The following is a 56,138-nucleotide window of genomic DNA, read 5'->3' as shown; positions in this document are numbered from 1 at the left end:
AGCCGGCAATCGGCCGGAAGGCGTGAATCCACGGCTGGTCCTCTTCGGTGCTCAACTCGGCGCAGGTATCACGCCAGAACTGGTCGTGCTCGCGGGTGTGCAGGATCCGCGCATTGGAGAAATCCACCAGCGCCCGCTCGGGGCTGTCGAGGATGTAAGTCGCGACCCGGTCGCTCATGCGCCGCGAAACGAAACTGCCGCGCCCCACCTCGCAACGCACCAGCCCCTGGCGCTCCAGTTCCTTATAGGCATTGGTCACGGTCTGCACGCTGATGCCCATGGCGTCGGCCATTTGCCGTTGCGGCGGCAGACGCTGGTCGTTGGCCAGGACGCCCTGCTCGATATCCTCGGCGATGGCCTGGACCAGAATCTTGTATTTGGACTCACCGCTGCGGGCGACATCCAGGGCCGATTTCCATTTATCCATGACGCTGCAACCCGCGTGTATTCTGGTGCGCACAGCATCCCGCGGGAATCGCGGCAAAGCAATTGTCCTAGTGCAATGCAATCATTGCCGAGGCTTTTGTATGCTCCGGTCCAAGGTCGTCGTCCAGGCAAGTTGCTACCCTGACAACAAGCCGGATCGACCTGTACCGGCGCATTTCCAAGGTCCGGCCCGGATCAGCCGCTGTACGCTTTGCTCTTGTAACACTGCCTCCTACCACAGAACCGTCGGCTGACGGATCCACAAGAAACAGGAGATTTCATCGATGAGCAATTTTCTTCCCGGCACCTGCGCGCCCTTGCGTCGGTTCTTGTTGACCTGCGCCGTACTCGGCCTGGCCGGCAGCGTCCAGGCGAGTACCCTGGAGACGGTCAAAAGCAACGACAGTATCCGGATCGGCTACGCCAACGAAACCCCGTTCGCCTTCACCGAAACCGACGGTACCGTGACCGGTGAATCGCCGGAAATCGCCAAGATCATCTTCGCCAAGATGGGCATCAAGCAGGTCAACGGCGTGCTCACCGAATGGGGCTCGCTGATCCCCGGCCTGCGCGCCGGTCGCTTCGACGTGATCGCCGCCGGCATGTACATCACCCCGGCGCGCTGCAAGCAGGTACTGTTCACCGATCCGCAATACCAATTGCCCGACGCCTTGCTCGTCGCCAAGGGCAACCCGAAAAAACTCCACAGCTATGAAGACATCGCCAAGCAGCCGGATGTGAAGCTGGCGATCATGGCCGGTACGGTGAACCTGGCCTACGCCCGCGACTCCGGAGTCAAGGACGAGCAGATCCTCCAGGTGCCCGACACCACCGCTCAGTTGCAGGCGGTGCGCGCCGGTCGCGCCGATGCGGCCGTCGGCACCCAGTTGACCATGAAAGGCCTGGCGGCCAAGGGTGGCGACAAGGTCGAGGCCATGTCCGAATTCAAGGACGATCCGTCCCACATCGGCTACGGCGCCCTCGCCTTCCGTCCCGAAGATAAGGACCTGCGCGACGCGGTCAATGCCGAGTTGAAAAAGTGGCTGGGCTCCGAGGAACACCTCAAGGCCGTCGCGCCGTTCGGTTTCGACAAGTCCAACGTGACCAGCAAAACCGCCGCCGAACTCTGCGCCCAGTAGAAACCGGCGCTTCGAAACAGGCATGACGCATACGGCGTGATGCCTGTTCCCTGCTTCATCGGATATCGGGTTGAACCATGGGCGAACTACTTCCGTTATTGATACAAGGGGCCTGGGTCACGCTGCAGGTGACGTTCTTCGGCTCGCTGCTGGCCATTGTCGCGGCGGTCCTCGCGGCCCTGGGGCGGCTGTCGCCATGGCGGGCGCTGCGCTGGTTTTCCATCAGCTATATCGAAATATTCCGGGGCACCTCGCTGCTGGTGCAGTTGTTCTGGCTGTTCTTCGTGTTGCCGCTGCCACCGTTCAACATCGAGCTGAGCCCCTACGCCGTGGCGATCGTCGGCCTGGGTCTGCACATCGGTGCCTACGGGGCCGAGGTCATGCGCGGCGCCATCAGCTCGGTTGCCAAGGGCCAATACGAGGCCTGCACGGCGCTGAACTTCAGCGGCTTCAAGCGCTTCCAGCGGATCATCCTGCCTCAGGCCTTGCTGGCCGCCATTCCACCGGGCACCAACCTGCTGATCGAGTTGTTGAAGAATACCTCGCTGGTGTCGCTGATCACCTTGTCGGACTTGAGTTTCCGGGCCCGTCAGTTGGATCAGGCAACCTTCCAGACCCTGGAAATTTTCAGCCTGGCGCTGGTGCTGTATTTCGTCCTGGCCCAGGCCATCAACTTCGGCATGCGCAACGTCGAGCGTCGGTTGAGCCGGGGCCGGATGCGCGGAGGTCTGTCATGACGTTGTTCGACTGGTCTTACGCCGCGCAGATCCTGCCGGACCTGCTGCGCGCCTCCCTCAACACCGTGGGCATCACCCTGATCGGCTTTGTGATTGCGATCGTGCTGGGGCTGTTCCTGGCGATTGGTCGTCGCAGCCAGAAACTCTGGCTGTCCTGGCCGACCGCATTGGTCATCGAGTTCATCCGCAGCACGCCGTTGCTGATCCAGGTGTATTTCCTCTACTACGTCTTGCCCAACTACGGCTTGAGCCTGACGGCCATGCAAGTCGGCATCCTCGGCATCGGCCTGCACTACGCCTGCTACATCGCCGAGGTGTATCGCAGTGGCCTCGACGCGGTGCCACGGGCGCAGTGGGAAGCGGTGACGGCGTTGAACATTGCGCCCTACGACGCCTACCGCAACATCATCCTGCCCCAGGCCTTGCGACCAATCGTGCCGCCGCTGGGCAACTACCTGGTGGCGATGCTCAAGGACACGCCCGTGCTGTCGGCAATCACCGTGGTGGAAATCATGCAGCAGGCCAAGAACATCGGCTCCGAGAATTTCCGCTACCTGGAACCGATCACCATGGTCGGCCTGTTCTTCCTCGCCCTGAGCCTCGCCCTGGCCTGGCTGGTACGGCGCCTTGAAACGCGCATGGAGCTACGCTAATGACTTTACCTCTGTCTTCGTCCATCGACTTGTCCCGGCGCAGTACGCTGGCATCGCAGCAGGAGGCCCCGGCCATGCAGGATCCGATACCGTCCCGGCCGATCGTGAGTTTCCAGGACGTGAGCAAAAGCTACGGCAGTTTTACTGTGTTGGATCATCTGAACCTCGACGTCGCGCCCGGTGAAAAGGTCGCGATCATCGGGCCCAGCGGCTCGGGCAAATCCACTTTGCTGCGGGTATTGATGACGCTGGAAGGGATCAACCATGGGCAGATCTTCATCGAAGACGATTCACTGACCCACATGCCCAACCGCAACGGCGTGCTGGTGCCGGCCAACGACCGGCATATCCGCCGGGTGCGGGGCAAGATCGGCATGGTGTTCCAGAGCTTCAACCTGTTCCCCCACATGACCGCATTGCAGAACGTGATCGAGGCGCCGGTGCAGGTATTGGGCATGAACCCGAAGGAAGCCCGGGAGCGTGCCGCCGATCTGTTGGACATGGTGGGGTTGGGCAGCAAGCTCGAGCACTATCCTTCGCAGCTCTCCGGCGGCCAGCAACAACGCGTGGCCATTGCCCGGGCCCTGGCGATGCGGCCGAAGGTGATGCTGTTCGACGAAGTGACCTCGGCCCTCGACCCGGAACTGTGCGGCGAGGTGCTCAATGTGATCCGCAGGCTGGGAGCCGAGCACAACCTGACGATGCTGATGGTGACCCACCAGATGGGCTTCGCCCGGGAATTCGCCGACCGGGTGTGCTTCTTCTACAAGGGTCAGATCCACGAACAGGGCACGCCGGCGCAGATCTTCGAGCACCCGCAGCAGGAACGTACGTGTGCGTTTCTGAGTGCGGTGAAAGAGGCCAACTGAGCCCCATCACTCAAGTGACCATCTCTGTGATGAGAAGATAATTTGTGGCGAGGGGATTTACCCCCTCGCCACAAGGTGCAGTGCCAGGCCAAAGAACTGATAACCCCCAAAGAAAACGGGGCCCATGTTTCCATGGGCCCCGTTTTCATGTGCCGTCAGGCAATCATGGGTACTGCTGGTAAGTCTGCCCTTGCTGCGCCGGTGCCTGGTACTGCTGGCCCGGAATGGCCTTGAGGTTGACTTCCACACGACGGTTCTGCGCCCGCCCGTTGACGTCAGCGTTGCTGGCCACCGGATTATCCGGACCGGCGCCTCGGGCGCTCAGGTTGGCGCCGCTGACGCCCTGGGACGTCAGGTAGGTCGCCACGCTCTGGGCACGGCGCTGGGACAGGTCCATGTTGTGCTGGCGGCTGCCGGTGCTGTCGGTGTAACCGACGATTTCGATCTGGTTCTGGTTGAACTCCTTGAGGGAGTTGGCCAGGTTGTTCAGCGGCTGGTAGAAGCTGGAGGCAATGTTCGCCGAGTCGGTGGCGAAAGTGATGTTGCCCGGCATGATCAGCTTGATCTGGTCGCCCTGGCGCTGCACTTCAACACCGGTGTTGGCCATGCTGGCCCGCAGTTTCTTTTCTTGCTGGTCGGCGTAGTAGCCATAACCTGCCGCGGAAGCCCCCACGACCGCGGCGCCGATCAATGCGCCCTTGCCACGATTGTTGTGATCGATGGCCGCACCGGCCAGTGCACCGGCCAGGGCTCCGAGGCCGCCATACTTGGCAGTCTTGCTCATCCCTGAAGAATCCGTGGAGGCCTGGCCCTGGTTGTCATACGGGTTAGGCGACGCGCAGCCGGACAACAGGGCCACAGCGGTAGCGACAACGATCAAGCGACGCGAGGTGAACATGGGGACAAGCTCCTGGTTTTTCAGTCTGAAGTGCCAGGGCATGGGCAATCGACTCTGGCTGGCGTTGGAACGCAGCAAACGTTAAAAATTCCGTCACGCTGCGCTTCGCCTGGGTCGATTTTTATCACTGGACGAGGCTGCGGCTTACCCCCCGGACAATCATCTCGATTTCCCGGCCATCGATCGTCAACGGTGGCAACAACCGGATGGTCTTGCCCCGGGTGATATTGATCAACAGGCCGTGGTCCCGGGCTGCGCAAAGCGCCAGGTCGCGGACCGGTTGCTTGAGCTCGATGCCGATCATCAATCCCTGACCACGAATCGCCAGCACGTTCGGGTTATCCGCCAGCTCCGCCCGCAGCCGGGCGAGCAGTTGCCCACCCTGGCGCTTGGCATTGCCCACCAGATCCTGCTCTTCGATGATGTCCAATACCGTGCAACCGACCCGGCAAGCCAGCGGATTACCACCGAAGGTGCTGCCATGACTGCCGGGGGTGAACAGCTCGGCCGCCTTGCCCCGCGCCAGGCACGCGCCGATGGGCACGCCATTGCCCAACCCTTTGGCCAGGGTCATGACATCCGGCACGATGCCCTCGTGCTGGAACGCGAACCATTGGCCGGTGCGGCCAATGCCGGTCTGGATCTCGTCGAGCATCAACAACCAGGCACGCCGGGAGCACAGTTGCCGCAAAGCCTTGAGGTAGCCCGGCGGTGCCATTTGCACACCGCTTTCACCCTGGATCGGTTCCACCAGTATCGCGGCGATGCGTTCACCGTGGGCCTGCTGGATATCTTCCAGCGCGGCGAGATCGCCGAACGGCACCTTGATGAAATCCCCCGGCAACCGGTTGAACCCCAGCCGTACCGCCGGGCCGTCGCTGGCGGACAGGGTACCCAGGGTGCGTCCATGAAAAGCGTTTTCCATGACCACCACCAGGGGCTGCTCAATGCCTTTGTGCCAGCCGTAGAGACGCGCCAACTTCAACGCGGTCTCGTTGGCCTCGGCACCCGAATTATTGAAAAACACCCGCTCCAACCCCGACAGTTGCGTGAGCTTCTGCGCCAGCCGTTGCTGCCAGTCGATGCTGTACAGATTCGACGTGTGGAGCAACAGACCGGCCTGCTCGCTGATGGCGGCTACCAGCCGGGGATGGGAGTGACCGACATTGGTCACCGCCACACCGGCCACCGCATCGAGGTATTCACGACCGTCCTGGTCCCACAGGCGTGTCCCCAGCCCGTGGGTAAAACTCAGGGCCAAGGGTTGGTAGGTGGTCATCAGGCAGGCGGCGGTCATGACATCAAGCTCCATCGGGTGGTTTTTTCCAGTATGGTTAGCCACCTCTGCTGGATAAACGCTGCTTTACTTCAATCATTTAGAAGCCAGGCTTGATAATGGATCTGTTCCAGGCAATGACGGTTTACGTCAAAGTGGTAGAAACCGGGAGCCTGACCACGGCGGCCCAGGCATGCGAAATGTCCACCACCATGGTGGGCAATCACCTTCGGGCACTGGAACAACGCTTGGGGGTGCGCCTGATCAACCGCACGACCCGTCGGCAGCGTCTGACGGAATTTGGCTCGACCTATTATCAGCGTTGCTTGGAAGTCCTGGGGCTGGTGGCCGACTCCGAGCGCCTGGCCGAACAGACTCAAGGCGAACCCGCCGGTACCCTGCGCATCACCGCGCCGCTGACCTTCGGCACCGAACGCCTTGCGCCGGCCCTGGCCGAATTCAGCCAGCGCCATCCGCAAGTCAAACTCGACGTGGTACTGACCAACCAGCGCCTGGACCTGCTCGACCACGGCTTCGATGCCGCCATCCGCCTCGGTCTGTCCGATCCGAAATTGATCGCCCGTCCCTTGATGGATTACACCCTGACGATCTGCGCGTCCAAGGCCTACCTGGCCCGCCGGGGCACCCCGCAACAACCCGCCGACCTGCAACGGCACGACTGCCTGTCGTTCGCCTATTCCGCCGGCGACGAGTGGCGCTTCGCTCAGGACCACTGGCCCATCAACGGCTCGGATGGAGAAATCAAAGTGCCGGTGAACGGACCGATGCTGATCAACAGCTCGGCGGGCCTGCACCGCGCCGCCCTGGCCGGCATGGGCGTGGTGATGCTGCCCGATGCGCTGGTGGAACAGGACCTGAAGGATGGTCATCTGGTGGCGCTGCTGCAGGATTATCAATTGCCCCATCGGCCAATGAACCTGATCTACGCCCAGGATCGCTACCGGTTGCCGAAGCTGCGCAGTTTTGTGGAGTTTGCGTTGGAGAAATGGGCGAGATCTACTGACGAAACGAAAAAGTAGCCTTTAAAGGCTACTATTGAAGAAGTAGCCTTTAAAGGCTACGGTGAGACATCAAATGATAGGGCTCTTGTAATGAAATTAGAGGCAGTATTGACCGGCGACTTGATCCACTCGCAAAGCGCAGAAAATACGCTCGCCTATATCACTGGTTTGAAAGCGGTGCTTAAGCAACTGGAAAAACGCTACAAAGCAAAAGCGGAAACCTTTCGCGGGGATGGTTTTCAGATTTTGCTGAACCGACCCGAGCAGGCGCTTCACTGCGCCATTGCTCTACGAGCGGCCCTGGTGGCAGCTAGTCCTGAAAGAGAACGCTGGGATGCACGGATAGCGATAGGCATAGGTTCTGCACAGCAGTCGCAGACCTACCGCGAAGCCTTCGTCTTGTCCGGCCAAGGACTCGACAGCATGAAGAAAAACACCCTGGCAATATTCAGCGGCTATCAGGCGTTCCAAGAACGTACGGAGCTGCTGACAGAGTTCGTAGCCGCCATACTCGATCAATGGACGGCTGTCGAAGCTCAAACCTACGCTATTCATCTGATCGAAGCGACCGACCAACAGAGCATTGCCGATGCGCTAGGAAAATCTCGTATCACCATTAACAAAGCGTTGCAGCGTGCCCAGGCACGTTTGCTGGATAAATATCTGGCCTACACCAGCCGACTGATCAGAGAGCTGTCCCATGGTTGAGACATCGGCCTTGCTCGTCATTTTGATATTGGCGCACGTGGTGCTGGGCTTCTGGATATCCAGTCACAGTATCTTGCAACCGCCCTTCCACTTTAGCCGGAAGGTCATTATCAGTCTGTTGATTGCAGGCGTCTATTTCATCGTTTTTTCATTATTGATGGTTCTGTTGCGTGATAATGACATCTTCGCCTGGAAGGCCGGGTTACTCATGGCAGTCGCTCGATTTCTAACCCTCATTCTTACTCCGAGCGCATCCAAATCTCCGACTCTGGTATTGCTGTCCGGACAAGCCATCCTAGTGACCAGCTTGGTTGCGGTCTGGCTGATTTCCGAAAACAACGCTGCGAGTCTCCAGGTTTCTTTGACCAAGCTGATCACCACACCATTACTTGCAGTCGGTCTTGCCTACATATCGATGCTGCGTCCCGCTTCCGCCATGATAAGCACGATACTCAGCCCATGGATCAAGGAGATCGACAATACCGGCTCCCTGGCCAACGCCGGAACATTGATCGGCTATCTGGAACGGCTTCTGATTTTGACGTTTGTATTACTGGAACAATGGGAAGCGGTCGGTTTTCTCCTGACGGCAAAAAGCATTTTGCGCTTCAATGAAATCCAGAACGCCAAGGTGCGATCCATAAGTGAGTATGTGCTGCTGGGAACACTGCTAAGTTTCAGCCTAAGCATCGGAGTGGGACTGCTTGTGACGTATATCCTGAAATCCCAATGAGCAGTCTGTAGCCTTAAAAGGCTACTTTGCTCGATGTAGCCTCTCGAGGCTACACCCAAAAAATTTGCAGTTTTGAAGCAAATGCAACGGTCACAGATTGTAACGCTTGCAATCGGGCCTTCGCACTTGCCGACTTCACTCTACCACTCTCTCCTTCGCCTGGGCTGCGCCGGCTGGTCGCTGCCCCGAGAGCAATGGCCGGCCTTTCCCGAGGACGGCACCCACCTGCAACGCTACAGCGCCCGCTTCCCGGCCGTGGAGATCAACAGTTCGTTCTACCGCCCGCACCGTCCCGCCACCTATGCCAAGTGGGCGGACAGCGTCGTGCCGGACTTCCGCTTCTCGGTCAAGGTGCCCAAGCAGATCACCCATGAACGGCGATTGCGCGATTGCGACGGGCTTGTGGATGAGTTTCTCGGGCAATGTTCGCAATTGGGGGAAAAGCTGGGCTGCCTGTTGATCCAGCTGCCACCCTCACTGGCCTTCGATGCGGCGGTGGCCGAATCGTTTTTCAGCGCCTTGCGGGACCACTATCAGGGCCACGCGGTGCTTGAGCCCCGACATCCAAGCTGGCTGGCCGCGCACGTCACGGCATTGCTGCACGATGAACACATCGGCCGCGTTGCCGCCGATCCATCGCCCTTACCCGGCTGCGATCAGCCTGGAGGCTGGCCTGGGGTGCGTTACTACCGGCTGCACGGCTCACCGCGGATCTACCACTCCCGCTATGAGGACACTTGGCTGGAGCAACTCGCCCGGCAATTGAAACGCGAGCCCGATACGCCAACCTGGTGCATCTTCGACAACACCGCCAGTGGCGCCGCCATCCCCGACGCGTTGCGCTTGGAGGCGCTGATGCGCACCTGAACGCCGGTGCCGGCAACAAATGCCGACCAGCCACCGGATCAGCCGTGACAACACCGCCCGCGTCCAATAGATTAGGCGACCGAAAAAAAGCTCAATGCCTTTCTCGTCTTATCCAGCTAACAGAAGTAGTGAAATTTCAATGTCCGATTCCAATACCGCTGAATCCGTAGTCACCCTGTCGTCCAAAGCGGAATACGAAAACTCCATCAATCTTTCACAGCATCTGCCCCAGGCCAAGACCATCAGTGAGATGGTGTTGGATGCCTTCCAGTCGAACCGCGAGAGCGACCAGATCCGCGAGCTGCGCGGCGCCATCCGCCAGGCCCACGATGCGTTCGACGACGACAAGGCCTACGAACTGATGGGCCAGCTCAAGCAGCTCAAGGACGCCGAAGCGGCCGATTTCGCCGCACTGGAAGACCTGAGCAGCCGCTTCCCCATCAGCCGGATTCTTTCCAGCTACAAGGACGACCCGGCCTTCCAGGAATTGGTCTATGGCCTGGCCCTGAAGGTGCTGAACCAGACCCACCAGGCCATCAGCAACCCGAGCGGCAGCAAGGGCAAGGCCTCGCGGGCCAAGAAGGAAGCGCAAGTATTTGTCATCAGCAAGGACGGCATCAGCGTCACCCTGCCCCTGCGCACCCCGAGTTCCAAGCCGAACGTCGACCGTGAGGCCTTCGAATTCCTGGGCTTCAATTTCGTCGGCGAAGGGGACGAGGCCGAACTGGAAAACGACCTGTTCCTCGACAACGACGGCACCGAACAACAGGCCACCCGCAAAAGTATTATCACCGCTTTGCAACAGCAAAAGGCCTTTGACGGCTATAGCATCGCCCAGCAATAAACCCCAGAGCCTTGTGGGAGCGGGCTTGCTCGCGAAGGCGGTGGATCAGTTTGAATTGATGTTGGATGTACCGCCGCCATCGCGAGCAGGCTCGCTCCCGCACTGGTTCAGCAGTGCTCGCTGGTGATGTGCCTCACCCAATACCTGTGGGAGCGAGCCTGCTCGCGATAGCAGTGGGTCAGCCACCATGGATACTGAATGTGCCAACGTCTTCGCGAGCAAGCCCGCTCCCACAGAGACATCACCAGCCCTGGCAGTGCCCATGAAAAAGCCCCGCGCTTCTCTCGAAGGCGGGGCTTTTTCATGGCACTGATTGATCAGACAGCGCCGAGCCGCTCGACCATATCTGGAAATTTTTCGACCAGTTTGATCAACAAAGCGGCCTGCGCGTTGGGTTTGGATTTCTCCTGCTCCCAGTTTCTAAGCGTACCGGGGCTGGTCCTGATGCTCCTTGCAAAAACGGCCTGAGACATACGGAGCTTGTCCCGCAGAGCCACGATTTCTTGCGCCGAGACCTCTGGAGCAGGCTTGTCTTCGGCCGATATCTGGCGGAGGGTGATCTTGCCCTCTCGATGAGAAGCCATCTCCTCAACGCCTTGCATCAACTCGGCAAATAGGTCGCGCTTTTTCATAAGGTACCTCGTATTTTCAACTCCACTTCTATGGCGCGCTTGAGCGTCTTCTCCTCCTCGGAGGTCAGTTCTCCAATTCATCCTTGTCATAAATCGCAAACATCCAGAATTGACCATCATTCATAAGCCAATAGTAGATAACTCGCAACCCTCCTCGCTTCCCTTTGCCACGACGTCCATCCGGCCAACGCAATTTACGAAAGCCACCTGTGCGGGGCATCAGGTCGCCCGCTCCTGGATGCTGCAACATATGAGATTGAAGCAAGCGATATTCATCGTCCGTCAGATAACGGCCTACCGTGGCGGTAAATGAAGAGGTTTCAAAAAATAAGGTTCGCATGGCCAAACTATAGGCAATCTGCCTATAGTTCAACATCCAACATTGTGTTGCTCTAAATGACAGACCTTACCACTCAGGGCAGCGCCCAAGAAAAAGCCCCGCGCTTCTCTCGAAGGCGGGGCTTTCTGTACAGCGTCTGGCGCTTAAGGTGCGTAGGTCAGCAGCAGCTCACTTGGCACTTTGAAGTCCAGGGACATCATGACGCTCAGGGCGGTGATGGTGAAGATCGAGAACACGAACAGCTTGCGTGCCCAGACCGTGTCATCCACGGCCTTGTAGCCGGTCCAGGCCATGTACAGCCAGTACATGCCCATGGCGGCGGCGACGGCGAGGTAGCTCATGCCGGCGTAGCCGCTGAAGGTCAGCATCAAGGTCGCCACCAGGAAGGCCAGGATGTAGAGCAGGATGTGCTTCTTGGCCACGCGAATGCCGCGCTTGACCGGCAACACCGGAATCGAGGCGGCCAGGTAGTCGTTGAAGCGGAAGATCGCGATGGCATAGGAATGCGGCATCTGCCACAGGCTGAACATCACCAGCAGCGTCAGCGCAGCCATGTCGAAGCTGTTGCTGACCGCCACATAGCCGATCACCGGCGGCATCGCCCCCGACAGACTGCCCACCAGCGTGCCGTGAACCGACTTGCGCTTGAGGTACAGGCTGTAGAGGCCGACGTAGATGACGAAACCGATCACCGCGAACAGCGCCGCCAACGGGTTGGCCACGCGGTACAACAGCGCCACACCGGCCACGCCCAGCACCGTGGCGAACGCCAGGGCCAGTTGTACCGGGATCAGCCCCTGGACCAGCGCACGGTTTTTGGTGCGCTCCATCTTGATGTCGATGTCGCGGTCGATGCAGTTGTTGAACACGCAACCGGACGCCACCACCAGGGAGGTGCCGATCATCGCCGCCAGGAAGATGGCCAGATCGACATGCCCTTTCGAGGCCAGGAAAAACCCGCCTGCCACAGAAAGCACGTTACCGAAAATGATCCCCGGCTTGGTGATTTGGATAAAGTGCTTTAAGGACATCCGGACTTTCCTCAGTGCGCCATCATGTTGGTGTGGATGCTGAACATGATCCACAACGACAGGCCGACCAGCAGGACGATCACCAACGCCGCGAAGACAAACGCAATCACGTTGTTACGCTGGGCGGCGGAGCGGTCCAGGTGCAGGAAGTACACCAGGTGCACCAGGACCTGGACCACGGCGAAGATCAGGACGATCCACAGGGTCAGGCTTTTGGGCAGCGAGGGGTACATCACCAGGCCGAACGGGATGATGGTCAGGATCACCGACAGGATGAAGCCGATGGCATAGGACTTGACGCTGCCGTGACCGGCGTCATGACCATCATGGGAATGTGCGTTAGCCATTTACAGGGTCCCCATCAGATAAACAACGGTGAATACGCAGATCCACACCACGTCCAGGAAGTGCCAGAACAGACTCAGGCAGCTCAGGCGAGTCTTGTTGGTGGCGGTCAGGCCATTTTTCTGGACCTGGTACATCATGATCGCCATCCAGATCAAGCCGCTGGTCACGTGCAGACCGTGGGTGCCGACCAGGGTGAAGAACCCGGACAGGAAGCCGCTGCGGTTAGGACCGAAGCCCTCGGAGATCAACATGTGGAACTCGTTGATCTCCATGCCGATGAAGCCGGCACCGAACAGGAAGGTCATGGCCAGCCAGCCCAGGACCTGGGTTTTCTTGCCCTTGTACAACGCCAGCATGGCGAAGCCGTAGGTGATCGAGCTGAACAGCAGCAGAGCGGTTTCGCCCAGTACGTAAGGCAGCTCGAAGATGTCGTGGCCCGACGGGCCACCGGCGACGTTGTTTACCAGCACCGCGTAGGCCGCGAAGATCGACGCGAACAGAATGCAGTCGGTCATCAGGTAGAGCCAGAAACCGAATACGGTCATCTCGCCCGAGTCGTGGTGATGGTCATCGTGCCCATGGTCATGACCATGGGCGTGTCCAACATTGGTCACTAAGTTCGACATGGTTTAAGCCTGTTCCAACGAGGTTTCAACACGGGTGGCGGTGGCCCGGACTTTCCCGGCCGCGACCAGACGTTTGTGCTGCTCGGCTTCGATGCGCTCGATGACATCCACCGGCACCATGTAGCCCTGATCGTCGCGGGCGGCATGGATGGCGAAATACACCACGGTGCCGACCAGGCTGGCGGCGGCGAGCCACCAGATGTGCCAGATCATCGCGAAACCGAACACAGTCAACAGGCCGCCCATAACCACACCGGTAGCGGTGTTGTTCGGCATGTGGATCGGCGAGTACTTGGCCGCAGGCTGGTACGCAGTACCGTTTTCCTTGGCCTCGGTGAACGGGTCGATGGTGTCCGCTTTCGGCAGCACGGCGAAGTTGTAGAACGGCGGTGGCGAAGAGGTCGACCACTCCAGGGTATGGGCATCCCACGGATCGCCGTGTTCGCACATGTTCTCTGGCTTGTTGCGGTCACGCACGCTGACGTACAGCTGGATCAGCTGGCAGGCGATACCGACGGCGATCAGCACCGCACCGAACATGGCGACGTACAGGTACGGCACCCACTCAGGGTTGGCGGTGGTGTTCAGGCGACGGGTCATGCCCATGAAGCCCAGTACATAGAGCGGCATGAACGCGACGAAGAAGCCGGTGATCCAGAACCAGAACGCGCCCTTGCCCCAGCCTTCGTGCAGCTTGAAGCCGAACGCTTTCGGGAAGTAGAAGGCGAAGCCGGCGATGTAGCCGAACACCGCGCCGCCGATGATCACGTTATGGAAGTGCGCGATCACGAACAGGCTGTTGTGCAGGACGAAGTCGGCACCCGGGATGGCCAGCAGTACGCCGGTCATACCGCCGATGGCGAAGGTCACCATGAAGCCCAGGGTCCACAGCACGTGGCTGGTGAAACGCAGGCGGCCCTGGTAGATGGTGAACAGCCAGTTGAACAGCTTCACCCCCGTCGGGATCGAAATCAGCATCGTCGCCAGGCCGAAGAAGGCGTTGACGCTGGCCCCCGAACCCATGGTGAAGAAGTGGTGCAGCCAGACCATGAAGCCCAGCACCGAGATCGCGCCGGAAGCGTAGATCATCGAGTGGTGGCCGAACAGTTTCTTGCCGGAGAAGGTCGAGATGACTTCGGAGAAGATCCCGAACGCCGGCAGGATCAGGATGTACACCTCGGGGTGACCCCAGGCCCAGAACAGGTTGACGTACATCATCGGATTTCCACCCAGTTCATTGGTGAAAATGTGGAAATCCATGTAACGGTCAAGCGTCAGCAGTGCCAGGGTAGCGGTCAGGATCGGGAACGAAGCGACGATCAGGACGTTGGCCCAGGTGCAGGTCCAGGTGAAGATCGGCATGTCCATCAGCTTCATGCCCGGGGTACGCATTTTCAGCACGGTGGCCAGGAAGTTGACCCCCGTCAGCGTCGTCCCCAACCCGGATAGCTGTAGCGCCCAGATGTAGTAATCCACACCCACGCCCGGACTGTATTGCAGCCCCGACAACGGCGGATAGGCAACCCAACCGGTCTTGGCGAATTCACCAACACCCAGGGACAGGTTGATCAGCACGACGCCGGACACCAGCAGCCAGAAGCTCAGGGAGTTCAGGAAAGGGAAGGCAACGTCACGGGCACCGATCTGCAGCGGCACTGCCAGGTTCATCAGGCCGGTGAAGAATGGCATCGCCATGAAGATGATCATGATCACACCGTGGGCGGTGAAGATCTGGTCATAGTGTTCAGGCGGCAGGTAGCCAGGCGAACCCTCGGTGGCCATGGCCAACTGGGTACGCATCATGATCGCGTCGGCAAAACCGCGCAGCAGCATGACCATGGCGACGACGATGTACATCACGCCGATTTTCTTGTGGTCGACCGACGTCAGCCACTCGGTCCACAGGTAGGTCCACTTCTTGAAGTAAGTGATCCCGGCGAACAGCGCCAGACCACCGAGCGCGATGATGGCGAGGGTCACCATGACAATCGGCTCGTGGAACGGGATCGCTTCCCAACTTAATTTACCAAACATCGTTTACTCCTCTGCCCCGGCAGCTGAATGCGAACTCATGTCCATCCCTTCCATGTTGTGCGCCACTTCTTCCTGCTCTTTCTTCTCGTGGTGCATCGGCTTGCCCGGATTCATCCCTTCATACTTGTCGATGATGGTCTGGAACAGGTTCGGCGTGACCGCGGAGTAGAGTTCGACTGGGTTGTTCTGGCTCGGTTTGGAAAGGGCTTCGTATTCAGCTTTTTCAAGCTGTTTAGGTGCCTTCTTCACATCGTTGACCCAGGCGTCGAAGTCCTCCTGAGTGGTGGCGATTGCTTTGAACTTCATGCCGGTGAAACCCGCGCCGCTGTAGTTGGCGGAGATCCCTTCGAGTTCGGCATTCTGGTTGGCGATCAGGTGCAGCTTGGTCTGCATGCCCGCCATCGCGTAGATCTGGCCGCCCAGGCCCGGGATGAAGAACGAGTTCATCACGGTGTCGGAGGTGACCTTGAAGTTGATCGGCGTGTGGGCCGGGAACACGATCTTGTTGACGGTGGCGATGCCTTGTTCCGGATAGATGAACAGCCACTTCCAGTCCATCGAGACCACTTCAATGGTGATCGGCTTGACGTCGGAGTCCAGCGGACGGTACGGGTCCAGGGCGTGGGTCGACTTGTAGGTGACATAACCCAGGGCAATGATGATCAGGACCGGGATTGTCCACACGGCTGCTTCAATCTTGGTGGAGTGCGACCACTTCGGCGTGTACACGGCCTTGGTGTTGGAAGCGCGGTATTTCCAGGCGAACAGGAACGTCATGACGATAACCGGCACGACGACCAGCAACATCAGCAGCGTGGCGGTGATGATCAGGTTTCGTTCATCCAGGCCGACCTGGCCCTTGGGATCGAGCAAGGTCATGTTGCAGCCTCCCAGCAGCAACGTGCCGAGCAGCGGCAGCAAGCCTAGTAATCGGGGGTACCTGTTTTTACTCATCTCACGACCTCTAAAGCAGCTTGCGCAATGCAGTTGGGTTTTGATCGCCAACACTTCACCCTGCCAAGGGTTGGCATTTTCTTGGATTTGAATAAGGGCTGCCCGTCGCGCGTCAGACGCTGTTCGACATATCCTGGGCCAGCAGTGAGTTCTTATTCGAATTCGTCGGTAAAAGGCCTTGGTTACAGCCCAATTCCATTTGGTGCGGGTAGTTGGAAGGCACCGACACCTGGGTCGCATGGGGCGCTGGCGCCCTTCGACCACCTCTCGTGCTCAAGCCTGAGCCGGGTCGGATATTCGGTGCGGCCGATTGTAGTGAGCTGAAGCGCCGGAGACTATGTCTCATCCCGAAATAATTTTTATCCAAACCGACAACAATCTCTTCCGGATACCGCAACGGTCCGGCATGTTATCGAAATTGATTCTCAACAAGAACCCCAAAAAACGTAGGCCTACTACGCCCGATTCAGACAGCATGAACGGCATGCACTGATGGCTTTTTTCCCGGCAAACGCCCATTTTTCGGGGGGCTCGCCAAATGGCGCTACGCTGTTAAAAATGCCTGCTGCCTACTCCGCAAAGATGGCAGGCATGGCAAGTCGGAACGTTTTTTTTGTTACAGGACAAGGCGCATATCCAGGTAGCGAACGACTCCGAAACCGGGAAATGTGTGACAACGTGTCGCACAGTGTCGCAGGTCATTCTTGTCCCGGATCAAGGCCGATCCTTTCGAGGGCTGAAACGCAAAACGCCCCGGTTCTCCAACAGAGAAACCGGGGCGTTTCACCAAGTCGCGTCAGCGAAGGGTCTTGCGGTTACGCGATACCAGCAAGGGTACCAGCACCACGATCAACACGAAGGCCAGCAGCGCCCACTGCGCCAGAGACAAGCCCAGGATCGGCGGGTACGGGGTGGAGCAGAACCCATCGACCTGGAAACCCAGCGGGAAGATCTTCGCCAGGGGCAGATCATCGACAATCGGTTGCAGCACATCGATACCGCAACTGACCGCCGGGAAGAACTGGGTGTACACATGATGCCCCGCCACCCCAGCACCTGCCACGGCGCAGAGCACCACAATCCCCTCAAGGATCGTCAGGCTGCGACGGGTGCGCATGGCCGCGCCGATGAAAGCGAAGATTGCGATCAGCAACAGCGCATAACGCTGCAGGATGCACAGCGGGCACGGAGCTTCACCGAGGGCCACCTGCATGTACAGCGCGCCACCGATCAGCGCCAGGCAGATCAGCCCCAGCAGCACCAGGTAGCGACGCTCGCGGCCCAACCGCATCATTTCCTCACTCATTGCGTTTTCCTTTGGATACATGGATCGACGCGCAGCCTTGCGACGCCCGGCGCGCTGTCGGATGACCGAAGTCTACACGTTGGCCATGACAGTGAACGAGCGGCTTGCGCCAACGTTGAGGGGGAATAGACAGGAAAAAGGTTAAGCGCGGATTAACTTTGAGCGGGCGAAGACGTCAGTTGAGGATGTGCAACGCATGCCGGCCCCATCGCGAGCAGGCTCGCTCCCACAGGATCTGGTGACGCTCAGGAAGACGCGCTTACCGCAAGCCCGCTCCCACATTTTTTGCGGCGGGCACAACAGTGCATCCGCCGCAATTCCCTGTGGGAGCGAGCCTGCTCGCGATGAAGGCAAACCCGGCTCTATCAGGCTTGCCGCCTGCCTTTACTCCAGCGCAGCAGCCGGTCCGAAGAATTCGTAGCGGCTCTGTCCATCCGGCACGCCCAGGGCCTTGAGATGACGCTTCACGGCCGCCATGAAGCCCTTCGGCCCAAGGAAGTAGGCATCCAGGTCACGCTGTTCCGGCAGCCATTTGGCCAGTTGTTCCTGGCTCAACAAGCCAATCCGGTCGGCCGCCGGACTCAAGCCGTCGTCTTCGTCATAGCAATAGAAGCGCTTGAGCTGCGGGTGCCGCGTGGCCAGGTCGTCGATCCACTCACGGAAGGCATGGGCGCGACCATTGCGTGCGCAGTGAATGAAATGTACCGGCCGCTCGGTTTGCAACGCCGCCTGCAGCATCGCCAGGGTCGGGGTGATGCCGACGCCACCGCTGATCAACACCAGGGGTTTGTCACTGGCGGTCAGGTAGAAATCCCCGGACGGCGGGAACAGCTGGATGCTGCTACCAATCTGGAAATCATGATGCAGGTAGTTCGACACCCGTCCATTTGGCTCGCGCTTGACACTGATCCGGTATTGACCGTTGTCCGCCAGTGCCGACAGTGAATAGTTACGACGCACTTCCTCACCATCCAGGAACAGTTTCATGCCGATGTACTGACCCGGCTCGGCCCGCAGAATCGGCCCTTTGTCCGCCGGCTCGAAATAGAACGAGGTGATCTCCGAGCTTTCCTGGGCCTTGGCCACCAGGATGAATTCCCGATCGCCCCGCCAGCCACCCGGCGCAGCGGCTTTCTGGTCATACATGCCGGCTTCGGCGCCGATCAGGATATCGGCCAGCTGGTTATAGGCAGCGCCCCAGGCCGAAATCACTTCGGGCGTGGCAATCTCGTTGCCCAGCACTTCGGCAATTGCCCGCAACAAGCAGGAACCGACGATCGGGTAATGCTGCGGTTCGATCTGCAAGGCGACGTGCTTGTTGACGATTTTCGCCACAAGGTCACCCAACTGGTCGAGCTGGTCGATGTGCCGCGCGTACATCAATACGCCGTTGGCCAGGGCCCGAGGTTGATCGCCGCTGGCTTGGTGAGCCTGGTTGAACAGCGGTCGGACTTGCGGATACTCGGAAAGCATCATGCGATAGAAATGAGTGATGAGCGCTTCACCACCGCTTTCGAGCAATGGAACGGTGGAGCGAATGATGGCGCGTTCTTCCCGGGTGAGCATAAGGTGACTCCTCGTGTATTACGGAAACGGATATCCATGCTTATCAGTTTTCATGCCAAAAATATTTTCCTTTATTTTCAGCAAGTTAAAAATAAAGTAGTCATTAAGACACGAGCGAGGATATAGTCCTTTCGACTACATGGAGTCATTATGACCGCAACCTCCCTGCTGACTTCCCTGCTGCCACTGGTAGCGGACCTGTCTCGCGAACTGCCTGAAGGCGAGCGCTATCGCCGCTTGCTCGGTGCCCTGCGCGCCTTGCTGCCCTGTGACGCGGCGGCGCTGTTGCGGCTGGACGGGGACTGCCTGGTGCCGCTGGCGGTGGATGGCTTGAGCACCGACACCTTGGGCCGACGCTTCCGGGTCAGCGAACACCCGCGCTTCGAAGCATTGCTGGCCAACCCGCATCCCACCCGTTTCGCCACCGACAGCGACCTGCCCGACCCTTACGATGGACTGGTCGAAGGTCTCGACGACCATCTGGAGGTTCACGACTGCATGGGCTGCCCGTTGTTCGTCGACGAGCGTCCCTGGGGTCTGCTGACCCTTGACTCACTGGATCCGGAGCGTTTCGAACCCATAGACCTCAGTGCCCTGCAGGCCTTCGCCAGCCTCGCCGCCGCCACGGTCAGCGCCGCCGAACGCATCGAACACCTGGCCTTGAAAGCCGAAGACGAACACCGTCGCGCCGAGGTCTATCGCCAGGCCAGCGGCCAGCAACCCCGCGACATGGTCGGCCAGAGCAAGGCCCATAAACGCCTGGTGGAAGAGATCAATCTGGTGGGCGGTAGCGACCTGACCGTGTTGATCACCGGGGAAACCGGCGTCGGCAAGGAACTGGTCGCGCAAGCCATCCACGCGGCTTCCAAGCGCGCCGAACAGCCGCTGATCAGCCTCAACTGCGCCGCCCTGCCGGACACCCTGGTGGAAAGCGAACTCTTCGGCCATGTACGCGGCGCGTTCACCGGGGCCACGAGCGACCGGCGCGGCAAGTTCGAGCTGGCCGATGGCGGCACGTTGTTCCTCGACGAAGTGGGCGAGCTGTCCCTGACTGTCCAGGCCAAACTGCTGCGAGTGTTGCAGAGCGGCCAGTTGCAGCGCCTGGGCTCGGACAAGGAACACCAGGTCGACGTCCGCCTGATCGCCGCGACCAATCGCGACCTGGCCGAAGAGGTGCGCAGCGGCCGTTACCGGGCAGACTTCTATCACCGCCTGAGCGTGTATCCCTTGCAGGTACCGGCGCTGCGGGATCGCGGCCGGGATGTACTGCTGCTCAGCGGTTTCTTCCTGGAGCAGAACCGCTCGCGCATGGGCCTTAACAGCCTGCGCCTGAGCAGCGACGCCCAGGCCGCGTTGCTGGCCTACGACTGGCCGGGTAACGTGCGTGAACTGGAGCACCTGATCGGCCGTAGCGCCCTGAAAGCGCTGGGCAGATGCCCGATGCGCCCGAAGATCCTCAGCCTCGGCGCCCAGGACCTGGACCTGCCCCAGGCCGCCGAGCCAACGTCAGAACCCTCACTTCCCCCCTCTGCAACAGCGATGGAACCGGTGACGGGTGACCTGCGCGAAGCCATGGATGATTTCCAGCGCCGGCTGATCGGCGCCAGCCTGGAACGCCATCAGCACAACTGGGCCAGCGCCGCCCGGGAACTGGGGCTGGATCGAGCGAACCTGGGTCGGATGGCACGGCGGTTGGGGCTCAAGTAACGCCCTCAAGTTGCTCAAGCCCTTGTGGCGAGGGGATTTAGCGAAACGTCGCACCGCCCCGTTGGGCTGCGAAGCGGCCCTAAAATCAGGCAATGCAGTGTGTCAGGCAGATTGGATTTGCTGATTTGGGGCTGCTTCGCAACCCAACGGGGCGGTGCGACGTTTCGCTAAATCCCCTCGCCACAGGTTGTGTATTCACAGGCCGCTGACCCCGAAATCGGATGTCGGCAGCTTTCACCCTAAAGCCTGCCCCCAACAAGTCGATAACCCGATATCAAAAGCTGTTTTGGCGATCTTCACGTTCGCCCCACCTTTTTACACAGAAGGTTTTTATGTCTTCCAACAAAGCCCGCGCAGATTCACTTTCGCTTCTGCTGTTTACCTTGCGCAGCGGCAAGCTGATGGCAATCAACCTGCTCAAAGTCAGTGAGATCATCCCGTGCCCGCCACTGACCAAACTGCCGGAATCGCACCCGCACGTAAAAGGCATCGCGACCCTGCGTGGCGCATCGCTGTCGGTGATTGACCTGAGCCGCGCCATCGGCGAGCGGCCGCTGGAAGATCCGGATGGTGGCTGCCTGATCGTCACCGACGTCAGCCGCTCCAAGCAGGGCCTGCATGTGCAGGCGGTGAGCAAGATCGTCCATTGCCTGACCACCGACATCAAGCCACCGCCTTACGGCTCCGGCGGTAACCGCGCGTTCATCACCGGCGTAACGTCGGTGGATGGCACGCTGGTGCAGGTACTGGACATCGAGAAGGTCATCCATGGCATCGCCCCGGCGCAGATCGAAACCGCGCCCACCGAACTGAGCATGGAAGACGCCGAAGTGCTGGGCAACGCACGGATCCTGGTGGTCGATGACAGCCAGGTGGCACTGCAACAATCGGTACACACCCTGCGCAACCTGGGCCTGCAATGCCACACCGCCCGCAGCGCCAAGGAAGCCATCGAATGCCTGTTGGACCTGCAAGGCACGGACAACCAGATCAACCTCATCGTCTCCGACATCGAAATGTCGGAAATGGACGGTTACGCCCTCACCCGCACCCTGCGGGAAACACCGGACTTCGCCCATCTCTACGTGTTGCTGCACACCTCGCTGGACAGCGCCATGAACAGTGAAAAGGCCCGGCTGGCCGGCGCCAACGGGGTACTGACCAAATTTTCCTCGCCAGAACTGACCAAGTGCCTGATCACAGCGGCCAAGGCGGTGGCCGAACAAGGCCACTGAGTTGTACCGATGGTGTGCTCCTGCGTTCCGGCGTGGGAGCGATCAGGGTCCGGTAACCTCAGGCATACTCTTGCCCTGACTTTCCGGAACGAGACATCCCGATGAAAACCCGCGCATTGATTCTCCTTGGCTTCGCTGCCCTGGCCTCCCAGGCCCACGCGTCCAGCCCGGAGGCCTGGGCCGCCTACGACAAAGCCGTGCTGGCCAGCTGCATCAAGGCCAGTGGCCTGAAGGACGTCGAGCCGGTGGGCACCGCCGCGCAATTCGACGACCGGGTCGGCTACACCGCGCTGTTGCTGCAAGGCCAATACCCGCAGAAACACATGAAAGGGGCGACCGGTACCGAATTATGCCTCTATCGCAAGAAAACCAAGACCGCCCATGTGACCGAATGGGACTCGATCCGCCCCGCCGCGACCGAGCAGTGAGTGGCGCATAACTTGCTTCGCGAGGCTCGTCACGGCGTTTTTCTGTCGCCGCCTTCCAGCTCTCGACCGGTCGCTCAATGAATACAAGGTTTTCCTGCGTAGGCTGCGGCAAATGCTGCTCCGGCCATCATGTTCCCCTGAGCCTCGACGAAGCCCGGATGTGGGCAAGCGATGGCGGCCAGGTCATTGTCCTGGTGGAAGCCTTCCTGCCCAATGGCCTAGGCCTGCCGGTGGCGCAACGCGAGCATGCCGAACGCCGTTCCGTCAGGGTTCGGAGCGGCGGCAGCGATGCCTTCGTGGCGATCACCTTTGCCGCTTATAACGCCGGCCGTTGCCATAATCTCGACGAAGAAAACCTCTGCCGCATCTACGAACGCCGCCCGCTGGTGTGCCGCATCTATCCGATGGAAATCAACCCGCACATCCCCCTCAACCCTGCCGCCAAGGACTGCCCACCGGAATCCTGGGAAACCGGACCGCAACTGATCGTCGGCGGGAAACTGGTCGATGAAGAACTGGCCGGGCTGATCGAACGTTCGCGCCAGGCCGATCGTGAAGAAATCGCGATCAAGGACCGCATCTGTGCGGCCCTGGGAATCCGCACCACCGCGTTGAAGGGCGACGGGTTTACCGCCTATCTGCCGGACATGACAGCGTTCGCGGCCGCCATCGATCAGGTGCGCTTGCGGCCCATGGCGTCGGAAACCGGTGAATGGCAGTTCCATCTGTCCGGGGATGACGTCGCCCGCGAGGTCATGGCCTGTGGCGCGCGGGTGGTAACTGAGACAGCCCCCGATTACGCGTTCATTTCGCTGCAGACGGCCTAGAGACGATATAAAGGCCCCTTGTGGGAGCGAGCCTGCTCGCGATAGCGCCATGCCAGTCAACATCAATGCTGGCTGGTGCGCCACCATCGCGAGCAGGCTCGCTCCCACAGATCATTCCAGGTCATAACCTGCACTCTCCCTCTCGCCTAACCCTCGCTGGGAATGTTAGCGTGCTTGGTATTGCCTCCAAGACGAGCTCTGCACGATGAAAAAAACCGTACTTGCCTTCAGCCGTATCACGCCCCAGATGGTCGAGCGCCTGCAACAGGACTTCGACGTGATCGTGCCGAACCCATCGAAGGGTGACATCAACGCGCAGTTCAACGAAGCCCTGCCCCATGCCCACGGCCTGATCGGGGTCGGCCGCAAGCTCGGTCGCGAGCAACTGCAAGGCGCCGCGAACCTGCAAGTGGTCGCCAGTGTGTCGGTGGGTTACGACAACTACGACCTGGCCTACTTCAATGAACGCGGGATCATGCTCACCAACACCCCCGACGTGCTGACCGAAAGCACTGCCGACCTGGCCTTCACCCTGCTGATGAGCAGCGCCCGTCGCGTTGCGGAACTGGACGCCTGGACCAAGGCCGGACAATGGCAGGCGACGGTGGGACCGCAACTGTTCGGCAGCGACGTGCACGGCAAGACCCTGGGCATCGTCGGCATGGGCAACATCGGCGCGGCCATCGCCCGGCGTGGCCGGTTGGGGTTCAACATGCCGATCCTGTACAGCGGCAACAGCCGCAAGACCGAACTGGAAAACCAGCTGGGCGCGCAGTTTCGCGAGCTGGACCAGTTGCTGGCCGAAGCGGACTTCGTCTGCCTCGTCGTGCCCCTGAGTGAAAAGACCCGCCACCTGATCGGGCAGCGGGAACTGTCGCTGATGAAGCCGAGCGCCATCCTGGTCAACATTTCCCGCGGCCCGGTGGTGGATGAACCGGCGCTGATCGAAGCCTTGCAGAACAACCGCATCCGTGGCGCCGGGCTGGACGTCTACGAGAAGGAGCCGTTGAGCGAATCACCGCTGTTCCAGCTGAAGAATGCCGTCACCCTGCCGCACATCGGCTCGGCCACCCACGAAACCCGTGAAGCCATGGCCAATCTCGCGGTGGATAACTTGCGCAGTGCGCTGCTGGGCGAACGGCCGCAGAACCTGGTCAACCCGCAAGTCTGGAAATAGAAGCCGGCGCCACATCCTATCGCCCCGCTTTGTGGGAGCACGGCTTGCCCGCGAAACGAACGCCTCGGTTTCTGACAAAGCGCGTCGCATTCATCGCGGGCAAGCCTTGCTCCCACAAAGTGCGACACTTGGCGCCGCTGGACGAGGCTTGCGAAACACCAGCACGTTCCCCAGCATCACCAATACCAGCCCGGCCAGTGCCGGAGCCGTCCACTGGTAGCCTTCGACAAACGCCGAGACATTCAACGCCACCACCGGGAACAGCACCGTGCAATACGCGGCCCGCTCCGGCCCCATGCGCCCCACCAGCGTCAGGTAAGCAGTAAAGCCGATCACCGACCCCGGGATCACCAGGTACAGCAGCGAACCCATGTAGCGCAGGTTCCATTCCATATCGAACGCAATCCCGTTGAACAGGCACCACCCCGCCAGCATCGCCGCGCCGTAGGCCATGCCCCAGGCGTTGGTGGTCAACGGCTTGAGCCCGGCCTTTTGTTGCAGGCTCGAAAGCATGTTGCCCGCCGAGAAACACAACGTGCCCAGCAATGCCAACGCCAACCCGAGCAGCGTCTGCGGGCTCGCGTGATGGCCGGCCAGCTCCGGCCAGAACAACAGCCCCAGCCCCAGCAACCCCAACCCACCGCCCAACAGTACGTTACGGGCGATCCGCTGACCGAAGAACACGCGGGCATTGAGGGCATTCCACAGCGTGGCCGTGGAAAACACCACCGCCACCAGGCCGCTGGGGATCCACTGGCTGGCCGTGAGGAAACACATGAAATTGATGCAGAACAGGCACAACCCCTGGGCCAGACAGATCAAATGACCACGGCGGTTCATCACCTGCAGGCGCCGGCTGAGCAGGAGCATTGCGAACAGGATCAGGGCCGCGAGGCCGAAGCGATAGACAATCGATACCGGAATGGCGACGACGCCCAGTTGCAGCTTCAGTGCGATCCAGGTGGTGCCCCAGATGAGTACGGTAAGCAGGTATAGCGAGAGGTTCATGGTGACGGCTCCTGACAATGGCATTCAGTGTCACGCCGTCGTCCACGGGGCACTTGCGTAAACTTGCGGTTTTGTCGGCGTGCAGGCTGGCACGGGTCTTCCAACGGAGTAGGATGCAAGGCGTTGGAGATAACCGATCATGCCCACACTGCAAACCCTGCAAGTCTTCCAAGCCCTCAACAGCTCGCCCAATGCCCGTCTGGAGCACAGTGCCGAGCTCGGTGACGGCATGGCGGCCGCCTTGTGGACCAATCATCATGACGCCCGGAACTACGAGGCGCCGACCCACCACACGCTGTCCTGCTATATCGCCGGCGGCACCGGTACCTTTCGTCGCGAACGGCCCGACACCCTCGGGGCACCCGACAAACTCTGCATCCTGCCGGCGGACCATGAATCGGCCTGGGTCATCAACGGCGACATTCGCCTCGCCCACCTGTACTTCAGCGCCGAACAATTCGCCTTAGGTTGCGTCACGCTGCTGGATCGCGAACCCCGGCAAGTGCAACTGCGCGAGGCGACCTTTCTCGACGACGAGCAACAGGCACAACGCTTTCGCCAGTTGATCGCCTTGAACTGGGATGAACCCGGCGAGCGCCTGCTGACCACCAGCCTGGCCCACGAGTTGCTCAACCATCTGCTGCTCAGTCAGGTCGGCCAGCGCCAGGGCCTGCGTCTCAAGGGCGGGTTGGCCGCGCACCAGCGCCGGTTGCTGGTGGACTACATAGACAGCCATCTGGCCGACGCCATCAGTCTCGGGCAACTGGCGGCATTGTGTGCGCTGTCCGAATACCATTTTGCCCGGATGTTCCGCGAAAGCTTCGGGTTGCCACCCCACCAGTATGTGTTGGCGAGACGCCTGGCACAGGCGCGGCACCTGCTGCGCCACAGTTCACAACCGCTGGGCGACGTGGCACTGGCTTGCGGGTTCGCCAGCGCCAGCCACTTCACCCACCGTTTCCGCCAGGCATTGGGGGCGACGCCAGGGGAGTATCGGCAAGCCTTCTTGCGCTGATAGCGCTTGCAAACGAAAACGGGCCTGCAATTGCAGGCCCGTTTTCAGTTGGGATTAAAGATGAACGAGGTTTCAGCCGTGACGGGTGGCCCGCTCGTTCTCCAGGAATTCTTCTTCCAGCATCGCATCGGCCAAGGCCACGGATTCGGTCTGGACCGCAGCGGCGCGTTTGCCACGCAGCTTGCCGAACAGGTGCTCCAGGGCATTCTCCAACTTCGTTGCCGCGCCCTCGATCGCTGCCTCCAGCGAACCGGCCTTGTGCGTCACGGAAATCGGCTGATGGCCCTTCGGCCGGGCTTCGATCTGGCAACGCAGATCGTGGGGACCAGGCTTGGCGCCGTTCTCGTCCCCCAGATGGACCTCGACCCGTGTCAGGTCTTCTTCATAACGTTCGAGCGTGCTTTCGATGGTAGTACGTACCCACTCCTCCAGTCGGATGCTGCTTTGAATATGGTTATCGCTGTTGACTTGGATTTGCATAGTTCATCCCTTATTTCGGCTAGCTCGCCAGGGGCCTGTCGACGTTGGCGTAACGGCCCCTTGAATACAGAGTCGGGCTGCCCGAGGAACAATTCAAGCCCCCGGAAAAGATAAATATTGATTTGCAAATAAAGCCGGACAACGGGCAAAAGCGCTGTTAATGTCGGGAGTTTCCTCGCCCCGCCATCTTTCGCAATTTGCGCCCCGCACCGCACCGTCAACGTACACCCCGCCCCGAAACGGGCACCACTGGAGGCCCTTTCCAGAGCGTTCCGGGCCATCTCGCCGCGCACACTGGCCGACAGATTTTCCGGCATGCGCCTTGCTACCGTCTTATTGCACAGGCCTGCTGATGGCTGCCTGCACCCAACGATGGAACACGATCATGGAATGGCCGGTGGTCCGGTATTGCGAACTAATCCCGATCACGGCCGGTCAACAACTGCACGTTCAATCAGGCGGTGACGCATCATGGACAACCCTTTTCAGATCATTACCGACGCTTTTGCGCCGCAATATCAAATCAACCTGAGCATCCAGGGCCTCGACGGCAGCATCATGCTGACCCTGTCCAGGGCCGGGCGGATCGTCGCCAAGCGCATGATCAGTGCCCAACAGCGCAACGACCCGGAACGGCTCAAGCGCCTGGTGCAAAGCATTCAGTTCGGCATCGCCATCGAGCAGGGCCACAGCGCCGTGGCAATCCTCGAAGCCATGACCGGCGGCGACAACGTCAAGCTGCCACCACCGCGCTCCCAAGGCCCGGCCTCCGCCAGTCTCTAGATCTCCCCTTTCTCGACTTCCGCATGCTCGCTGGAACCCGCGCCGACCTTACGGTGCGGGTGCTCGATCTTCACCGACGGGAACTGCGACGACGCGTAGCGCACCACCAGAATCGAGAACGCCAGCAGCAGGATCCCGCCGCACAGGTAGATGATCCCCAGGTCCGGCGGGCTGTGATGGGAAACGTTGGAGATCAGCAGGCGGGTCAATGCGGTGATGGCCACGTAGATCAGAAACCGTACTGGCATGTGGTTGGTCTTGAAGTAGATCCCGACCATCGCGCCCAATTCCAGATAGATGAATAGCAGCAGGATATCGTCGATCTTGATATGCCCTGCCTCGATCATCTGCAAAAACTCCATGACCGCCGCCCATGCGGTCACCGCCCCGATGGCGAACAGCGCCAGATAGTGGAACGTCTCGACGAACAGGTTGCCCAGGGACTCGGCCAACTGATGGACGTTCTGGCGCAGGTTCTCGGCCCAGTTGATTTTCACGATGCGGTTTCCTCAGGTCGACTCGACCGATGATGCGGGTTAGACATGACGGTTGTTCTGCATGCAGAAAAAAGGCCAGTGGCGATGTGAGATGGCGAAAGGCTGGCAACCGACACTTCCATCCCACGACAAACGCCGAAACCGGTCTACATTAAAAAGCCACTACCCAAAGGGAAAGGATTCGCTTATCCTCAGCCCTGTATATAAATACAGTATTTGCAAAAAAGCGGCCTGAAGGCACGAGACGGAACCGTCGCGACCCGAAGCCGTGATGCTTTGATTTTTATAGATTCCGCAGCCTGGCTTCCCAGGCTTGCGGCAGACATGCAAACAAACGAGAGGCCAGCCATGGCTGTTGAGATTCTGTACCGCAGTACACGTGATTTGGAGACTACGTTTTTGGACCGTAAGCTCGCTGATGCCCATGACCAGATGCTTGAACTGGCGGAGGTGCTGACCACTGTTCTGATGAAGAATGTGCAAGGCCTGAACGAAAAGCAGGCCGAGGATGCCAGCATCTTCATGGCAAAAAACAGAGCGGCGTTTGCAGCAGCCTTCAAAAGCAACGCGGCCGCTCTCGGAGAACTTCTAGGCTCCGAAGAAAGCGAGTGAGCTTGCTATATCGTCTCGACGGCGGGGCGACTCAATAGTAACGGCGCGGGTCTGAATCGATCAGGCTGGCCAGTTTTGTCAGGGCGAAACGCAGTTCGTCCTGGCTGGTAGGGGACATCAGCACCACCCTTACGCTTCGGCTGGTACCGGAGCGTTCAGCCTGGAACTGCGAGCCACTGAGCACCAGTACGCCATTGGCCCGGGCAAGCATGGCGAACTCGTCGCCGGTCCAGGGTTCGGGCAGCGTCAACCAGACATGGTACGCATAGGGCTGGGTCTTGAGTTCGAAGCTGGCAAAGATTTCCCGGGCAATCGCTTGTCGCCCGGCGGCTTCGTTGCGCTGGATGCGAACCAGTTTCCTGTCCAGGCCTTCGGTGATCACATTGCTCGCCAGTTGCGCGGTCAACGGTGATGGCATCCACACACTGCTGCGCACCATCGAGCTCAGCCGTGACAGCAGTTTCGGCGGGCTGTAGAGATAACCGACCCGAAGCGCCGGCATGACCGACTTCGACAAACTGGTCAGGTACACCGACCGATCCGGCGCAAAGGCCGACAGCGGTTTGGTCGACGGGTCGGTGGCGAGGAAGCCATAGATATCATCGTCCAGGATGATGAAATCGAACTCTTCGGCCAGCGCCGCAATCTGGGCCCGACGCTTTTGCGACATGATCGCCGTCGTCGGATTCTGGCACGTCGCCACGCATACCAGCATCGCCGGTTTCTCGCGCAGGCACAGCTCGCGCAGCGCCTCGGGAATGATGCCTTCGTCGTCCATCGGCACACCGCGCAAGCGACGTTCAAGGCCATGGGCCAGGGAAATGATGCCTGGGTAGCAAAGCGCTTCACAGAGCACCAGGTCGCCGGCGTTGGTCAGGGCGCTCATCGCGACCATCAGGCCATGCTGTGCCCCGGCGGTGATCACCACTTGCTGCCATTGCGCATCGGGCAATGAATGGCGCAACCACTGTGCGCCTGCCTCACGATGGGCCGGGTGACCGCCATCCGGGGCGTAATCCAGGGCGCCGGCAAAATCGACGCTTTTCGCCATGCCCACCAGCGCGCCACGCAGCCAGTACTCCAGGGTTTCGCTGGAGGGCTTGATGATCGAGAGATCGAGCAGTTCGGGTTGCCCCAGGTTCAATGACGCGGCGCCATGGGTTGTCGGTAATCCCAACGGCTGCTGGCTGAGTACATAGGTGCCACGCCCCACCTCCCCCTGCACCAGCCGGCGCCGATGGGCCTCGCCATAGGCCCGGCTGATGGTACCCGGCGTGACATCCAAGGCATTGGCCAGCTCCCGCAGGGTCGGCAAGCGATCGCCCTCGTTCAGCACACCGCTGCCGATGTCCCGCGCCAAGGCGTCGGCAATCGACAGGTACATCGGCTGGTTGGACTCGCTTAGCTTGGGTACCCACATGAATGATCGCTGCCATCGTAGAAATGATGAGTTGCGAGCATATCACATCAAGGCGAGGCCACTTACAACGAGAGAAATCGAAAAATTGAGTCGATTGATTCGATATCCAATCAGCGACAGCCGCTCACATAGCTATCCATTAAAAATAAATTACTAATAAATTCATTTAGTTAATTCAGATCAAAAGTAAAACATTGCGAAACCCATGAATGACCCATTGAATCAATTCAATTTATTCAAATACACTCATCTAGAATCGCATCAATCGACTCAATCCCTCCCTGATCACTGCGCGCTCTTGCCGCGCCAAGTCGAGACATCATGGCCACACTCAGAAAGGATCTATCCCTGTCAGCGATCATCGCGGGCTTTATCGCCGTGATCATTTCCTATGCCGGTCCCCTCATCATCGTGTTCCAGGCAGCCAAGGAGGCACACCTGGCCAACGACGTGGTGTCCTCATGGATCTGGGCCATTTCCATCGGCAGCGGGATCACCGGCCTGTTCCTGAGCTGGCGCCTGCGTATCCCGGTGATTACCGCATGGTCGACACCCGGCGCGGCGTTGCTGGTGTCAATGCTGCCGACTGTCACCCTGCCCCAGGCCATCGGCGCCTATGTGGTGGCGTCGTTGATCATTGTCGTGGTGGGATTGTCCGGCGCGTTCGACAAACTGATGAGCCGCCTGCCCAAAGCCATCGCCGCCGCCATGCTCGCCGGCATCCTGTTCCGCTTCGGCGCAGAGCTGTTCACTTCGATCAAGCTGCAGCCGACACTGGTGTTGTCGATGATCGCGGCTTACCTGACCTGCAAGCGCTTTTCGCCGCGCTACGCGATCCTGTCGGTGCTGGTGGTCGGCTGCGCGATGGCTGCCGCGTTCGGAGAACTCAACAGTGGCTCGATCACCATCGCGGTGGCCCATCCGGTCTTTATCGCCCCTGAATGGAGCTGGCACGCGATCATCAATATCGGTCTGCCATTGGCACTGGTGACGTTGACCGGCCAGTACGTACCGGGCATGGCGGTGTTACGGACCGCGGGCTACAACACGCCGGCGCGTTCTATCATTTCGGTCACCGCGATTGGCTCGGCCCTGATGGCGCCCTTCGGCTCCCACGGTTTGAACCTGGCGGCCATTACGGCAGCGATCTGCACCGGTCGCGAAGCCCATGAGGACCGTGACAAACGCTACATCGCCGGCATTGCCTGCGGGGTGTTCTACATCCTGATGGGCATCTTCGGCGCGACGCTGGCCTCGGTGTTTTCCGTCCTGCCGAAAGAACTGATCGCCTCCCTCGCCGGCCTCGCCCTGTTCGGTGCCATCAGCGCCGGGTTGAGCGGTGCCATGGCCGATGAGAAGCAGCGGGAAGCCGCGCTGATCACCTTCCTGGTGACCGCATCGGGCATGAGTTTTCTGGGGCTGGCCGCGGCATTCTGGGGGTTGATCTTCGGCCTCGTGGCGCATTTCGTCCTGACCTATACCCGACAAGACAAAACCGCCGTCATCGCTGCCGGCAACTGATCATGACGGCTCGCGGTTGCGCTGCGAGCCGTTTTCATCGATACAACAGACGCTCCGCCAATTCATCCGCCACCCGGGCGGGAGAGCGTTTCTCCGCCTGGGCATGAGCGAAGACTTCCGTGAGCCGGGCAGCGATTTTCGACAGGTGGGCCGTGATGGTCGGCAGCTCTTCGCCGCGATGCTTGAGGGCAACGTAGATAAGGCCGCCGGAGTTGATCACATAGTCCGGCGCGTAGAGGATCCCGCGCCTTTCCAGCTGATCGGCCACTTGCAGGCTGCTCAACTGGTTATGGGCCGAGCCGGCCACGGCCGAGCAACGCAGTTGCGCCACGCTGTGACTGTTGAGCACACCGCCCAGGCCGCAGGGAGCCAGGATGTCACACGGGGTGCTGAGCAACGCATCGTTGGCAATCGGATGGGCGCCCAGTTGCTCCATTGCCAGTTGCACTTTGCCGGGGTCGATGTCGCTGACCAGCAGTTCGGCACCGGCCGCGTGCAACTGTTCGGCCAGGGCATACCCGACATTGCCCAGGCCCTGGATCGCCACGCGCAGGCTTTCAAGATTGTCGCTGCCCAGCCGGGCCATGGCCGTGGCACGAATACCGGCAAACACGCCCATCGCTGCGTGCGGTGCCGGGTCGCCCGAGGCGGTGGTGCTGGTGACATGACGGGTCTGCTGGGCGATGCAATCCATGTCGGCCACCGAGGTACCGCTGTCGATGGCGGTGATGTAGCGGCCGTCCAGTTGCTCGATGCAGCGGCCAAAGGCTTCGAACAACGCGGCCCGGCTTTCGACATGGGCCGGCCGCATGATCACCGCCACCCCGCCGCCCACGGGCAGGCCGGCCAAAGCGGCCTTGTAGCTCATGCCCTGGGCCAGGCGCACGGCATCGACCACGGCACTTTCATCGTCGGGGTAGGATAGATAACGACATCCCCCCAAGGCTGGCCCTGGGCGGCTGCTATGAATGGCAATGACCGCCTTCAACCCGGTTGTCGGGTCTACGCTCAAGTGCAGCGATTCAAGGCGGGAGCTTTGCATGAGCGCAAACATCGACAGGCTCCCGAATCACTTCTGTTTGTTTCGCCAGTATAGGCGCGTAGCTGAAATTTGCTGGAGCACGCCGGAATAAGCTGCCTCGACTGTCATCTTTTCGGACATAACCGTTACCACATCTCTCCGAGACTGGACGAAAGCCCGTGGCAGAGCTAAAACGAGGCAATGTCCGGAGAGTGTGATGAAACCGCGCCAAGCCTTTTTTGAATGTCTGCACCGTTCGCCTGCGGCGCTGTTCGAAGCGGCGCTGTGGATCGCTGCCGAGCATGACCGCGACGTCGACGTACCGGCCTTGCTGAGGGATTTCAGGGATCTGCAACAGCAGGTCAGCCATGACCTGCCCTTGCTGCCCGTCGCGGAGCTGGGCCAGCCCTTGTTGCGCTGCCTGAACGACCTGGGGTTTGCCCAGGACGACTTCACGCCCCTGCGCCCGCGCGTGGCGCTGCTCGACCAGGTATTGGCCAGAAAGCGCGGTCAACCACTGGCCCTCGCCCTGATTGCCCTGGAACTGGCCCGAGGCCTGGAAATACCGATGGTCGGGGTCAATTTCCCCGGACACTTCCTGCTCCGGGTGCCGGGTGCCGATCACTTGCTCGACCCGTGCGGCGGTCGCCGGCTGTACCCCAACGACTGCCGGGAGCTGCTGCAGCGCCAATATGGCTCGAACATGCCGCTCAAGGCTGAACACCTGGCCAGCGCCGAGCCGCTGCAGATGCTCCAGCGCCTGTCACGCAATCTCCGGCAGTTGCATCTGGCCAACGACGAGTACATCGACGCATTGATCGATGCCGAACGGGTCCTGGAACTTGGCAACGCCAGTGCCGCCGACTACCTGGCCCGCGCCAGCCTGTACCAGCGGCTCGACTGTCCCAATGCCGAACGCTTCGACCTGGAACATGCGCTGATGCTCAGCGACGACCCGATCCAGCGGATCCGGCTGACGGAACGGCTGGGGCATCTGCCGCCGAATTCGATTGTGCATTGATCTGAAGGACTGGCCGGTATTCTTGTTGACTGTCAGGCCGCCTTCGCGAGCAGGCTCGCTCCCACATTGGACTGCGTACAACGCGAACCATGTGGGAGCGAGCCTGCTCGCGATGGCGTCAGATCAGCCAGTCTCAATGTCAGCTGGCAGGCGTATCCACCTGATTAGCCGGATGCGCTTTCTGGAACGCAGCATGGGCAGCCGCCAGCGCCGCCACGCGGCGGATCCGTGGATAGCCTTGCAAGGACACGCTGAAGCGCTCAGCCGCATACAACTGCGGGATCAGGTAGACATCCGCCAACCCTGGCGCGGGGCCGAAACAGTAGCCCTCGTCGCCAATCAACTGTTCCACCGCCGCCAGCCCCTGGCCGATCCAGTGCCCGATCCACTCCGTCACCTGCGTTTCATCATGCCCCCACTGCCGCAGCTTGTTGAGCACGCTGACGTTGTGCAACGGATGAATGTCGCAACCGATCAGGGCGGCGACACCGCGTTCACGGGCTCGAATCGTCAGGTCCGGGTTGAGCAGCGGCACCTGTGGATAACGCTCCTCCAAGTATTCGATGATGGCCGGTGATTGCACCAAGAGTCCGCCCTCATCGGTGCGCAACGCCGGTACCCGACCTTGCGGGTTGATCGCGAGGTAGGCCGGCTGGCGATGCTCGCCCCCCGGCGGTGCGATCAGGTTGACCGGCACGGCACGGTAATCCAGGCCCTTGAGTGCCAGGGCGATGCGCACCCGATAAGACGAGGTGGAGCGGTAGTAGGTATAGAGTTCCATGCCCTGTCCCTCAACGCGCTGGCAGAATCTTGCCCCGGCATTCGCCGAAACCGATGGAAGAGACGCCATCACGGCTGCAACGGGCCCGCAGGATGATTTCGTCGCCATCCTCAAGGAATTTGCGCACTTCACCGGACGCCAGTTCGATCGGTTTCTTGCCGCCCTCGGTGATCTCCAGCAAGCTGCCGAACTGACCGCTTTCCGGACCCGACAAGGTGCCCGAGCCGAACAGGTCGCCGGCCTGCAACTGGCAGCCATTGACGCTGTGGTGCGCGACCATCTGCGCCACGGTCCAATACATGTAGCGGGTGTTGCTCAAGGTCAGGCGATGGGCCGGCAGGTTCTGCTCGCGCATGGCTTCGGTCAGCAGCAGGACTTCCAGTTCGATATCAAAGGCACCGCCGTCCTGGTCACGCTTGTCCAGCAGGTATGGCAGCGGTTGCGGATCGCCTGCCGGCCGCGCCGGCTGGGGACGACGGAACGGTTCGAGGGCTTCGGCCGTCACGACCCACGGCGAAATACTGGTCAGGAAGCTCTTCGACAGAAAAGGCCCCAGTGGTTGGTATTCCCAGGCCTGGATGTCCCGCGCCGACCAATCGTTGAGCAGGCAGAATCCGCCAATGTGGTCGGCGGCGTCACCGATGGCAATGGGCTCGCCCAGTGCATTGCCTTTGCCGATCCAGATACCCAGCTCCAGTTCGTAGTCCAGCCGCGCGCAGGGGCCGAAGGTCGGTTCACTCTGGCCGGCGGGCAGGGTCTGGCCCTTGGGGCGGCGCACGTCGGTGCCGGACGGACGGATGGTCGAGGCGCGACCGTGGTAGCCGATGGGCACGTACTTGTAGTTGGGCAACAGCGGGTTGTCGGGACGAAACAGCTTGCCGACATTCTGCGCATGCTCGATGCCGACATAGAAGTCGGTGTAATCGTTGATTTTCGCCGGCAGGTGCATCTGACAATCCGCCGCCATGGGAAGCATCTTCGCCCCTTGGGCCAGGATCTGCTCGCGTTGCGCGCTGTCTTCGCCCAACAAGGCCTGCAGCCGTTCACGCAAGGCCACCCGGGCGTTGCGACCCAGCTCGAAGAATGCGTTCAACTGGCCATCGCGCATGGCTTCGACGGCTTCGCGCGCCGCGCCATCGAACAGGCCTGCTTGCAACGCGGCCTGCAAATCGAATACATGATCGCCAATGGCAACACCGCTGCGGGGAGCACCACCACCTACGCTGAAGACCCCGAGCGGCAAGTTTTGCAGCGGGAAATCGGCATGGCCGTTGGCGGAGGCAACCCAGCTACGGGCAGGGGAAACTTGGGTCATGATTATCTCCGGGTCGGGTCGAACGTGACGGGCAGCGAAGCCCAACAAGCATCGTAGTCGGTTTGCAGTTGCGGGCAGTCCAGGGCGAAACGGCTCGGCCGCAGCACCTGGCTGGTTTCGAACATGAAGGCCATGGTGTTATCGATCTTCACTGGCGTCAGCTCGGCGTTGATCGCCTTGGTGCAGGTTTCACCGTCCGGACCGTGGGCGCTCATGCAGCTGTGCAAGGAGGCGCCACCCGGCAGGAAACCCTCGGCCTTGGCATCGTAGGCGCCCTGGATCAGGCCCATGAATTCGTTCATCAGGTTGCGGTGGAACCACGGTGGACGGAAGGTTTTTTCCGCCACCATCCAGCGCGGCGGGAAGATCACGAAATCGAGGTTGGCCAGGCCATGGACACTGGTGGGCGAGGTCAGCACCGTGAAGATCGAAGGGTCCGGATGATCGAAGCTGACCGTGCCGATGGTGTTGAACCGGCGCAGGTCGTATTTGTACGGCACGTTATTGCCGTGCCAGGCCACCACGTCAAATGGCGAATGATCCAGTTCACAAGCCCACAACTCACCGAGGAATTTCTGCACCAGCGTAGTCGGCTGCGAGAGGTTCTCGTAATGCGCGACCGGCGACAGGAAGTCCCGTGGGTTGGCCAGGCCGTTGCTGCCAATGGGGCCGAGATCAGGCAGGCGCAAGGGCGCGCCATGGTTCTCGGCGAGATAGCCACGGGCCTGCGGATCGAGCAGCTCGACGCAAAACTTCAGACCGCGAGGCAGCACGGCGATTTCCAGCGGAGCCAGTTCCAGCCTCCCCAGCTCGGTGACAATCAGCAGGCGCCCCGACTGCGGCACGATCAGCCACTCACCGTCCGCATTGAAGAACACCCGCTCCATGGACCGGTTGGCACGGTAGTGAAAGATGCTGATGCCGGCGGGTTTGTCCTGGCCGGCATTGGCCGCCATGCGCACCAGCCCGTCGATGAAGTCAGTGGGTTCGGCGGGGATATCCAGCGGGTTCCAGCGCAGGCGATTGGGAGTGACCTCGCCCAGTGCCCCGCCGGCCAATTGGCGTTCCAGCTTGACGAAAGCCGGATGGTTGGCCGATGGCCGGATGCGGTACATCCAGGTACGCCGCGCCTCGCTGCGCGCCATGGTGAACGCCGTACCGGAAAACAACTCGGCGTAGAGACCATACGGGGCCTTCTGCGGAGAATTCTGGCCGGCAGGCAGCGCGCCGGGCAGCGCTTCGCTGGCAAACTCGTTGCCGAAGCCTGATTGGTACGCCAGCTCGGACGCTGTGGAATCGAGGTTCATGGAGCCCTCCTGAACACCTGTTATTTTTATCGTAATTCAATTACGCATAACGTAATTTGCTCGACGGCGACCGTCAAGCTATAAAGACGCCCATTCGCTCCCGGATCCTGCGCCTCCATGGAAACCCCGCTCAATAACGGCAAACAGAAAGTCCGCTCGGCCGAAGTCGGCACCGACATTCTCAAAGCCTTGGCCGAACTCTCCCCCTCCACGTCACTGTCGCGCCTGGCCGAACACGTGCAGATGCCGGCGAGCAAGGTGCATCGATACCTGCAGGCCTTGATAGCCAGCGGTTTCGCCGAACAGAACACCGCCACCAACCATTACGGCCTGGGGCGTGAAGCCTTGCGGGTGGGCCTGGCGGCGCTGAATGGCATGGACGTGCTGCAAGTGGCCGCCCTGCCCCTGGCAGAGCTGCGGGATGACTTGAACGAAACCTGTTTCCTGGCGGTGTGGGGCAATCACGGTGCGACCGTGGTACGGATCGAACCCGCCGTGCGCGCCGTGACCGTAGTGACGCAACTGGGTTCGGTATTGCCGCTGCTCAGTTCGTCCACCGGACTGGTGTTCAGCGCCTATCTGCCGGAGCGCGAAACCATTGGATTGCGAGAGCAGGAGGTGGCGAGCACCAGTAATCACGCGCTGGCCGACGACCGTGCCTATACCACCTTGTGCGAGCAGATCCGCGGTCGAGGACTGCACCATGTGCATGGCTTGCTGATGCCGGGCGTGGATGCCCTCTCCGCGCCGGTCTTCAATGCCGTCGGCCAGGTCACGGCGGTCATGACCATCGTCGGCCCGACCTCGTTGTTCCATGCCGATGAAAATGGCCCGGCGGCCCAGCGACTGTTGGCGGCGACCCGGGCCGTGAGTTGGCGGATGGGGTATGAGTCCGGCTCAGGATCAGTCCAGGCTAACCCATGACGCCCATGACCTTGGCCTTCGCCACCGCCTGGGTACGTCGCTGCACGCCCAATTTGCTATGTATCCGCCGCGCATGGGTTTTTACCGTGTGCAACGATATGAACAGTTGTTCGGCAATCTGCTGGTTGGAATAACCTTGGGCAATCAGCCCCAAGACTTCCAACTCTCGCTGGCTGAGCAACGTTTCTTCGGTGCCGGTCGCCGGCTGTCCGACGGGCTCTGCCGTTTGTGCCCAACGCAACAGTTCCGGCTGGCGCAAGCGCAGCTCGCACAAGGCTTGCTGGGCGCGCCAACAGGCGACTCGCTCCAGGCCTTCCTGCATCAGGACACGGGCCTGGGAATGATCGCCGGATAACCAGACGACTTCGACCAACGCCAGATGCAGCTCGGTTTCCAACCCCTGCATGCCACAGCGCTGTGCCTGGGCAATCATGACCTGCAGCCGGGCCTGCGGATCCTGCGCCCGCTGCAGATAGACCTCGGCCAGTACCTGCAAGTATTCAAGCCGCGGAATCAATTCCAGGGTCGCCGGCGGCGCGTGTTTGGCGTGCGGGCCGCGAAAATGCCGCAGAACCCGGGTCAACGCTTCATGGGCCAGCTCCGGGCGGGCTTGTTGCAACCAGAACTGGCAACTGGTCTGCAGCAATACACCACGGTATACGGTGTCGGGAATATGCCGCTGCTGCATGACCCGCTCGGCTTCACGCAGTTGTACGAAAGCCTCGCCGTAGTCACCCTGGTTGGCGGCCAGGCTGGCCTTGCCGAGGAAGCCATAGAGCACTTGTTTGTCCTGGCTGTGCAAGCTCGTTTCCAGACCCGCTTGAAACTGCTCCGCTGCCTGCTCTTCAAACCCCATGCGCAATGCCAGGCGCCCGCGTCGCAGGGCAATGCGCCCCAGCAACGGAGAAAAGTCCTGGCCTGGTTTATCGAGCAGCGCCTGGACCGCCTCCAACAGATGGTCGGCCCGGTGGGGCGCGCCGCGTTGCTCCAGCAATTGGGCGTGATCCAGCTCCAGCAACCCCTCGAACACCAGCGAACCCTGCGCGCGCGCCAGGCATAGCGCCTGGCGATTGATCCATTGCGCCGTCGCCAGCTCGCCCTTGAGCAATGCCTGTTGCGTCAGCCCCGACTGGCATAGCAGCCGTGAAGCCCAGGCCTCCGGATCCAGGCTGCTCTGAGCCTGGAGAAAATGTTCGCTCGCCTGATCCCCCTCGCCTGCCAGGTGCCACAACCAGCCACTGAGGACCTGCCACCGCGCAACCAATTGGCGCTGCTGGCACGCCGTGGGCTGGGGTGCGAACCTGGCCAGTTGCTCGATACACGCCGATGCCTGATCGAAGCGTCCGGCGAACAGCAGCGCGGCCGTGACCAAACCCACCGATTGCGGCGTACCCAGCGTCAGCGCTTCGCCCTGTCGATCATGCAAGTCCAGTAACAGCACCACGGTGCGACGCTGCAAGACGTGCTCGAAGCTCAGGTGCTGCAAGAAACTTACGGCGGCCTCGAACTCTTCAGCCAACATCGCCTGCTCGAACGCCATGGGCCAATCCTGCTCGGCCGCGAACCACTGGCAGGCCCGTCGATGCCAGGAACGTCCCTGCGGCCACGGCTCCTCACGCACCAGCCGGGCCAGGGCCGGGAATATCTGCAACCAGTCCGAAGACTGTTCCCACGGTTCGATAAAGCAACCCAGGTCCAGCAGCAACGGAAGGCATTCCGCACCCACGGTGTCACCGAACAGATGCTCGCACAGCCGCGCGTTGAAGCGCGGCAGATGGGCCAGCACGCGCCAGGCCTGTGCCAGGTCCGGGGTCAGCGCGCTGAACAGCTCGTGCTCAAGGTAATCAAGCAAGGTGCCGGGGCGTCCTGGCGATGCGTGGCGGCGCGCCCACTCGCAGCGCTCAAGCAAGGCGATGCGCACGCCCGCGCACCAGCCACCGCTGCGCTGTATCACCTCGCGGGCCGTACGGGTCGCCAGAGGGCCGGGTAGATGACCGAGCAACGGCTGAATATCGTCAGGGCTGAACACCAGCGCCTTCGCGTCGAATTCGTGCAGTTCGTCATCGAGCAACAAGCGCAACCAGTTGCAGTGTGGACGGCGCCGGCCATTGAGCCACAAGTGCAGCGCCGGGCTGCTGGCGTTCAGCAGACGGTCGAGCAACTGGTCCAGCTCGGGATTGGGTACCCGGCAATAATCATCCAGGAATAGCCAGGTCGGCGTTTGCAAGCGCGCCAGATGGGACAACAGCGCCGCCTCCTCCATCACCGGCAGCCCGAGGGTATGCGCCAACTGTTCGCACATCTGCTGCGCGTCCAGCGCCGCGCCACCCAGCGGCAACCAGTGCAACCGACATCCAGCCGGAGCCTGGAGGAAACACTCGGCGAACAACGCACTCTTGCCACTGCCCGCCGGCGCGCAGAGCAGCTTTATTCGTGCTTCGGACGTGAGCAAGGGCTCGCTCAGGGACCGGCGCGGCACATGCGTCGAGGACAGGCGCGGCAGCAATCCAGGACGGTCCGGACACGGGGTCATGGCGGTCATGTGCGAGAGTCCCTTTTATTGTTGTCTCATCACCCTAGCCCTGTGTCGCCGACCTTTGGAGAAGTATTCAGCGCGCTGATCGCGCCCCATAAGAAAACGACCGGAGAGATACCCTTGTGGCGAGGGAATCTATCTGTGGTGAGGGGTTTATCCATGGTGAGGGCTTCATCTGTGGCGAGGGGATTTATCCCCGCTGGGCTGCGCAGCAGCCCCATCACAGACGACTCAGTCAGCCTGATACACCGAGCCGCAGGGTTTGGGGCCGCTGCGCGCCCCAGCGGGGATAAATCCCCTCGCCACAGATCATCCTCACCCCAGATCGTCCCCCCTCACCGCAGATCCCCCCCTCGCCACAGATAAATCCCTCGCCACAATCAGAAGACCACCGAAGCTTACCGAACCCCGCTCGAGCGCAACGCCGCCGGCGTATAGTCGGCCGCTCTGGCCTCGAAGCCATACTCATAGCTGTGCTTCTCTTCGTTCTTCATGCCCAGCGCAATGTAGCGGCCGGCGATGATGTCGTAGAGCGTCTCGAGGGTGTAGGCGGGGTTCTGGTGGTCGTAATAGAACTGCGCATGCCCTTCGGCCACACGCCATAGCTGACCACGGCCGTCGTAGTGATCCACCAGCGCCGCCTGCCAGCTGTCTTCGTCGAAGTACATGTGGCGCTTGGCATAGATGTGCCGCTCGTTGGGCTTGACCGTACCGATCACTTCCCAGACCCGGTGCAACTCGTAGCGGGTCAGGTCCTGGTTGATGTGGCCGGCCTTGATCACGTCCTCGTACTTGAGGCTCGGTGAGTCGAGTTTGTAGCTGTTGTATGGAATGTACATTTCCTTCTTGCCGACCAGTTGCCAGTCGTAGCGATCCGGTGCACCGGAGAACAGGTCGAAGTTGTCGGAAGTGCGCAACCCGTCGGCGGCGGTGCCCGGTCCGTCGTAGGCCACTTGTGGGGCGCGGCGCACACGGCGCTGGCCGGCGTTGTAGATCCAGGCCAGGCGTGGTTCCTTCACCTGGTCCAGGGTTTCATGCACCAGCAGCACGTTGCCGGCCAGGCGTGCGGGGGCGGTGACTTCCTGTTTGAAATAAGTCAGCACGTTGCTGGCTTTTTCCGGATCGGCGTCCTTGATCAGGGCCGGTACAGCGGCTTCCTCTTCGAAACGGATCGGCGTGAAGCTGCCGTTGGTCTGCGGTGTGGCCTGGGTGATGATGCGCCGCAGGTTGCCACCGTGATAACGGGTGATGTGGTTCCAGATGACTTCCACCCCACTCTTGGGAATCGGAAACGCGTAGTAGCGGTTGCCGGTGAAATTGGCCAGGCCGTTACCGTCGTTGATCGCGGTGACATTGAGCGCGCTGCGCTTGGCCGACTCGTAGATTTCCGGCGGCAGCCCTACGCTGCGATGGGTCGGATAGACCGGGATCTTGTAGGTTTCCGGGTAGCGCTTGAACATCGCCACCTGGCCTTCGGACAGCTTGTCTTTGTACTTGTCCACGGTCGCGGCAGTAATGATGAACAGCGGCTTCTCATTGGCGAACGGATCCGCCAGGAAGCCTTTGCTGTCCACGGCACCGGCGTTTTTCGGGATACCACCGGTCCAGGCCGGGATCGAGCCATCGGCATTACCGGCTTTTTCCGCACCCAGCGGCGTCAGGCTGGTGCCCAGTTTGTTCGCCTCGTCCGGCGAGACTGCCGCCATCACGTTTGCAGCCAGCAGGCTCAAAGCCAGAGCACCGCATTGCAGGATCATCTTGCGCATAGGGTTTTCCTTGTCAGCCAGATCAGAAGTTCACGCCGAAGCTCAACGCGAGGAAGTCGCGATCCTTGAGGACGTTGTAGTCGCCGCCGAAAAAGTCGGTGTAGCTCAGGCTGGCGGTGTAGGTGTTGCGGTAGTCGGCATCGACACCGAGGCTGACGGCCTTGGCACCTTCGTTGAACAGGCCATTGGGACCGTAGCCGGCCACGTCATGGGACCAGGACACGTTGGGCTTGAAGTTGATGCCGGCGATGACGTTGGAATAGTCGAGGATCGCCCGGGCGCGATAGCCCCATGAGGTCGAAGTGACGAAGCCATCGGTGTCACCGTTGAACCCGTATTGGCCGTAGACCGAATCGCGGCCGTAACGCAACTTGTCCTTGGACTCCAGCCCGCCGACATGCACCACCGCCGCCTCGCCCACCAGGGTCAGGCGATCCGCGCCCAATACCCGATCGATGAAGTGGGTCATGGTGCTCTGGATCTGGGTGATTTCCTTGCGGCGGTAGCCGGTGTTATCGGCACCCGGCGAAGTGGCGATAGGTGACGCTGCGCCACCGGTAATCGGGTTGAGCAAGGCCAGGGTCAGGTCGTTGGTATTGAGCTGTACCGGAGCGTTGGGGCGATAGCTGATTTCACCGGTCCATGCGGTGCCGGTGGGCAGCGTGGTGGAGAAGCTGGCGCCGTACAGGCGGATGTCCTCGGGGTATTCGAGGTAGTACTGACCGCGGCCGAGCATGACGCTTGAAGCCAGAGCGGCGCCTGCGCCTTGGGCAAGGCCTTCGGCAATCGGGATCATGCCACCCGGATTCGTATTCCCCACCACCGCGAGCGTAGCCGCTCCAGCCGTCGTGGTGCCGACAGTAGGCGTGCGACTGTGATAATTCATGAAGTACAAGCCGTACTCGGTGTCGTCGCCGAGCCAGCGCAACGCCGTGCCCCACTGGCCGGAGTCACGGGCATCACGATCGCCGCCACGAGGAATGACCACGCCTTCGCTGGACACCTCGATCCCCTGGCCGAATGCCTGGGTCAGCGGCACGAACGGCGCAATGGCCGGGCTAGCCACGGTGTACCCGCTGGTGCAACCATCGGCCACTACGTCATTGCCAAAGAACGTGCCGCAGTTATCGACCACCGTCTGGTCCCACTCAAGCTGGTAGAAGCCCTCGATGGTGAGCTTGTCGGTCAGGCCCTGGGAGGCGAACAGCATGTTCACCGGAATCAGACCTTCCTTGATCTCGGCACCCGGACGGCGGAACGCGGACACATCCACCGGGTTGATGCTGTTGATGGAGTTACCGATGAAGGTACTCTCGCCCCAACTGACCACCTGCTTGCCGGCGCGCACGGTGCCCGGCAGATCGGCAATGGAATAGTTGTGATAGACGAAGGCGTCGAGAAGCTCCGCACCGGAAGACTTGGCGCCTTCCTTGCGATTGCTGTCGCTGATGTCCTTGAACGGACGGCTTTCGTCCTTCAGCTCGAAGTCATACCAGTACTTGCCACGCACGAACACGCCGGTGTCGCCATACTTGAGCTCGAGGTCATGCAGCCCCTTGAAGATCTTCGAGAAGGTCTCGCCCTTCTTGAAATTCAGCCGCCCATCATCACCGGTGGAAGACTGGCCCCTACCGCCGTTGACCGTGCCGATAAAGTCCTTGTCGGCATCGCGCATGCCCCAGCTCGCGCCCACGGACAGCGAGGAGTCGAACTGACCTTCAATCTCGCCAATGTTGAATGAAACGGCCTGGGCCTGGGCGCAGCAGCCCAAGGCCACCGCGACGGCCAGCGCCTGCGGCTTGAAGATGGCGCGCATTGTTATTGTTGTCATGCGTCTTCCCCGGTGAGTGACAGAGACTTCACCCTACTGCCGCCCGTCACGGTCGATAAGCGCACCAAGGAGGTATTCACGTTGTCGCTCGAAAGGATTAGCGCCCGCACAAGACAGGGCTTTGCACACGCCATGGATGGGCTGGATAGTGGCCCATCAGTTCAACGCATGTTCGGCGCCCCGTTTCGACTGTTGCGCACGCCGTAACAGTGCATGTCCGGATCCGGTCTGTTTCCCGATGCGCTCGATCCCTATGCTGGCCGGGCTTCCAGGGTAACGGGCCTGCAAGCACCCGCCATGGCATCCCTCACGCCTGGCGCACCGTCATTCGGATGGATTGGCGTATCGGTCCATCACCCCGTGCTTACCGACGTTGGTTTGTGGCTCCTTTGCAACGTCATCTTCAGGCCGCTGCTTTTTGCAGCGGCTTTTTTTATATCGATGGTTTCCAGATGGGTACCCAAGCTGACTTGAGTTCTGCGGTGCGGTTTTCTCCGGCGTGAGATTTCTTGTTTCCTACAACACCTTCGGAATCTCTCACCTGCTCGGTTTTCAGAATCGAAGTTATAGTCTTTATTCGTCGATCAGAGGATGGATCAGACTTCTGAAAGGAAAATCTTAATGAATACTATTGAACAAATAATAAGGAACGAGTCACTAGAAGAAATCGTTACAGTATTTACGCTACTAAAGCCCCTCCCACATCTAGACATGATGATCAGACGTCATAATCCTGAGCTTGTACAGCACGGGAAACTTGAAAGGACTTACACCAAACTTTTCGAAGCCGGGATACTGGCAAGCGGCCAAAAAGGGCTCTGTATTAAAGAGCCTAACTGGAAAGCACCAAAATTCTTCCTTGAAAAAAGATACACCTAGCTATTGGCCGCTGTCTGTGCAGCGGCTTCTTTCCTATCCGGTTATGAAGCCCTACAAACCAGGCGACAAATCAGTACTGCACTCATCTTAATTGCTTCTTGCGGCAGAAAAGCAAACGTAGAGATTTTACAAATTAATACTAAAGGGAAATCTTAAATTAACACCATTGAGCAAATTGTAAAAAACGAATCACTCACCGATATACTTTCCGCTTTCGGCATTGGCTTGGCTTATCCATCCCTGGACAGAATGATCGGCCGCTATCGTTTTGAAGTTATTGCCAATGGTGAATTACTGAGAACCTACGCAAAACTATTTGAAGAGGGGATATTGGCAAATGGTGAGGGCCCCGTTGCCATCAAAGGCCCAAACTGGAAAGCACCGAAATTCGTCCTTGAAAAAAGATACACCTAACTATTAGCCGCTGTCTGTGCAGCGGCTTCTTCCTTTCAGGTTATAGAACCCTACAAACCAAACGCCAATTCCTACAAAAGGCCAAGACCCTCACTACAAGCCAATTTGAAGATCATTGTTAGTCTGAAGTTAATCGAAGCGCGCAGCTTCGACCCCTTCAATTATCAATGAGCACATTTATGTACCCGATAAATTCCACCCGTTACCGTTCAAACAAAGGCCACAACAACCGCATTCGCTTTCTGGTTTTCCATTACACGGCCGCCAATTTCTCATCTTCCATCAGCGCACTGACCGGCGCCTCCGTCAGCGCCCATTACCTGGTTCCGGACTTCACTGACCCGAGTTATGCGCAAGCAGGTTTCAACGAGCCGCAGATTTTCAATCTGGTGGACGAAAACAAGCGTGCCTGGCACGCAGGGGTGAGCAGTTGGGGTAATCGCAACAATTTGAACGACACGTCCATTGGCATCGAGATCGTCAACCTGGCCGCCGATCACCAGGGAACATTCACCTTCCCGCCCTACCCGCCACAGCAGATCGAAGCAGTGGAACAGTTGGCCCTCGACATACTCGGGCGTTATCCCGATATCAGTCCGGTCAATGTGGTGGCGCATTCGGACATCGCCGCCGGGCGCAAGAGTGACCCGGGGCCGATGTTTCCCTGGCACGCGTTTTATCGGAAAGGCATCGGCGCATGGTTCGATGAGAGCACGCAGCAATCGTTTCTGCAGGCCTACCGATGCGCAGGCGTGCCGACCCGGGAACATCTACTGGGGCTGTTCAGAAGGTATGGGTATGACACGACGGCAGCCACGACAAGTATGGGCTTCCAGCGCCTGGTACGCGCCTTCCAGTTGCACTTTCGGCCGGCGAAACATGACGGAGTGGTGGACATCGAGACGGCCGCGAACCTGGCGGCCTTGGTGAAGAAGTACTTTCCCTGAGCACGGTTATCGTCGGCAACGACAACCGGCTCGGGCAAGAAAGGCTACACGGCGTAACGCTGCATGTTCGCCATCATTTCCTTCAGCGCTTCCAGGTTGTCATTGGGATGCACGGCGTTGTCGAAATCGCAGATCTGCTGCCAATGGGCAGCAACGTCTTCGGGCGAGAAGCCCTTGCTTGGGTCGAACCCGACACCGAGGCTGCGTTCCCAGCGAACCTTGCCCATCCAGCCGCCACCCACTTCGAACAACCCGGAGGTTTCCTGGCAGGCTTCGCTGGCCAGGTACACCACCAACGGGCTGACGAACTCGGGTTTGAGCTGTTCGAACACCTGCGGCGGCATCAGGCCTTCGGTCATGCGCGTGCCGCCGGTGGGGGCAATGGCGTTGACCAGAATATTGTTCTTGCGACCTTCGATGGCCAGCGTACGCGTCAGGCCATAAAGACCGAGCTTGGCCATGCCGTAGTTGGATTGGCCGAAATTGCCGTAGATGCCGGACGTGGAGGCCGTGAAGATCACCCGGCCATAATTCTGCTCACGCAGGTGAGGCCAGGCGGCACGGGTGACTTTGTACGCACCCTCGACGTGGACGCGATAGACCAGGTCCCAATCGGCGTCTTCCATTTTGTGGAAAGTTTTGTCCCGCAGGATACCGGCGTTGTTCACCACTACATCGACCCGGCCAAACGCGTCGAGGGCGTTTTGCACAAGCTTGTCGCCATCGGTGACGGAATCGTGGTTCGCCTCGGCGACGCCCCCGGCTTCGCGGATTTCAGCGACCACCCGATCCGCCGCCGAAGCATTGGCCCCTTCTCCCTGGGCGGAGCCGCCGAGGTCATTGACCAGCACCTTGGCGCCTTGCCTGGCGAACAGCAGCGCATGGGCCCGCCCCAGCCCACCGCCGGCTCCCGTGACGATCACCACTTTATCTTCGAAGCGCACAGACTCACTCATGGGCAGAACTCCAGCCGAGGGTTTAAAGCCTGAGTGTCAGGCACGGGACTGACGGTCACAATCAACACGGTTGCGAGTGAATGGTAGGCGATAAGGTGAGGGGATGATGCGGGTGCGGCGGCACTTCCAACATCGATGCAAGCTGGCCCGCCGTTATCGCGAGCAGGCTCGCTCCCACAGGGGATGGGCGGTGGACGCAGATATTGGGTTCAGCCCGGACAGGGTGGGAGCGAGCCTGCTCGCGATAGGGAGCCGTCAGTCACAGACATTTCACCGAGGCCCGCAGCCGCACCGGCTCCGCGAGGTTTTCACGGAACGCCAGGTAATGCTTGAGCACCTGCACCGGGGCTTCGGTCTGTGGGTAGTGACCGATATCGGGCAGCAGCACCGTATCGGCATTCGGGATCAGGGCTTCGTAACGTGCCACCATGTGCGCACCGGAAATCGGATCGAACGCGCCGTCGATCACCCGCAGCGGAACCTCGCCGCGCTGCATCGCCTGTACCCAGCGGTCACGCTGTACGCGGCGCTCGGGAATATAGCGGATGAGTTTGTGCATGATCCGGGGGCCGTCGTGGGTTTTCACCAGGCTCCAGTAATCATCCAGTTCGCTTTCGCTGGGGCCACGCCAGGGGCCGAAGATCCGCCGAAAATTCCTGGCCAGGCCTTCGCGTGAAAAAGCACGACCTATCAGCCAACCCACCGGACTGAGCAACAACCTCTGCACCAGCACCGGACGATGGGTTTCCGGAAACAGGCCTCCATTGAGAAACGCACAACTGGCGACCTCGATGCGTGCCTCGCCATGCCGGGCGATCAACTCCTGGGCCACGCTGTCACCATAATCGTGGGCCAGGATGTGTACCGCTTGTCGCTCATCCAGATGCGCCAGCAATGCCTGCTGCAGGTCCGCCTGCTCCAGCAGGCTGTAGACGTGGTCCGTCGGCTTGGCGGAGTCGCCAAAACCGAGCATGTCACAAGCGATCACACGATAACGCTGCGCCAGCGGCTGCCACAGGTAATGCCAGTCCCAACTGGCCGTGGGGAAACCGTGGATCAACAGCAGCGGCTCGCCATGCCCCGCCACCCAATACCGGATGGCGTGCCCCCGGAACAGGAAGGTCTGGCCGCGCTGGCGCCATACACGCAGCGGAATCTGGACCATGGGCATCAGTTTCTGAAACCCGGGGCTTGTTGATCGAGCTTGCGCAGCAACGCCGGCCAGGCCAGCGCACCGCCCATGCCCTGAGCGCTTTTGGTGACCCCGGCTATCATCGCCTGAGCACCGGCCAGGATGTTCGGCCCGATGGCGATCAGCTCAGCCGCGCCGTTCTGCGCCAGAACCTGGATGTCGCAGGCCCGCTGGAAAGTGAACATCATCAGAAAGGTATCGGCGATGGTGCCACCGCACGTCAGCAGCCCATGGTTGTGCAGCATCAGGAAGTTACGATCCCCCAGGTCTGCCTGCAAGCGGGCCTTCTCTTCATGATTCAGCGCTACGCCTTCATAAGCGTGATAGGCGAGGCTCGACAACACGAACAACGACTGCTGGCTGATCGGCAACACGCCTTGTTTCTGCGCCGATACCGCCACACCGGCAGCGGTATGGGTGTGCAGCACGCAGGCGACATCATCCCGTACTTCATGCACCGCACTGTGGATGGTGTAGCCGGCCGGATTGATGTCGTAGGGACTGTCCATCAACTTGTGGCCGGCCTGATCGACCTTGACCAGGCTCGACGCGGTGATTTCATGAAACATCAACCCGAATGGGTTGATCAGGAATTCCTCGGTGCCGGGAACCTTCGCAGAAATATGGGTGAAAATCAGGTCATCCCAGCCATGCAGCGCGACCAGCCGGTAACAGGCGGCAAGATCGATACGGGTTTGCCATTCAGCGGCGCTGACCTGGTCCTTGATGCTGAGTGTCGATTGGATGGGCGCTACGCTCACGGCTCTGACCTCGGGCTTATCGTTCTAGTACTTGCCAAGAGAATCAGTCTAGTCAGCTCCTCCAGGGTCGGTAGTTGCCTTGGCAGCCAGCTTAGTGACCGAACGGGTCACCCAAGGGAACCCGCCGCCTTCATCAACCTCGCAACGCCTCGATCAATTCGCCCAACCAGGGTTCGGCATCGCTTTCCGGGGTGACGCTTTCGCTGGCATCCAGGCGCAACATCGGCAAAACCTCCCGTACGCCCAGCTCGGCGAATAGCTCGCGCATCTGCTCGCCACCGCCGCAGAAGGTATCGCCATAACTGGCATCTCCCAGGCCGATCACCGCACCGGGCAGGCCGCGAAAGGCCGCCGGCAGTTGATCGCGGATAGTCGAATACAGCGGCATCAGATTGTCCGGCAATTCGCCCATGCCGGTGGTGGATGTCACCGCCAACAGGGCCTGCGGGCCGAATGCCTGGATATCGGCCAGGGTTGCCCGCGGATTGTGCAGGGTTTCAAAGCCTGCATCACCGAGTAGCTGGGCGGCGTGTCGAGCGACTTCTTCAGCGGTGCCGTACACCGAGCCGGAAAGGATGGCGACTTTCATCAATCTGGTCCTGAACCTGAATAAAAAGAAGCGTGATAGTAACAGGCTGAGCCGTAGGGCTACGATTGACGCTCGACAAGCACTAATGGCCAGTAGACATCGCATCAGGTTCTTCGAATAATGCGGTACTTACATGGGCTATAGAAGGACGTGCTCCATGATCAATGCGCAACTGATGCAACTGGTGATCAATGCTTCCAATGACGGAATCGTCATCGCTGAAAAGGAAGGCGAAGACAACATTCTGATCTACGTGAACCCGGCCTTCGAACGGCTCACCGGTTATAGCCGCGACGAGATCCTTTACCAGGATTGCCGTTTCCTGCAATCGGGCGATCGCGATCAACCCTCCCTGGAGCGAATTCGCAAGGCCCTGCAGCAGGGCGGTGCCTGTCGGGAAGTCCTTCGCAATTATCGCAAGGACGGCACGCCGTTCTGGAATGAGTTGTCACTGTCCACGATAAAAAACGAGGCGGATGGCCACACCTATTTCGTGGGCGTGCAAAAAGACGTGACGGCCCAGGTCAAGGCGCAACAACGTGTCGTCCAGCTGGAAAAGGCCCTGGCCGAAGCCCATGCCACGATTGCCCGGCTCGATGCGACGAACGGCGCAAACAAAACGACGAATTAACGGTCAGTCACTACAATCACCAGTGAAAACGCAAAATCATTTCGAGCACACCATGCAGCGTGACGCCCTCCTGACTCAGGACGAGTTGGACTTCATCCGGACCATGCAACATATCCCGCAATTGAATGAGCGTGATGTGACGTCCAGCCTGCTGGTCAATAGCGGGTCGCAGATCCGTGACTTGTTGACGCGCCTGGCGGCCAATGAGCAGGTGACGCTGCAAGCCAACTTCGAAAACCAGCAGATGACCTTCCCGTTGCAGCTGGTGGAGGATGAATTCCACGCGATGCACCTGCGCCTGGGTGTGCCGAGTATCTACGAGGAAGGACCGAAAGTACGCCCATGGCGCCTGACCCTCGAAGAGCCGGTGGCGCTGGAAAATGCCAAGGGCCAGCCCGGGGCCTTGTGGGTCCATGAGGTGTCTTGCAAGGGTGTACTGCTGGAAAACCGCAACCGCACCAAACCACCGAAGCAGTTCGTCCTGTGGTTCAGCCCTTCAGGCTACGAAAGGATTTCGTTGCGCGGCACCTTCGAACGGGAAACCGACCAAGGCTTGTACGCTTATCATTTGAACCAGAACGACCAGGACGAGACCGAACGCCTGCGTCAGTACATCCTCCAGCAGCATCGCCTGTCTCACCCGGCCATGCACCTCTAGGTTCTGTACGAAAAGTCTTGAGACGAAGGTCAGGCGAGGCTGCTTTCAACGCAGCATGAACGAGTTCGTGCAGAGCCTTGTGACCTGTACGCATTAGCCCCACCGATCACTAGGTGTCCAGGTTACCTGCCAGCATCTGACGCAAGCGCTGGTAAATCACCGTTCCGTCATTGCCCAGGCAACCGATCGACGATCCTGCCAGGCATTCCTGCATCAGGTCGGACGCATCACCGGCCAGCATCAACGGGCAATCCAGGCTCATCGCCAACCTGTTCAGGCGCTTGGGCAATTCGGCAATCGGCGCATGGTTGGACACCAGCACCAGCGCCATGGGCTGAGTCTTCTGGCATACCAGGGTCAGCTCGTCGAACGGCTGGCCGACAGTCATCAACCGAATCCCTACTTCCGCCTTCGACACATACAGCGCCGTCACCAGCAACTCCAGCTCACGGCACTGGCCGGCTATGGCGCTGACCAGGACCCGTCGCGACCGATCCTCGCGCTTGAGCAACAGCCGCTGCGAGACCCGCGAGCGCAGGAATCCATCGAAAAACAGCCATTCGCTGGTCTGCCCGAACTCCTGCTGACGTTGCAGCAGTTGCCGCCAGAGCGGCATCAGGATGCACTGAAATACGATCGGCACCGCGTAGCTGGAAAAAATCTGCCCATAGATGCGATCCAGTTCTACATCGTCAAAGTTGGCGACTGCGACCGAAACCTGGCGCTGCCATTGTGAATAGTCGAGCCTCACCAGATCCGATGTAATGAACGCAGAAACCGGTTGCAACGATTCGGTCTTGCTCAGGATCTTGCTGATTTTACTGACAGCGACTCCACGTTCGATCCAGGCAAGAATGCTGCGTACCGTCTCGATATCGCCCAGGGAATACAGGCGATGACCGCTTTCGGTACGTGTGGGCTGGATCAGACCGTAGCGACGTTCCCACGCACGCAGGGTCACAGGATTCACCCCCGTGAGTCGCGAAACTTCACGGATGGGAAACAGGTCTTCACGCTCCAGGCCCGCTGTTGTTTGGAAAACGAACTGATCGTCGGTGATTACGCTCATTTTTCACCCAACAGGCCAGACAGTAAATTGGATCCCAGTTTACTCCCTCCTGGTCATATGATGACAAGCGCAAACCGACTCGATATGTTGATTATTCATTTTTTGACACAAAAAATAATTCGGAGCGTGCCGTCATGATGAATACCTGAGCGAATGGGCAGCCCAGGGCTCAGCCTCTACAAATAGGTACATCCCGCAGTCACTGATATAGTTTTGCTTCTGCTGTGAACCGAGCCCCTCCATGCCCAGTACCGACGCCCCTATCCTGCTCACCGGCGCAGCCCAGCGTGTCGGCTTGCACTGTGCCCGCCGATTGCTGGAAGACGGTCATCCGGTCATCGTCACTTATCGCACCGAGCGTCCAGGTGTGCAGACGCTCCGGGATCTGGGGGCGACCGCGATGTTTGCCGACTTTTCCAGCGAAGCCGGGATCCTGGCCTTCATCGCACAGCTCAAGCAGCACACTGACCGGTTGCGGGCCATCGTGCACAACGCTTCGGCGTGGCTGGTCGAAACGCCAGGCGATGAGTCGGCGGCCTTCAATGCCATGTTCGGCGTGCACATGCTGGCGCCGTATCTGATCAACTTGCATTGCGCTGAGCTGTTGGAGCGCTCGGCCCCCGCGGATATCGTGCATATCAGCGATGATGTAACCCGCAAGGGCAGCAGCAAACACATCGCTTATTGCGCCACCAAGGCCGGGCTCGACAGCCTGACCCTGTCGTTCGCGGCGAAGTTCGCACCGGCGATCAAGGTCAACGGTATCGCGCCGGCCCTGCTACTGTTCAAGGCCGAAGACGACGCAGCTTATCGCGCCAGGACCCTGGCCAAGTCGGCGCTGGGCATCGAACCCGGTAGCGAAGTCATTTACCAGAGCCTGCGGTATTTGCTGGACAACCCCTATGTCACCGGAACGACCCTGACCGTCAACGGCGGACGGCACGTCAAATAGCCTTGCTGCGAGGATCCATCATGGCGCTATCCCTGCCCCAGAATTACCGCGAGATCCTCATCGGCCTGGGTGAAGATCCGGAGCGCGAAGGCCTGCTGGACACACCGGCTCGCGCCGCCAAGGCCATGCAGTACCTTTGTCACGGCTATGAGCAAAGCGTCGAACAGATCGTCAATGGCGCCCTGTTCGATTCGGACAGCGACGAAATGGTGATCGTCGCCGACATCGAACTCTATTCCCTGTGTGAGCATCATTTGCTGCCCTTCATCGGCAAGGCCCATGTGGCTTATATTCCTACCGGCAAGGTCCTGGGGCTGTCGAAGATCGCCCGGCTGGTGGACATGTTCGCCCGCCGCCTGCAGATCCAGGAAAACCTCACCCGGCAAATCGCCGCCGCGGTGCAACAGGTTACCCAGGCCGCCGGTGTCGCGGTGGTCATCGAGGCCCAGCATATGTGCATGATGATGCGCGGTGTCGAAAAACAGAATTCGACCATGAACACTTCAGTGATGCTCGGGGCTTTTCGCGAATCCAGCACCACTCGCCAGGAGTTCCTGCAATTGATTCGACGGAGCAAGTAAATGCCACAACTTCAGCCAGCCATGGCGCGCATCCGGGTCAAGGACCTGCGCCTGCGCACTTTCATCGGGATCAATGAGGATGAAATCCTCAACAAACAGGATGTCTTGATCAACCTGACCATCCTCTACCCGGCACAGGAAGCGGTACGTGACAACGACATCGATCACGCGCTGAACTACCGCACCATCACCAAAGCGATCATCGCCCACGTGGAAGGCAATCGCTTCGCTCTGCTGGAACGCCTGACCCAGGAGCTGCTGGACCTGGTCATGAGCAACGAGTCAGTGCAATACGCCGAAGTCGAAGTCGACAAACCCCACGCCTTGCGTTTTGCCGAGTCGGTGTCGATTACCTTGGCGGCAAGCCGGGCTACTTCGTAGCCGCTGCAAGCTGCAAGCTGTAAGCTTTAGATCTGATCGCAATCCACTTGCAGCTTGAAGCTTGCCGCTTGCAGCTGTCTCGAAGAGACCATCATGAACGACCAACAACGCCTCGAACTCGAAGCCGCCGCTTTCCGTCGGCTGGTTGCCCACCTGGACAGCCGCAAGGATGTGCAGAACATCGACTTGATGAACCTCGCCGGCTTCTGCCGCAACTGCCTGTCCAAGTGGTACAAGGCCGCTGCCGATGAACGCCAGATCGAGGTCAGCCTCGATGACGCCCGTGAACGGGTCTACGGCATGCCGTACGCCGAATGGAAAGCCCAATACCAGCAAGAAGCCAGCGCCGAACAACAAGCGGCGTTCGCCAAAGGAAAACCCGATGCCTGATCTGAACACCCTGCGTACCCGTCTCCAGAGCGGCGAACACACCTTCGCCGAGACCCTGGCCTTCATCAAGGATGGCTATGACTATCAGCCCCAGCCTTTCACCAACGGCAACGTGGAAAACGCGGCCGGGCAGAACGAAGGTTCCTGCAAGACCCTCGGCCTGGCTCTGCTCGAAGGCTTGAGCGACGAAGAAGCGCTGCTGGCGTTCGGCGAGCATTACCGCTCGGTGCTGGACACTCCCGACGGCAGCGACCACGGCAATATCCGCGCACTGATGGTCCACGGGCTGGCGGGCGTGAAGTTCGCGGCCCAGCCCCTGCAACGTCGCTGATACTTCTCGGATCAGATCCACTCCTGTGGCGAGGGGATTTATCCCCGCTGGGTTGCGAAGCAGCCCCTGGCGCCAACCGAGATCAACCTGACACGCCTGGGTTGGCAGTTTGGGCCTGCTTCGCAGTCCAGCGGGGATAAACCCCCTCGCCACAGGTACTTCGTTTCCCTTGGCATTGGCACACATCCCGACTTTTAAGATTGACCCGGCAACTTTATTTCGTTTGCCGGCCCCCACTGCTCACGGCTTAGATAAAGGAAATCCTCTCTTCCTTCGAGCCGACCTCCATGAGCAGCGAAACCATCAGCCAATCGATCTCCATCGTGCACCCCGTCAGCCTCAGCCACGGCAGAAACGCCGAGGTCTGGGATACCGACGGCAAGCGCTACATCGACTTCGTGGGTGGCATCGGCGTGTTGAACCTCGGCCATTGCCATCCGCGCGTCGTCGAGGCCATTCGAGAGCAGGCCACCCGGTTGACTCATTACGCCTTCAACGCCGCCCCCCATGCGCCCTACATTGAATTGATGAATCGTCTGACTGCGTTTATCCCGGTGGACTACCCCATCAGCGGCATGCTCACCAACAGCGGCGCGGAGGCTGCGGAAAATGCCTTGAAGATCGTACGCGGGGCCACGGGCCGCACTGCCGTCATCGCCTTCGACGGCGGCTTCCATGGGCGCACCCTGGCCACCCTGAACCTCAACGGCAAGGTCGCGCCCTACAAACAGAAAATCGGCGTGCTGCCAGGACCGGTCTATCACCTGCCCTATCCCAGCAAAGACAACGGCGTGACCTGCGCAGAAGCCTTGCAGGCCATGGAGCGGTTGTTCAGTGTGGAAATCGACGTCAACGATGTGGCCTGTTTCATCATCGAACCGGTACAGGGCGAGGCGGGCTTCCTGGCGCTGGACATCCCGTTCGCCCAGGCCCTGCGGCAGTTCTGTGATGACAAGGGCATCATGCTGATCATCGATGAAATCCAGTCCGGTTTCGGGCGCACCGGCCAGCGTTTTGCGTTCTCGCGACTGGGCATCGAACCCGACCTGATCCTGCTGGGCAAGAGCATTGCCGGCGGTGTCCCGCTGGGAGCGGTGGTGGGGCGCAAGGCTTTGCTGGACAACCTGCCCAAGGGAGGCTTGGGCGGCACCTATTCCGGCAACCCCATCGCCTGCGCCGCCGCACT

At 60.2% G+C, this 56,138-nt stretch carries 57 protein-coding genes and 1 pseudogene (2 of these 58 cut by a window edge); 30 read left to right on the top strand and 28 right to left on the bottom strand.

What is annotated here, in order from left to right; translation table 11 throughout:
* Positions 1–427: the beginning of a PLP-dependent aminotransferase family protein gene (locus LOY35_RS04745; protein WP_258631059.1), read on the bottom strand. The gene continues 968 nt to the left of window position 1, outside the view; the window shows 427 of its 1,395 coding nt (coding positions 1–427); the start codon lies at positions 425–427; its stop codon lies beyond the left edge, outside the window.
* Between the two features lie 283 nt (positions 428–710).
* Here LOY35_RS04745 and ehuB point away from each other — a divergent pair, with 283 nt between their 5' ends.
* From ehuB to ehuA, 4 genes are all read left to right on the top strand, one after another.
* On the top strand, positions 711–1,565 hold the full coding sequence (gene ehuB, locus LOY35_RS04740) for an ectoine/hydroxyectoine ABC transporter substrate-binding protein EhuB (RefSeq protein WP_258631056.1): 855 nt from the start codon (positions 711–713) through the stop codon (positions 1,563–1,565).
* Positions 1,566–1,642: 77 nt separating this feature from the next.
* Entirely contained in the window at positions 1,643–2,302 is a 660-nt protein-coding gene (gene ehuC / locus LOY35_RS04735) for an ectoine/hydroxyectoine ABC transporter permease subunit EhuC (RefSeq protein ID WP_258631054.1), read from the top strand.
* The gene (gene ehuD, locus LOY35_RS04730) at positions 2,299–2,955 is read left to right on the top strand and encodes an ectoine/hydroxyectoine ABC transporter permease subunit EhuD (protein WP_258631051.1); all 657 of its coding nucleotides are present in this window, start codon (positions 2,299–2,301) and stop codon (positions 2,953–2,955) included. Before ehuC ends, ehuD begins: the two co-directional genes overlap by 4 nt.
* Complete coding sequence (gene ehuA, locus LOY35_RS04725; RefSeq protein WP_408981181.1) at positions 2,955–3,824, top strand: ectoine/hydroxyectoine ABC transporter ATP-binding protein EhuA; 870 nt, start codon at positions 2,955–2,957, stop codon at positions 3,822–3,824. Before ehuD ends, ehuA begins: the two co-directional genes overlap by 1 nt.
* Positions 3,825–3,987: 163 nt before the next feature.
* Here the strand turns inward: ehuA and LOY35_RS04720 are convergent, their stop codons facing one another.
* Together LOY35_RS04720 and LOY35_RS04715 are read right to left on the bottom strand one after the other, a co-directional pair.
* Entirely contained in the window at positions 3,988–4,722 is a 735-nt protein-coding gene (locus LOY35_RS04720) for an OmpA family lipoprotein (protein ID WP_024777561.1), read from the bottom strand.
* A 124-nt stretch (positions 4,723–4,846) separates the two neighbouring features.
* Complete coding sequence (locus tag LOY35_RS04715) at positions 4,847–6,019, bottom strand: aspartate aminotransferase family protein (protein ID WP_258631049.1); 1,173 nt, start codon at positions 6,017–6,019, stop codon at positions 4,847–4,849.
* A 98-nt stretch (positions 6,020–6,117) separates the two neighbouring features.
* On the opposite strand from LOY35_RS04715, the gene LOY35_RS04710 reads away from it, so the two are divergent.
* The 5 genes from LOY35_RS04710 to LOY35_RS04690 all read left to right on the top strand — a co-directional run bounded on the left by LOY35_RS04710 (position 6,118) and on the right by LOY35_RS04690 (position 10,172).
* Entirely contained in the window at positions 6,118–7,038 is a 921-nt protein-coding gene (locus LOY35_RS04710) for a LysR family transcriptional regulator (protein ID WP_258631047.1), read from the top strand.
* Between the two features lie 72 nt (positions 7,039–7,110).
* Positions 7,111–7,728 carry a hypothetical protein gene (locus LOY35_RS04705; protein WP_258631044.1) on the top strand — a complete coding sequence of 206 codons (618 nt, stop codon included), beginning with the start codon at positions 7,111–7,113 and terminating at the stop codon, positions 7,726–7,728.
* Positions 7,721–8,461: a hypothetical protein gene (locus LOY35_RS04700; RefSeq protein ID WP_258631042.1), complete on the top strand. Its 741-nt coding sequence runs from the start codon at positions 7,721–7,723 to the stop codon at positions 8,459–8,461. The genes LOY35_RS04705 and LOY35_RS04700 overlap by 8 nt, the downstream gene beginning before the upstream one ends.
* A 126-nt stretch (positions 8,462–8,587) precedes the next feature.
* A complete protein-coding gene (locus LOY35_RS04695; RefSeq protein ID WP_258631040.1) occupies positions 8,588–9,328 on the top strand; it encodes a DUF72 domain-containing protein in 741 nt (246 codons plus the stop codon).
* 139 nt (positions 9,329–9,467) lie between these two features.
* Positions 9,468–10,172: a hypothetical protein gene (locus LOY35_RS04690; protein ID WP_258631038.1), complete on the top strand. Its 705-nt coding sequence runs from the start codon at positions 9,468–9,470 to the stop codon at positions 10,170–10,172.
* Between the two features lie 317 nt (positions 10,173–10,489).
* Here the strand turns inward: LOY35_RS04690 and LOY35_RS04685 are convergent, their stop codons facing one another.
* The 9 genes and pseudogenes from LOY35_RS04685 to hmpA all read right to left on the bottom strand — a co-directional run bounded on the left by LOY35_RS04685 (position 10,490) and on the right by hmpA (position 19,009).
* Positions 10,490–10,804, bottom strand: a complete 315-nt coding sequence (locus LOY35_RS04685; protein ID WP_258631036.1) for a DNA-binding transcriptional regulator — start codon at positions 10,802–10,804, stop codon at positions 10,490–10,492.
* Positions 10,801–11,144: pseudogene (locus LOY35_RS04680) on the bottom strand (toxin). The gene LOY35_RS04685 and the pseudogene LOY35_RS04680 overlap by 4 nt, the downstream one beginning before the upstream one ends.
* Positions 11,145–11,287: 143 nt before the next feature.
* A complete protein-coding gene (gene cyoE, locus LOY35_RS04675; RefSeq protein ID WP_025211928.1) occupies positions 11,288–12,175 on the bottom strand; it encodes a heme o synthase in 888 nt (295 codons plus the stop codon).
* An 11-nt stretch (positions 12,176–12,186) separates the two neighbouring features.
* Positions 12,187–12,522 (bottom strand): cytochrome o ubiquinol oxidase subunit IV, encoded by a 336-nt coding sequence (cyoD, locus tag LOY35_RS04670; protein WP_047699661.1) that lies wholly within the window; start codon positions 12,520–12,522, stop codon positions 12,187–12,189.
* Complete coding sequence (locus tag LOY35_RS04665; protein ID WP_024777554.1) at positions 12,523–13,149, bottom strand: cytochrome o ubiquinol oxidase subunit III; 627 nt, start codon at positions 13,147–13,149, stop codon at positions 12,523–12,525.
* Between the two features lie 3 nt (positions 13,150–13,152).
* Positions 13,153–15,183: a cytochrome o ubiquinol oxidase subunit I gene (gene cyoB, locus LOY35_RS04660; RefSeq protein WP_258631032.1), complete on the bottom strand. Its 2,031-nt coding sequence runs from the start codon at positions 15,181–15,183 to the stop codon at positions 13,153–13,155.
* A gap of 3 nt (positions 15,184–15,186) precedes the next feature.
* Entirely contained in the window at positions 15,187–16,137 is a 951-nt protein-coding gene (gene cyoA, locus LOY35_RS04655) for a ubiquinol oxidase subunit II (RefSeq protein WP_258631030.1), read from the bottom strand.
* Positions 16,138–16,933: 796 nt separating this feature from the next.
* Positions 16,934–17,443, bottom strand: coding sequence for a disulfide bond formation protein B (locus LOY35_RS04650; RefSeq protein ID WP_258631028.1), 510 nt, complete (start codon positions 17,441–17,443; stop codon positions 16,934–16,936).
* A 384-nt stretch (positions 17,444–17,827) separates the two neighbouring features.
* Positions 17,828–19,009, bottom strand: coding sequence for an NO-inducible flavohemoprotein (gene hmpA / locus LOY35_RS04645; protein WP_258631025.1), 1,182 nt, complete (start codon positions 19,007–19,009; stop codon positions 17,828–17,830).
* Positions 19,010–19,159: 150 nt separating this feature from the next.
* Here hmpA and norR point away from each other — a divergent pair, with 150 nt between their 5' ends.
* The 5 genes from norR to LOY35_RS04620 all read left to right on the top strand — a co-directional run bounded on the left by norR (position 19,160) and on the right by LOY35_RS04620 (position 24,383).
* Positions 19,160–20,716 (top strand): nitric oxide reductase transcriptional regulator NorR, encoded by a 1,557-nt coding sequence (gene norR, locus LOY35_RS04640; RefSeq protein ID WP_258631023.1) that lies wholly within the window; start codon positions 19,160–19,162, stop codon positions 20,714–20,716.
* Positions 20,717–21,048: 332 nt separating this feature from the next.
* The gene (locus LOY35_RS04635; protein ID WP_258631020.1) at positions 21,049–21,951 is read left to right on the top strand and encodes a chemotaxis protein CheV; all 903 of its coding nucleotides are present in this window, start codon (positions 21,049–21,051) and stop codon (positions 21,949–21,951) included.
* Between the two features lie 101 nt (positions 21,952–22,052).
* Positions 22,053–22,379, top strand: a complete 327-nt coding sequence (locus tag LOY35_RS04630; RefSeq protein WP_258631017.1) for a hypothetical protein — start codon at positions 22,053–22,055, stop codon at positions 22,377–22,379.
* Between the two features lie 77 nt (positions 22,380–22,456).
* The gene (locus LOY35_RS04625; protein ID WP_258631015.1) at positions 22,457–23,206 is read left to right on the top strand and encodes a YkgJ family cysteine cluster protein; all 750 of its coding nucleotides are present in this window, start codon (positions 22,457–22,459) and stop codon (positions 23,204–23,206) included.
* Positions 23,207–23,411: 205 nt separating this feature from the next.
* Positions 23,412–24,383 carry a D-glycerate dehydrogenase gene (locus LOY35_RS04620; RefSeq protein ID WP_258631012.1) on the top strand — a complete coding sequence of 324 codons (972 nt, stop codon included), beginning with the start codon at positions 23,412–23,414 and terminating at the stop codon, positions 24,381–24,383.
* Positions 24,384–24,473: 90 nt separating this feature from the next.
* On the opposite strand, the gene LOY35_RS04615 is transcribed toward LOY35_RS04620, so the two are convergent.
* Entirely contained in the window at positions 24,474–25,391 is a 918-nt protein-coding gene (locus tag LOY35_RS04615) for a DMT family transporter (protein ID WP_258631009.1), read from the bottom strand.
* 139 nt (positions 25,392–25,530) lie between these two features.
* Between LOY35_RS04615 and LOY35_RS04610 the strand changes: the two genes are divergently transcribed.
* A complete protein-coding gene (locus tag LOY35_RS04610) occupies positions 25,531–26,406 on the top strand; it encodes a helix-turn-helix domain-containing protein (protein WP_258631006.1) in 876 nt (291 codons plus the stop codon).
* Positions 26,407–26,478: 72 nt separating this feature from the next.
* Here the strand turns inward: LOY35_RS04610 and LOY35_RS04605 are convergent, their stop codons facing one another.
* Positions 26,479–26,886: an HPF/RaiA family ribosome-associated protein gene (locus LOY35_RS04605; protein ID WP_258631003.1), complete on the bottom strand. Its 408-nt coding sequence runs from the start codon at positions 26,884–26,886 to the stop codon at positions 26,479–26,481.
* 471 nt (positions 26,887–27,357) lie between these two features.
* Here LOY35_RS04605 and LOY35_RS04600 point away from each other — a divergent pair, with 471 nt between their 5' ends.
* Complete coding sequence (locus tag LOY35_RS04600; protein ID WP_258631001.1) at positions 27,358–27,669, top strand: DUF3509 domain-containing protein; 312 nt, start codon at positions 27,358–27,360, stop codon at positions 27,667–27,669.
* Here LOY35_RS04600 and LOY35_RS04595 read toward each other — a convergent pair.
* Entirely contained in the window at positions 27,666–28,166 is a 501-nt protein-coding gene (locus LOY35_RS04595) for a phosphate-starvation-inducible protein PsiE (RefSeq protein ID WP_047699631.1), read from the bottom strand. The genes LOY35_RS04600 and LOY35_RS04595 overlap by 4 nt on opposite strands.
* 348 nt (positions 28,167–28,514) lie before the next feature.
* Between LOY35_RS04595 and LOY35_RS04590 the strand changes: the two genes are divergently transcribed.
* Entirely contained in the window at positions 28,515–28,778 is a 264-nt protein-coding gene (locus tag LOY35_RS04590) for a YebG family protein (protein WP_258630999.1), read from the top strand.
* A gap of 31 nt (positions 28,779–28,809) precedes the next feature.
* Here the strand turns inward: LOY35_RS04590 and LOY35_RS04585 are convergent, their stop codons facing one another.
* Positions 28,810–30,198, bottom strand: coding sequence for a PLP-dependent aminotransferase family protein (locus LOY35_RS04585; protein WP_258630997.1), 1,389 nt, complete (start codon positions 30,196–30,198; stop codon positions 28,810–28,812).
* A 321-nt stretch (positions 30,199–30,519) separates the two neighbouring features.
* Between LOY35_RS04585 and LOY35_RS04580 the strand changes: the two genes are divergently transcribed.
* Positions 30,520–31,719, top strand: a complete 1,200-nt coding sequence (locus LOY35_RS04580; RefSeq protein ID WP_258630994.1) for a benzoate/H(+) symporter BenE family transporter — start codon at positions 30,520–30,522, stop codon at positions 31,717–31,719.
* A 34-nt stretch (positions 31,720–31,753) separates the two neighbouring features.
* Here LOY35_RS04580 and LOY35_RS04575 read toward each other — a convergent pair whose 3' ends face one another.
* Positions 31,754–32,773 carry a Glu/Leu/Phe/Val dehydrogenase dimerization domain-containing protein gene (locus LOY35_RS04575; protein ID WP_047699625.1) on the bottom strand — a complete coding sequence of 340 codons (1,020 nt, stop codon included), beginning with the start codon at positions 32,771–32,773 and terminating at the stop codon, positions 31,754–31,756.
* A gap of 184 nt (positions 32,774–32,957) precedes the next feature.
* Between LOY35_RS04575 and LOY35_RS04570 the strand changes: the two genes are divergently transcribed.
* Positions 32,958–33,761, top strand: coding sequence for a SirB1 family protein (locus tag LOY35_RS04570; protein WP_258630992.1), 804 nt, complete (start codon positions 32,958–32,960; stop codon positions 33,759–33,761).
* A gap of 139 nt (positions 33,762–33,900) precedes the next feature.
* On the opposite strand, the gene maiA is transcribed toward LOY35_RS04570, so the two are convergent.
* The 3 genes from maiA to hmgA are packed head-to-tail and all read right to left on the bottom strand — an operon-like array spanning position 33,901 to position 37,164.
* Positions 33,901–34,542, bottom strand: a complete 642-nt coding sequence (gene maiA / locus LOY35_RS04565; protein WP_258630991.1) for a maleylacetoacetate isomerase — start codon at positions 34,540–34,542, stop codon at positions 33,901–33,903.
* Between the two features lie 10 nt (positions 34,543–34,552).
* Positions 34,553–35,857: a fumarylacetoacetase gene (gene fahA, locus LOY35_RS04560; protein WP_258630989.1), complete on the bottom strand. Its 1,305-nt coding sequence runs from the start codon at positions 35,855–35,857 to the stop codon at positions 34,553–34,555.
* Positions 35,858–35,859: 2 nt separating this feature from the next.
* Positions 35,860–37,164, bottom strand: a complete 1,305-nt coding sequence (hmgA, locus tag LOY35_RS04555) for a homogentisate 1,2-dioxygenase (RefSeq protein WP_258630987.1) — start codon at positions 37,162–37,164, stop codon at positions 35,860–35,862.
* Positions 37,165–37,281: 117 nt separating this feature from the next.
* On the opposite strand from hmgA, the gene LOY35_RS04550 reads away from it, so the two are divergent.
* Positions 37,282–38,088: an IclR family transcriptional regulator gene (locus tag LOY35_RS04550; RefSeq protein ID WP_258630985.1), complete on the top strand. Its 807-nt coding sequence runs from the start codon at positions 37,282–37,284 to the stop codon at positions 38,086–38,088.
* On the opposite strand, the gene LOY35_RS04545 is transcribed toward LOY35_RS04550, so the two are convergent.
* The 3 genes from LOY35_RS04545 to LOY35_RS04535 all read right to left on the bottom strand — a co-directional run bounded on the left by LOY35_RS04545 (position 38,078) and on the right by LOY35_RS04535 (position 44,221).
* A complete protein-coding gene (locus LOY35_RS04545; RefSeq protein ID WP_258630984.1) occupies positions 38,078–40,630 on the bottom strand; it encodes a LuxR C-terminal-related transcriptional regulator in 2,553 nt (850 codons plus the stop codon). The genes LOY35_RS04550 and LOY35_RS04545 overlap by 11 nt on opposite strands.
* A gap of 392 nt (positions 40,631–41,022) precedes the next feature.
* Complete coding sequence (locus LOY35_RS04540; protein WP_258630982.1) at positions 41,023–42,390, bottom strand: DUF1329 domain-containing protein; 1,368 nt, start codon at positions 42,388–42,390, stop codon at positions 41,023–41,025.
* Between the two features lie 22 nt (positions 42,391–42,412).
* Positions 42,413–44,221, bottom strand: coding sequence for a DUF1302 domain-containing protein (locus LOY35_RS04535; RefSeq protein WP_258630980.1), 1,809 nt, complete (start codon positions 44,219–44,221; stop codon positions 42,413–42,415).
* A gap of 621 nt (positions 44,222–44,842) precedes the next feature.
* On the opposite strand from LOY35_RS04535, the gene LOY35_RS04530 reads away from it, so the two are divergent.
* Together LOY35_RS04530 and LOY35_RS04525 are read left to right on the top strand one after the other, a co-directional pair.
* The gene (locus tag LOY35_RS04530; RefSeq protein WP_258630978.1) at positions 44,843–45,100 is read left to right on the top strand and encodes a hypothetical protein; all 258 of its coding nucleotides are present in this window, start codon (positions 44,843–44,845) and stop codon (positions 45,098–45,100) included.
* Between the two features lie 593 nt (positions 45,101–45,693).
* Positions 45,694–46,461, top strand: a complete 768-nt coding sequence (locus LOY35_RS04525; protein ID WP_258630977.1) for an N-acetylmuramoyl-L-alanine amidase — start codon at positions 45,694–45,696, stop codon at positions 46,459–46,461.
* 44 nt (positions 46,462–46,505) lie between these two features.
* Here LOY35_RS04525 and LOY35_RS04520 read toward each other — a convergent pair whose 3' ends face one another.
* From LOY35_RS04520 to LOY35_RS04505, 4 genes are all read right to left on the bottom strand, one after another.
* Entirely contained in the window at positions 46,506–47,417 is a 912-nt protein-coding gene (locus LOY35_RS04520) for an SDR family oxidoreductase (protein WP_258630975.1), read from the bottom strand.
* A gap of 259 nt (positions 47,418–47,676) precedes the next feature.
* Positions 47,677–48,588, bottom strand: coding sequence for an alpha/beta fold hydrolase (locus LOY35_RS04515; protein ID WP_258630973.1), 912 nt, complete (start codon positions 48,586–48,588; stop codon positions 47,677–47,679).
* Entirely contained in the window at positions 48,588–49,370 is a 783-nt protein-coding gene (locus LOY35_RS04510) for a class II aldolase/adducin family protein (protein ID WP_258630971.1), read from the bottom strand. Before LOY35_RS04510 ends, LOY35_RS04515 begins: the two co-directional genes overlap by 1 nt.
* A gap of 133 nt (positions 49,371–49,503) precedes the next feature.
* Positions 49,504–49,959: a flavodoxin gene (locus tag LOY35_RS04505; protein ID WP_258630969.1), complete on the bottom strand. Its 456-nt coding sequence runs from the start codon at positions 49,957–49,959 to the stop codon at positions 49,504–49,506.
* 157 nt (positions 49,960–50,116) lie between these two features.
* Here LOY35_RS04505 and LOY35_RS04500 point away from each other — a divergent pair, with 157 nt between their 5' ends.
* Together LOY35_RS04500 and LOY35_RS04495 are read left to right on the top strand one after the other, a co-directional pair.
* Entirely contained in the window at positions 50,117–50,590 is a 474-nt protein-coding gene (locus LOY35_RS04500) for a PAS domain-containing protein (protein ID WP_258630967.1), read from the top strand.
* A gap of 52 nt (positions 50,591–50,642) precedes the next feature.
* Entirely contained in the window at positions 50,643–51,248 is a 606-nt protein-coding gene (locus tag LOY35_RS04495; RefSeq protein ID WP_258630966.1) for a hypothetical protein, read from the top strand.
* A gap of 109 nt (positions 51,249–51,357) precedes the next feature.
* Here the strand turns inward: LOY35_RS04495 and LOY35_RS04490 are convergent, their stop codons facing one another.
* Complete coding sequence (locus LOY35_RS04490) at positions 51,358–52,317, bottom strand: MerR family transcriptional regulator (RefSeq protein ID WP_258630965.1); 960 nt, start codon at positions 52,315–52,317, stop codon at positions 51,358–51,360.
* Positions 52,318–52,558: 241 nt separating this feature from the next.
* On the opposite strand from LOY35_RS04490, the gene folM reads away from it, so the two are divergent.
* The 6 genes from folM to LOY35_RS04460 all read left to right on the top strand — a co-directional run.
* Positions 52,559–53,269, top strand: a complete 711-nt coding sequence (folM, locus tag LOY35_RS04485) for a dihydromonapterin reductase (RefSeq protein ID WP_258630963.1) — start codon at positions 52,559–52,561, stop codon at positions 53,267–53,269.
* Between the two features lie 20 nt (positions 53,270–53,289).
* The gene (folE, locus tag LOY35_RS04480; protein ID WP_024777516.1) at positions 53,290–53,850 is read left to right on the top strand and encodes a GTP cyclohydrolase I FolE; all 561 of its coding nucleotides are present in this window, start codon (positions 53,290–53,292) and stop codon (positions 53,848–53,850) included.
* The gene (gene folX / locus LOY35_RS04475) at positions 53,851–54,231 is read left to right on the top strand and encodes a dihydroneopterin triphosphate 2'-epimerase (RefSeq protein WP_258630960.1); all 381 of its coding nucleotides are present in this window, start codon (positions 53,851–53,853) and stop codon (positions 54,229–54,231) included.
* A 93-nt stretch (positions 54,232–54,324) separates the two neighbouring features.
* Positions 54,325–54,621: a DUF1244 domain-containing protein gene (locus tag LOY35_RS04470; RefSeq protein ID WP_047699585.1), complete on the top strand. Its 297-nt coding sequence runs from the start codon at positions 54,325–54,327 to the stop codon at positions 54,619–54,621.
* Complete coding sequence (locus LOY35_RS04465; RefSeq protein ID WP_258630957.1) at positions 54,614–54,952, top strand: HopJ type III effector protein; 339 nt, start codon at positions 54,614–54,616, stop codon at positions 54,950–54,952. Before LOY35_RS04470 ends, LOY35_RS04465 begins: the two co-directional genes overlap by 8 nt.
* 287 nt (positions 54,953–55,239) lie before the next feature.
* Positions 55,240–56,138, top strand: partial view of an aspartate aminotransferase family protein gene (locus tag LOY35_RS04460; protein WP_258630955.1) — the 5' portion only. 352 nt of this gene lie beyond the right edge of the window; 899 of the gene's 1,251 nt are visible here — the first part of the coding sequence; the start codon lies at positions 55,240–55,242; the stop codon falls past the right edge of the window.

Origin of the sequence: Pseudomonas sp. B21-028 (assembly GCF_024749045.1) — a bacterium.
Classification (GTDB): Bacteria; Pseudomonadota; Gammaproteobacteria; order Pseudomonadales; family Pseudomonadaceae; genus Aquipseudomonas.
This window is presented reverse-complemented; position numbering and strand designations above follow the sequence as displayed.

Bases quoted from the DNA above. Each gene is read 5' to 3' on its own strand.
- ehuB (WP_258631056.1), top strand. From the start codon at position 711: ATGAGCAATTTTCTTCCCGGCACCTGCGCGCCCTTGCGTCGGTTCTTG.
- ehuC (WP_258631054.1), top strand. From the start codon at position 1,643: ATGGGCGAACTACTTCCGTTATTGATACAAGGGGCCTGGGTCACGCTG.
- ehuD (WP_258631051.1), top strand. From the start codon at position 2,299: ATGACGTTGTTCGACTGGTCTTACGCCGCGCAGATCCTGCCGGACCTG.
- ehuA (WP_408981181.1), top strand. From the start codon at position 2,955: ATGACTTTACCTCTGTCTTCGTCCATCGACTTGTCCCGGCGCAGTACG.
- LOY35_RS04720 (WP_024777561.1), bottom strand. From the start codon at position 4,722: ATGTTCACCTCGCGTCGCTTGATCGTTGTCGCTACCGCTGTGGCCCTG.
- LOY35_RS04715 (WP_258631049.1), bottom strand. From the start codon at position 6,019: ATGACCGCCGCCTGCCTGATGACCACCTACCAACCCTTGGCCCTGAGT.
- LOY35_RS04710 (WP_258631047.1), top strand. From the start codon at position 6,118: ATGGATCTGTTCCAGGCAATGACGGTTTACGTCAAAGTGGTAGAAACC.
- LOY35_RS04705 (WP_258631044.1), top strand. From the start codon at position 7,111: ATGAAATTAGAGGCAGTATTGACCGGCGACTTGATCCACTCGCAAAGC.
- LOY35_RS04700 (WP_258631042.1), top strand. From the start codon at position 7,721: ATGGTTGAGACATCGGCCTTGCTCGTCATTTTGATATTGGCGCACGTG.
- LOY35_RS04690 (WP_258631038.1), top strand. From the start codon at position 9,468: ATGTCCGATTCCAATACCGCTGAATCCGTAGTCACCCTGTCGTCCAAA.
- LOY35_RS04685 (WP_258631036.1), bottom strand. From the start codon at position 10,804: ATGAAAAAGCGCGACCTATTTGCCGAGTTGATGCAAGGCGTTGAGGAG.
- cyoE (WP_025211928.1), bottom strand. From the start codon at position 12,175: ATGTCCTTAAAGCACTTTATCCAAATCACCAAGCCGGGGATCATTTTC.
- cyoD (WP_047699661.1), bottom strand. From the start codon at position 12,522: ATGGCTAACGCACATTCCCATGATGGTCATGACGCCGGTCACGGCAGC.
- LOY35_RS04665 (WP_024777554.1), bottom strand. From the start codon at position 13,149: ATGTCGAACTTAGTGACCAATGTTGGACACGCCCATGGTCATGACCAT.
- cyoB (WP_258631032.1), bottom strand. From the start codon at position 15,183: ATGTTTGGTAAATTAAGTTGGGAAGCGATCCCGTTCCACGAGCCGATT.
- cyoA (WP_258631030.1), bottom strand. From the start codon at position 16,137: ATGAGTAAAAACAGGTACCCCCGATTACTAGGCTTGCTGCCGCTGCTC.
- LOY35_RS04650 (WP_258631028.1), bottom strand. From the start codon at position 17,443: ATGAGTGAGGAAATGATGCGGTTGGGCCGCGAGCGTCGCTACCTGGTG.
- hmpA (WP_258631025.1), bottom strand. From the start codon at position 19,009: ATGCTCACCCGGGAAGAACGCGCCATCATTCGCTCCACCGTTCCATTG.
- norR (WP_258631023.1), top strand. From the start codon at position 19,160: ATGACCGCAACCTCCCTGCTGACTTCCCTGCTGCCACTGGTAGCGGAC.
- LOY35_RS04635 (WP_258631020.1), top strand. From the start codon at position 21,049: ATGTCTTCCAACAAAGCCCGCGCAGATTCACTTTCGCTTCTGCTGTTT.
- LOY35_RS04630 (WP_258631017.1), top strand. From the start codon at position 22,053: ATGAAAACCCGCGCATTGATTCTCCTTGGCTTCGCTGCCCTGGCCTCC.
- LOY35_RS04625 (WP_258631015.1), top strand. From the start codon at position 22,457: ATGAATACAAGGTTTTCCTGCGTAGGCTGCGGCAAATGCTGCTCCGGC.
- LOY35_RS04620 (WP_258631012.1), top strand. From the start codon at position 23,412: ATGAAAAAAACCGTACTTGCCTTCAGCCGTATCACGCCCCAGATGGTC.
- LOY35_RS04615 (WP_258631009.1), bottom strand. From the start codon at position 25,391: ATGAACCTCTCGCTATACCTGCTTACCGTACTCATCTGGGGCACCACC.
- LOY35_RS04610 (WP_258631006.1), top strand. From the start codon at position 25,531: ATGCCCACACTGCAAACCCTGCAAGTCTTCCAAGCCCTCAACAGCTCG.
- LOY35_RS04605 (WP_258631003.1), bottom strand. From the start codon at position 26,886: ATGCAAATCCAAGTCAACAGCGATAACCATATTCAAAGCAGCATCCGA.
- LOY35_RS04600 (WP_258631001.1), top strand. From the start codon at position 27,358: ATGGACAACCCTTTTCAGATCATTACCGACGCTTTTGCGCCGCAATAT.
- LOY35_RS04590 (WP_258630999.1), top strand. From the start codon at position 28,515: ATGGCTGTTGAGATTCTGTACCGCAGTACACGTGATTTGGAGACTACG.
- LOY35_RS04585 (WP_258630997.1), bottom strand. From the start codon at position 30,198: ATGTGGGTACCCAAGCTAAGCGAGTCCAACCAGCCGATGTACCTGTCG.
- LOY35_RS04580 (WP_258630994.1), top strand. From the start codon at position 30,520: ATGGCCACACTCAGAAAGGATCTATCCCTGTCAGCGATCATCGCGGGC.
- LOY35_RS04575 (WP_047699625.1), bottom strand. From the start codon at position 32,773: ATGTTTGCGCTCATGCAAAGCTCCCGCCTTGAATCGCTGCACTTGAGC.
- LOY35_RS04570 (WP_258630992.1), top strand. From the start codon at position 32,958: ATGAAACCGCGCCAAGCCTTTTTTGAATGTCTGCACCGTTCGCCTGCG.
- maiA (WP_258630991.1), bottom strand. From the start codon at position 34,542: ATGGAACTCTATACCTACTACCGCTCCACCTCGTCTTATCGGGTGCGC.
- fahA (WP_258630989.1), bottom strand. From the start codon at position 35,857: ATGACCCAAGTTTCCCCTGCCCGTAGCTGGGTTGCCTCCGCCAACGGC.
- hmgA (WP_258630987.1), bottom strand. From the start codon at position 37,164: ATGAACCTCGATTCCACAGCGTCCGAGCTGGCGTACCAATCAGGCTTC.
- LOY35_RS04550 (WP_258630985.1), top strand. From the start codon at position 37,282: ATGGAAACCCCGCTCAATAACGGCAAACAGAAAGTCCGCTCGGCCGAA.
- LOY35_RS04545 (WP_258630984.1), bottom strand. From the start codon at position 40,630: ATGACCGCCATGACCCCGTGTCCGGACCGTCCTGGATTGCTGCCGCGC.
- LOY35_RS04540 (WP_258630982.1), bottom strand. From the start codon at position 42,390: ATGCGCAAGATGATCCTGCAATGCGGTGCTCTGGCTTTGAGCCTGCTG.
- LOY35_RS04535 (WP_258630980.1), bottom strand. From the start codon at position 44,221: ATGACAACAATAACAATGCGCGCCATCTTCAAGCCGCAGGCGCTGGCC.
- LOY35_RS04530 (WP_258630978.1), top strand. From the start codon at position 44,843: ATGAATACTATTGAACAAATAATAAGGAACGAGTCACTAGAAGAAATC.
- LOY35_RS04525 (WP_258630977.1), top strand. From the start codon at position 45,694: ATGTACCCGATAAATTCCACCCGTTACCGTTCAAACAAAGGCCACAAC.
- LOY35_RS04520 (WP_258630975.1), bottom strand. From the start codon at position 47,417: ATGAGTGAGTCTGTGCGCTTCGAAGATAAAGTGGTGATCGTCACGGGA.
- LOY35_RS04515 (WP_258630973.1), bottom strand. From the start codon at position 48,588: ATGCCCATGGTCCAGATTCCGCTGCGTGTATGGCGCCAGCGCGGCCAG.
- LOY35_RS04505 (WP_258630969.1), bottom strand. From the start codon at position 49,959: ATGAAAGTCGCCATCCTTTCCGGCTCGGTGTACGGCACCGCTGAAGAA.
- LOY35_RS04500 (WP_258630967.1), top strand. From the start codon at position 50,117: ATGATCAATGCGCAACTGATGCAACTGGTGATCAATGCTTCCAATGAC.
- LOY35_RS04495 (WP_258630966.1), top strand. From the start codon at position 50,643: ATGCAGCGTGACGCCCTCCTGACTCAGGACGAGTTGGACTTCATCCGG.
- LOY35_RS04490 (WP_258630965.1), bottom strand. From the start codon at position 52,317: ATGAGCGTAATCACCGACGATCAGTTCGTTTTCCAAACAACAGCGGGC.
- folM (WP_258630963.1), top strand. From the start codon at position 52,559: ATGCCCAGTACCGACGCCCCTATCCTGCTCACCGGCGCAGCCCAGCGT.
- folE (WP_024777516.1), top strand. From the start codon at position 53,290: ATGGCGCTATCCCTGCCCCAGAATTACCGCGAGATCCTCATCGGCCTG.
- folX (WP_258630960.1), top strand. From the start codon at position 53,851: ATGCCACAACTTCAGCCAGCCATGGCGCGCATCCGGGTCAAGGACCTG.
- LOY35_RS04470 (WP_047699585.1), top strand. From the start codon at position 54,325: ATGAACGACCAACAACGCCTCGAACTCGAAGCCGCCGCTTTCCGTCGG.
- LOY35_RS04465 (WP_258630957.1), top strand. From the start codon at position 54,614: ATGCCTGATCTGAACACCCTGCGTACCCGTCTCCAGAGCGGCGAACAC.